The sequence below is a fragment of the Myxococcales bacterium genome (genome assembly GCA_016717005.1).
In the GTDB taxonomy this organism is placed as follows: Bacteria; Myxococcota_A; Polyangia; order Haliangiales; family Haliangiaceae; genus UBA2376.
The window spans coordinates 57,672-114,190 of sequence record JADJUF010000024.1 but is presented as its reverse complement, the minus strand read 5'-3'; the positions used below and the strand labels follow the sequence as shown (position 1 = coordinate 114,190).

Annotated in this window: 54 protein-coding genes (2 of these 54 cut by a window edge); 32 read left to right on the top strand and 22 right to left on the bottom strand. The window is 74.0% G+C overall.

Annotation, left to right across the window (positions count from 1 at the left end):
- Positions 1–468, top strand: partial view of a DUF2236 domain-containing protein gene (locus tag IPL61_21355; GenBank protein MBK9033780.1) — the end only. 765 nt of this gene lie to the left of the window's left edge; only the last 468 of its 1,233 coding nucleotides appear in the window; the start codon falls outside the window, past its left edge; the stop codon is at positions 466–468.
- Between the two features lie 119 nt (positions 469–587).
- On the opposite strand, the gene IPL61_21350 is transcribed toward IPL61_21355, so the two are convergent.
- The 6 genes from IPL61_21350 to IPL61_21325 all read right to left on the bottom strand — a co-directional run bounded on the left by IPL61_21350 (position 588) and on the right by IPL61_21325 (position 7,958).
- Complete coding sequence (locus IPL61_21350; protein MBK9033779.1) at positions 588–1,304, bottom strand: hypothetical protein; 717 nt, start codon at positions 1,302–1,304, stop codon at positions 588–590.
- A gap of 162 nt (positions 1,305–1,466) precedes the next feature.
- Complete coding sequence (locus IPL61_21345) at positions 1,467–2,765, bottom strand: radical SAM protein (protein ID MBK9033778.1); 1,299 nt, start codon at positions 2,763–2,765, stop codon at positions 1,467–1,469.
- 9 nt (positions 2,766–2,774) lie between these two features.
- A complete protein-coding gene (locus IPL61_21340) occupies positions 2,775–3,440 on the bottom strand; it encodes a TetR/AcrR family transcriptional regulator (GenBank protein ID MBK9033777.1) in 666 nt (221 codons plus the stop codon).
- A gap of 289 nt (positions 3,441–3,729) precedes the next feature.
- Positions 3,730–4,902: a hypothetical protein gene (locus tag IPL61_21335; GenBank protein MBK9033776.1), complete on the bottom strand. Its 1,173-nt coding sequence runs from the start codon at positions 4,900–4,902 to the stop codon at positions 3,730–3,732.
- A 210-nt stretch (positions 4,903–5,112) separates the two neighbouring features.
- A complete protein-coding gene (gene gor, locus IPL61_21330; protein ID MBK9033775.1) occupies positions 5,113–6,453 on the bottom strand; it encodes a glutathione-disulfide reductase in 1,341 nt (446 codons plus the stop codon).
- Positions 6,450–7,958, bottom strand: coding sequence for a thioredoxin domain-containing protein (locus IPL61_21325; protein ID MBK9033774.1), 1,509 nt, complete (start codon positions 7,956–7,958; stop codon positions 6,450–6,452). Before IPL61_21325 ends, gor begins: the two co-directional genes overlap by 4 nt.
- Positions 7,959–8,053: 95 nt before the next feature.
- Between IPL61_21325 and IPL61_21320 the strand changes: the two genes are divergently transcribed.
- The 4 genes from IPL61_21320 (at position 8,054) to IPL61_21305 (ending at position 11,613) form a co-directional block, all read left to right on the top strand.
- Positions 8,054–8,698, top strand: coding sequence for a TetR/AcrR family transcriptional regulator (locus IPL61_21320; protein ID MBK9033773.1), 645 nt, complete (start codon positions 8,054–8,056; stop codon positions 8,696–8,698).
- Positions 8,699–8,700: 2 nt separating this feature from the next.
- Positions 8,701–9,603, top strand: a complete 903-nt coding sequence (locus IPL61_21315) for a sterol desaturase family protein (protein ID MBK9033772.1) — start codon at positions 8,701–8,703, stop codon at positions 9,601–9,603.
- Between the two features lie 266 nt (positions 9,604–9,869).
- Positions 9,870–11,000, top strand: coding sequence for a c-type cytochrome (locus tag IPL61_21310; GenBank protein MBK9033771.1), 1,131 nt, complete (start codon positions 9,870–9,872; stop codon positions 10,998–11,000).
- Positions 11,001–11,358: 358 nt separating this feature from the next.
- Positions 11,359–11,613, top strand: coding sequence for a hypothetical protein (locus IPL61_21305; GenBank protein ID MBK9033770.1), 255 nt, complete (start codon positions 11,359–11,361; stop codon positions 11,611–11,613).
- A 140-nt stretch (positions 11,614–11,753) separates the two neighbouring features.
- On the opposite strand, the gene IPL61_21300 is transcribed toward IPL61_21305, so the two are convergent.
- The gene (locus IPL61_21300; GenBank protein ID MBK9033769.1) at positions 11,754–13,280 is read right to left on the bottom strand and encodes a hypothetical protein; all 1,527 of its coding nucleotides are present in this window, start codon (positions 13,278–13,280) and stop codon (positions 11,754–11,756) included.
- 1,038 nt (positions 13,281–14,318) lie between these two features.
- Between IPL61_21300 and IPL61_21295 the strand changes: the two genes are divergently transcribed.
- The 8 genes from IPL61_21295 to IPL61_21260 are packed head-to-tail and all read left to right on the top strand — an operon-like array spanning position 14,319 to position 20,221.
- Positions 14,319–15,506 (top strand): hypothetical protein, encoded by a 1,188-nt coding sequence (locus tag IPL61_21295; protein ID MBK9033768.1) that lies wholly within the window; start codon positions 14,319–14,321, stop codon positions 15,504–15,506.
- A 23-nt stretch (positions 15,507–15,529) separates the two neighbouring features.
- Positions 15,530–16,669, top strand: coding sequence for a DUF1588 domain-containing protein (locus tag IPL61_21290; GenBank protein MBK9033767.1), 1,140 nt, complete (start codon positions 15,530–15,532; stop codon positions 16,667–16,669).
- Entirely contained in the window at positions 16,669–17,346 is a 678-nt protein-coding gene (locus IPL61_21285; protein ID MBK9033766.1) for a hypothetical protein, read from the top strand. Before IPL61_21290 ends, IPL61_21285 begins: the two co-directional genes overlap by 1 nt.
- 7 nt (positions 17,347–17,353) lie before the next feature.
- Entirely contained in the window at positions 17,354–18,757 is a 1,404-nt protein-coding gene (locus IPL61_21280; protein MBK9033765.1) for a hypothetical protein, read from the top strand.
- A gap of 47 nt (positions 18,758–18,804) precedes the next feature.
- On the top strand, positions 18,805–19,482 hold the full coding sequence (locus IPL61_21275; protein MBK9033764.1) for a class I SAM-dependent methyltransferase: 678 nt from the start codon (positions 18,805–18,807) through the stop codon (positions 19,480–19,482).
- The gene (locus IPL61_21270) at positions 19,479–19,634 is read left to right on the top strand and encodes a hypothetical protein (GenBank protein MBK9033763.1); all 156 of its coding nucleotides are present in this window, start codon (positions 19,479–19,481) and stop codon (positions 19,632–19,634) included. Before IPL61_21275 ends, IPL61_21270 begins: the two co-directional genes overlap by 4 nt.
- 9 nt (positions 19,635–19,643) lie before the next feature.
- A complete protein-coding gene (locus IPL61_21265) occupies positions 19,644–20,015 on the top strand; it encodes a hypothetical protein (protein MBK9033762.1) in 372 nt (123 codons plus the stop codon).
- 44 nt (positions 20,016–20,059) lie between these two features.
- Positions 20,060–20,221, top strand: a complete 162-nt coding sequence (locus IPL61_21260) for a hypothetical protein (GenBank protein ID MBK9033761.1) — start codon at positions 20,060–20,062, stop codon at positions 20,219–20,221.
- A 122-nt stretch (positions 20,222–20,343) separates the two neighbouring features.
- Here the strand turns inward: IPL61_21260 and IPL61_21255 are convergent, their stop codons facing one another.
- The 6 genes from IPL61_21255 to IPL61_21230 form a co-directional block, all read right to left on the bottom strand.
- Complete coding sequence (locus tag IPL61_21255; protein MBK9033760.1) at positions 20,344–21,225, bottom strand: hypothetical protein; 882 nt, start codon at positions 21,223–21,225, stop codon at positions 20,344–20,346.
- Positions 21,226–21,609: 384 nt separating this feature from the next.
- Positions 21,610–22,278, bottom strand: a complete 669-nt coding sequence (locus IPL61_21250) for a glutathione S-transferase (protein ID MBK9033759.1) — start codon at positions 22,276–22,278, stop codon at positions 21,610–21,612.
- Between the two features lie 58 nt (positions 22,279–22,336).
- A complete protein-coding gene (locus IPL61_21245; GenBank protein ID MBK9033758.1) occupies positions 22,337–22,741 on the bottom strand; it encodes a cupin domain-containing protein in 405 nt (134 codons plus the stop codon).
- Between the two features lie 427 nt (positions 22,742–23,168).
- Positions 23,169–24,392: a VWA domain-containing protein gene (locus IPL61_21240; GenBank protein MBK9033757.1), complete on the bottom strand. Its 1,224-nt coding sequence runs from the start codon at positions 24,390–24,392 to the stop codon at positions 23,169–23,171.
- A gap of 5 nt (positions 24,393–24,397) precedes the next feature.
- Positions 24,398–25,246 carry a MoxR family ATPase gene (locus tag IPL61_21235; protein MBK9033756.1) on the bottom strand — a complete coding sequence of 283 codons (849 nt, stop codon included), beginning with the start codon at positions 25,244–25,246 and terminating at the stop codon, positions 24,398–24,400.
- 76 nt (positions 25,247–25,322) lie between these two features.
- Positions 25,323–26,603: a serine/threonine protein kinase gene (locus IPL61_21230; protein ID MBK9033755.1), complete on the bottom strand. Its 1,281-nt coding sequence runs from the start codon at positions 26,601–26,603 to the stop codon at positions 25,323–25,325.
- Positions 26,604–26,750: 147 nt separating this feature from the next.
- Between IPL61_21230 and IPL61_21225 the strand changes: the two genes are divergently transcribed.
- Entirely contained in the window at positions 26,751–28,490 is a 1,740-nt protein-coding gene (locus IPL61_21225; GenBank protein MBK9033754.1) for a PD40 domain-containing protein, read from the top strand.
- A gap of 183 nt (positions 28,491–28,673) precedes the next feature.
- On the opposite strand, the gene IPL61_21220 is transcribed toward IPL61_21225, so the two are convergent.
- Complete coding sequence (locus IPL61_21220) at positions 28,674–28,931, bottom strand: hypothetical protein (protein ID MBK9033753.1); 258 nt, start codon at positions 28,929–28,931, stop codon at positions 28,674–28,676.
- Between the two features lie 96 nt (positions 28,932–29,027).
- On the opposite strand from IPL61_21220, the gene IPL61_21215 reads away from it, so the two are divergent.
- Positions 29,028–29,870, top strand: coding sequence for a S1 RNA-binding domain-containing protein (locus IPL61_21215; GenBank protein MBK9033752.1), 843 nt, complete (start codon positions 29,028–29,030; stop codon positions 29,868–29,870).
- A gap of 295 nt (positions 29,871–30,165) precedes the next feature.
- Here IPL61_21215 and IPL61_21210 read toward each other — a convergent pair whose 3' ends face one another.
- The 5 genes from IPL61_21210 to IPL61_21190 all read right to left on the bottom strand — a co-directional run bounded on the left by IPL61_21210 (position 30,166) and on the right by IPL61_21190 (position 36,002).
- A complete protein-coding gene (locus IPL61_21210; protein ID MBK9033751.1) occupies positions 30,166–30,744 on the bottom strand; it encodes a hypothetical protein in 579 nt (192 codons plus the stop codon).
- A 365-nt stretch (positions 30,745–31,109) separates the two neighbouring features.
- Complete coding sequence (arr, locus tag IPL61_21205) at positions 31,110–31,556, bottom strand: NAD(+)--rifampin ADP-ribosyltransferase (protein MBK9033750.1); 447 nt, start codon at positions 31,554–31,556, stop codon at positions 31,110–31,112.
- 198 nt (positions 31,557–31,754) lie between these two features.
- Entirely contained in the window at positions 31,755–33,353 is a 1,599-nt protein-coding gene (locus IPL61_21200; protein MBK9033749.1) for an outer membrane protein transport protein, read from the bottom strand.
- Positions 33,350–35,296: a tRNA uridine-5-carboxymethylaminomethyl(34) synthesis enzyme MnmG gene (gene mnmG / locus IPL61_21195; protein ID MBK9033748.1), complete on the bottom strand. Its 1,947-nt coding sequence runs from the start codon at positions 35,294–35,296 to the stop codon at positions 33,350–33,352. Before mnmG ends, IPL61_21200 begins: the two co-directional genes overlap by 4 nt.
- Positions 35,297–35,315: 19 nt before the next feature.
- Positions 35,316–36,002 carry a hypothetical protein gene (locus tag IPL61_21190; GenBank protein MBK9033747.1) on the bottom strand — a complete coding sequence of 229 codons (687 nt, stop codon included), beginning with the start codon at positions 36,000–36,002 and terminating at the stop codon, positions 35,316–35,318.
- A 142-nt stretch (positions 36,003–36,144) separates the two neighbouring features.
- Here IPL61_21190 and bamD point away from each other — a divergent pair, with 142 nt between their 5' ends.
- The 3 genes from bamD to IPL61_21175 all read left to right on the top strand — a co-directional run bounded on the left by bamD (position 36,145) and on the right by IPL61_21175 (position 38,967).
- A complete protein-coding gene (gene bamD / locus IPL61_21185) occupies positions 36,145–36,969 on the top strand; it encodes an outer membrane protein assembly factor BamD (protein ID MBK9033746.1) in 825 nt (274 codons plus the stop codon).
- Positions 36,970–37,011: 42 nt separating this feature from the next.
- The gene (locus IPL61_21180) at positions 37,012–37,710 is read left to right on the top strand and encodes a tetratricopeptide repeat protein (GenBank protein ID MBK9033745.1); all 699 of its coding nucleotides are present in this window, start codon (positions 37,012–37,014) and stop codon (positions 37,708–37,710) included.
- A 573-nt stretch (positions 37,711–38,283) separates the two neighbouring features.
- The gene (locus IPL61_21175) at positions 38,284–38,967 is read left to right on the top strand and encodes a hypothetical protein (GenBank protein ID MBK9033744.1); all 684 of its coding nucleotides are present in this window, start codon (positions 38,284–38,286) and stop codon (positions 38,965–38,967) included.
- Here IPL61_21175 and IPL61_21170 read toward each other — a convergent pair whose 3' ends face one another.
- On the bottom strand, positions 38,968–39,825 hold the full coding sequence (locus IPL61_21170; protein ID MBK9033743.1) for a ChaN family lipoprotein: 858 nt from the start codon (positions 39,823–39,825) through the stop codon (positions 38,968–38,970).
- A 12-nt stretch (positions 39,826–39,837) separates the two neighbouring features.
- On the opposite strand from IPL61_21170, the gene IPL61_21165 reads away from it, so the two are divergent.
- From IPL61_21165 to IPL61_21150, 4 genes are read left to right on the top strand one after another with little or no spacing between them, the layout of a single operon-like run.
- Positions 39,838–41,127 (top strand): tRNA pseudouridine(13) synthase TruD, encoded by a 1,290-nt coding sequence (locus tag IPL61_21165; protein ID MBK9033742.1) that lies wholly within the window; start codon positions 39,838–39,840, stop codon positions 41,125–41,127.
- Between the two features lie 7 nt (positions 41,128–41,134).
- Positions 41,135–41,770, top strand: a complete 636-nt coding sequence (locus tag IPL61_21160) for a MotA/TolQ/ExbB proton channel family protein (protein MBK9033741.1) — start codon at positions 41,135–41,137, stop codon at positions 41,768–41,770.
- Positions 41,770–42,231 (top strand): biopolymer transporter ExbD, encoded by a 462-nt coding sequence (locus tag IPL61_21155; protein ID MBK9033740.1) that lies wholly within the window; start codon positions 41,770–41,772, stop codon positions 42,229–42,231. The genes IPL61_21160 and IPL61_21155 overlap by 1 nt, the downstream gene beginning before the upstream one ends.
- A 3-nt stretch (positions 42,232–42,234) precedes the next feature.
- Positions 42,235–43,044: a TonB family protein gene (locus IPL61_21150; GenBank protein ID MBK9033739.1), complete on the top strand. Its 810-nt coding sequence runs from the start codon at positions 42,235–42,237 to the stop codon at positions 43,042–43,044.
- 161 nt (positions 43,045–43,205) lie between these two features.
- Here the strand turns inward: IPL61_21150 and oah are convergent, their stop codons facing one another.
- A complete protein-coding gene (oah, locus tag IPL61_21145) occupies positions 43,206–44,291 on the bottom strand; it encodes a 6-oxocyclohex-1-ene-1-carbonyl-CoA hydratase (GenBank protein ID MBK9033738.1) in 1,086 nt (361 codons plus the stop codon).
- A gap of 153 nt (positions 44,292–44,444) precedes the next feature.
- On the opposite strand from oah, the gene had reads away from it, so the two are divergent.
- The 7 genes from had to IPL61_21110 all read left to right on the top strand — a co-directional run bounded on the left by had (position 44,445) and on the right by IPL61_21110 (position 52,175).
- Positions 44,445–45,464: a 6-hydroxycyclohex-1-ene-1-carbonyl-CoA dehydrogenase gene (gene had / locus IPL61_21140; GenBank protein MBK9033737.1), complete on the top strand. Its 1,020-nt coding sequence runs from the start codon at positions 44,445–44,447 to the stop codon at positions 45,462–45,464.
- On the top strand, positions 45,461–46,231 hold the full coding sequence (locus IPL61_21135; protein ID MBK9033736.1) for an enoyl-CoA hydratase/isomerase family protein: 771 nt from the start codon (positions 45,461–45,463) through the stop codon (positions 46,229–46,231). Before had ends, IPL61_21135 begins: the two co-directional genes overlap by 4 nt.
- 177 nt (positions 46,232–46,408) lie before the next feature.
- Complete coding sequence (locus tag IPL61_21130; protein ID MBK9033735.1) at positions 46,409–47,416, top strand: 2-hydroxyacyl-CoA dehydratase; 1,008 nt, start codon at positions 46,409–46,411, stop codon at positions 47,414–47,416.
- A complete protein-coding gene (gene bcrB / locus IPL61_21125) occupies positions 47,413–48,726 on the top strand; it encodes a benzoyl-CoA reductase subunit B (GenBank protein ID MBK9033734.1) in 1,314 nt (437 codons plus the stop codon). The genes IPL61_21130 and bcrB overlap by 4 nt, the downstream gene beginning before the upstream one ends.
- Positions 48,723–50,030: a benzoyl-CoA reductase subunit A gene (locus IPL61_21120; GenBank protein MBK9033733.1), complete on the top strand. Its 1,308-nt coding sequence runs from the start codon at positions 48,723–48,725 to the stop codon at positions 50,028–50,030. Before bcrB ends, IPL61_21120 begins: the two co-directional genes overlap by 4 nt.
- A complete protein-coding gene (locus IPL61_21115) occupies positions 50,018–50,899 on the top strand; it encodes a benzoyl-CoA reductase subunit D (protein ID MBK9033732.1) in 882 nt (293 codons plus the stop codon). The genes IPL61_21120 and IPL61_21115 overlap by 13 nt, the downstream gene beginning before the upstream one ends.
- A 19-nt stretch (positions 50,900–50,918) precedes the next feature.
- On the top strand, positions 50,919–52,175 hold the full coding sequence (locus IPL61_21110; protein ID MBK9033731.1) for a 2-isopropylmalate synthase: 1,257 nt from the start codon (positions 50,919–50,921) through the stop codon (positions 52,173–52,175).
- A 242-nt stretch (positions 52,176–52,417) separates the two neighbouring features.
- Here IPL61_21110 and IPL61_21105 read toward each other — a convergent pair whose 3' ends face one another.
- The gene (locus IPL61_21105) at positions 52,418–53,065 is read right to left on the bottom strand and encodes a Crp/Fnr family transcriptional regulator (protein MBK9033730.1); all 648 of its coding nucleotides are present in this window, start codon (positions 53,063–53,065) and stop codon (positions 52,418–52,420) included.
- 270 nt (positions 53,066–53,335) lie between these two features.
- Here IPL61_21105 and IPL61_21100 point away from each other — a divergent pair, with 270 nt between their 5' ends.
- The 3 genes in view from IPL61_21100 to IPL61_21090 are tightly spaced (each overlapping or abutting the next) and all read left to right on the top strand, a layout consistent with a single transcriptional unit that may run on beyond the window.
- Positions 53,336–53,827, top strand: coding sequence for a (2Fe-2S)-binding protein (locus IPL61_21100; protein ID MBK9033729.1), 492 nt, complete (start codon positions 53,336–53,338; stop codon positions 53,825–53,827).
- Positions 53,820–56,204 carry a molybdopterin-dependent oxidoreductase gene (locus IPL61_21095; protein ID MBK9033728.1) on the top strand — a complete coding sequence of 795 codons (2,385 nt, stop codon included), beginning with the start codon at positions 53,820–53,822 and terminating at the stop codon, positions 56,202–56,204. The genes IPL61_21100 and IPL61_21095 overlap by 8 nt, the downstream gene beginning before the upstream one ends.
- Positions 56,204–56,519 carry the 5' portion of an FAD binding domain-containing protein gene (locus IPL61_21090; GenBank protein MBK9033727.1) on the top strand. It continues 677 nt past the right edge of the window, so 316 of the gene's 993 nt are visible here — the first part of the coding sequence; the start codon lies at positions 56,204–56,206; its stop codon lies beyond the right edge, outside the window. Before IPL61_21095 ends, IPL61_21090 begins: the two co-directional genes overlap by 1 nt.

Below are 56,519 nucleotides of genomic sequence, written 5' to 3'. Positions count from 1 at the left end.
CGCTACGTCGGCCACCTGATGGGCGTGCGCCCGCGCTGGTTCCCGACGACCGTGCGCGCCTGCTGGCAGCTCGCGTTCGTCACGATGGTCAAGGGCGCGCGCGCCGCCGGGGCCGACGGTCGCCAGCTGTGCCAGTCGTACGTCGAGGCGTTCACGCCTCCCGAGGCTGGCCCGTGGCGCGCGCGCGCCGCCGCGTGGTGGAGCCACGGGCTGCACCGCGGCTTCACCCGGGTGTTCCTGCCACCGCCGGCCTACGCCGCGAACCAGCTGCCGCCGGCCGGGCTGTGGCCGCTGGCGGTGCTGGCGCCGGCGCCGCTGACGTTCGCGGCCGAGACCCTGCGGCGGGCGCTGCCGCCGCTCGACGACGTCGCCGATCGGATCGCGCGTCGACGCCGGGCCCGCTGGTTCGCGCGGCACATGGGCGATCGCGCGGCCGAGTACCGCCCGGTCGAGACCTTCACGCGCTGATCGATCGCGGGTTCCGCGCGAGCGCGCCGACCGGGTGCCAACCCCGAGTCCCAGACCGACCCGGTCTGGACCTGGCTCGCGCGCAACCGCGCCAAGCTCGCGCGGGTCGAGGCCATCGGCTACCGCGCCATCAGCCTCGACGGTTGACCGGCCTGCGCCCCGGCCGCGCGGCCCGCGCCGGGCGCGGCCGACCGCAACCGCGTCTGGAGCCGGCGCGACAGGTCGTCCCAGACCAGCGCGGCGAGGCCCCACCACAGCGCGATCCAGACCGGCACGCCGCCCAGCCAGCCGAGGTGGTAGGCGTGCAGGTGCCCGAGCTGGATGTACAGCACCTCGACCAGCGGCCCGACGACCACGAACCCCGCCAGCACGAGCAAGCGCGCGCGCCCGGGCCGCAGCGCGATCACCGCGACCGCGATCGCCAGCGCGAACGGCAGCCACGACCACACCGGATCGGCGAAGGTCCGGTAGACCGCCTGGCGGGTGATCACGACCAAGGCCAGGAGCACCGCGATCCGCGCGCCCGGGTGCGCGGCTGCGGGCGGTGGCAGCGCGAGGCGGCGCCACCGGAACAAGGTCGCGAGGAACCGCAGGACCAGCCCCCAGTAGAGCAACATCCACAGCGGGATCGTGCTGACGCTCGGGAGGTCGACCGGCACGCGGTAGTCGTAGACGCGGTGGCGGGTGACGCTGTTCCAGTCGTTGACCGCGCCGACCACGGTGCACAGCGCGAAGAAGACGGCCTCGGCCGGGAGCCCGAGCGCGCGCCGCCCCCGCGGCACCGCGGCCAGCAGCGCGAACCGCGCGGCGATCACCGCCGGGACCAGCGCGGTCATCAGCGCGAGCTGGTCGGACGCGACGCAGATCGCGACGCTGACGACGACGATCGCCCCGGCGTCGATCGCGAACGCGCGATCGCCGACCTGGAGACGCGCGCCGGGGGCGGCGTCACCAACCGGATCGCCCAGGCGTCCATGCCGGTCGGGCCTGGCGCGCGGTCATCGGCGCACGAACGCCCGGAGCTCGCCGAGCAGGTGCAGCGGGTGGGCCAGGCCGTGGGCGTACTCGTCGGTGGTGTAGTTCTGGGCCCAGTTGCAGTCGCCGCCGCACTGGCCCGGGCCGGGCCCGTGGAAGCCGGTCGGATCGATCTGCGCGGTCGCGGCGGCGTAGAGGTCGTCGACGTGCTCGAACGCGAGCACGTCGAGCGCCACCGGCGCGGTCGCGATCGTCGCCTTGCACGGCCACGCCAGCCGGCCGTCGTGATCGACGTGGGGCTTGAGCGTGGTCCGGCAGTCGAGCGGCGCCGCCCGCAGCAGGCGCGCGAGCATCCGCGGCGAGCCGGCGATCCGGGCGCCGGCGCGCTTGCGCGCGATCAGCTCGTCGACGAACGGCGCGTAGGCCGGATCGGCCAGCACCGCCGGATCGATCCGCGGGCCGACGTTGCGCGGCACCGGACAGAACCAGACGCCGAGATCGTCGGCGAGGTCGGCGACCGCGCGGGCCTCGTCGATCAGGCCGGCCTGGATCACGCAGTTGACCATCAGCTTGACCCGCTGCTCGGCGGCCAGCGCGCGCAGCGCCAGCAGGTTGCGCAGGACGTCCTCGGGGTGGCGGGTCCGCCACATCGGCGCCAGCGTCGCCAGGTCGAGCGCGTCGACGCTGACCACGAGGATGTCGACGTCGGCCAGGAACGTCGACCACGCCAGCTGCGGCAAGAGCTGGTGCAGCAGGCTGCCGTTGGTGTTGACGACGATCGGGTAGTACGCGAGGTCGCGCGCCGCGCGCGCGAGCGCCGGCAGATCCTTGCGCAGGGTCGGCTCGCCGCCGGCGAAGTACACGCTCGGCGTGCGGGTCCGCATCACCTCGAGCAGCCGGCGGCCGCCGGCGGTGTCGAGCTTGCCGTGGCCGTCGAGCTCGGGGTAGCGCGCCCCCTGGTGGTCGTCGCAGTAGGTGCAGCGGAAGTTGCACGGCCGGAGCGTGGTCCAGATGAAGTACAGCGGCCGCAGGTCCTCGCGGCCGGCCCGCGCCCGGCGACGGTTGACGAGGTAGTTGCTCGCGGCGGTGCGCCAGCTCCGGGCCCGCCGACGGACCTCGGCCCGGCCGCGCCGCGGCGGCGCCAGCCCCGGCCGGAGCGCGTCGACCAGGGCCCGGGCCTCGGCGTCGAGCCGGACCCAGTCGGGGTGGCCGGGCCGCGGGACGTAGCGGCGGAACGCCGGCAGCGACGACGGGGTCGCGAAGGCGCGCCAGGGCGCGTCGCCGGCGAGCGGGAGCGAGGTGCGGAGCGCGGGCGCGGTCATGAGATCCTCTCAGCGTTGGGCGGGCGTCCGCGCGAGGGCGCGGCCGAGCTCGGGGATGGCGGCGCCGAGCGCGCCGATCGACAAGGTGGCGAGCAACTCGGCGGCCTGCTTGCGCGAGACGCCGGCGCCGAACAGGTACTGGAGGCCGACCCGGGTCCACATGCCGAGCAGCGCGTGGGCCAGGAGCTCGGGCTGCCGGACCTTGGCGCCGACCGCGGCGGCCAGGGTCGCGATCCGCGCGCCCAGGAAGCGGGCCACCGGCGGGTTGATGCCGTCGCGCAGCTGATCGAGGCGACCGTCGAGGCCGGCGCGCTCGGCGAACGCGGCGACCAGGTCGCGATCGGCGCGCCAGCGATCCAGGCAGATCTCGGCGAGCCGGCGCGCGGTCCGGGTCGGATCGGCCAGCGCGCCCGGGCCCCACGCCGCCTCGAGCTCGCCGACCAGCGCCTGGTTGAGCTCGTCGAGCAGCTCGTCGCAGACCTGCTCCTTGGACGCGAAGTGGACGTAGAACGTGCCGTGCGCGACGCCGGCGGCCTTGGCGATGTCGCCGATCTGCGTCGCGGCGAAGCCGTGCTCGGCGAAGCAGCGCCGGGCCGCGGCCGCGAGCGTCGCCCGGGTGGCGGCCTTCTGGGTCTGGCGGGTGCGCGGCGCGGGCGGCTGCTTCTTCGATGACACAAGGTCACTGATACTGAGTCATCGAACGATCCACAACGCGGCAGATCGCCGCACGCGCGGCGTGACCTGCCCGACGCGGTCCGCGCCGCCCTGCCCGAGCGGGCCGCGATCAGGCTCGGCCGACGGCGGCCCTGACCCAGGGCTCACCTGGGTTGCGCTCGATCCGGACAGCATCTTGCTCGAGGTCGAGGCGCGGCGGCGACCGGTACCGGGTGTACCCGGCGAGTACGCAACGACGAGATCGCGCAGGAGGCGCAGCGCAGCGGGCCAACACAGGTGAGCCCTGGGGTTAGAGCCCGGCGAACCAGTCCAGGCACTGCTCGCCGAGGTGGGTGTTGTAGTAGCTGCAGTGGGGCGCGTCGGGGACGTGCACGATCGTGCAGTCGTGGTCGGGATCGGCGTCGAGCAGCGCGCACAGCCCGGTCAGCGGCGCGGCCGGCACGACGTCGCGCTCGCACCGGCTGGCGAGGTCGCCGGCCCAGGCGTCGCCCTCGGTGAACAGCTTCCAGTGGGGCACCGCGAACGCCGCGGCGTCGACGCCGGGCGCGAACTCGACGCCGGCGGCGCTCGCGCGGACGATCGAGTCGAAGCCGACGCAGTCGCCGTCGGCGCAGTCGCCCGGGTAGGCGAGCGCCGCGTGGGCGGGGTCGCACGCGCACTGGCCGCCGGCGCTGGCGCTGCACGCGTGGCCCGGCGTCGGCGTCGCGACGGTGTACCCGTGGGCGACGCGGTCGTGGCGCGCGGCGCACGACGGGCCGGTGCCGGCGCCGACGAACCGATCCTGCGCGGCGACGTCGACGACGCCGTCGCTCATGCACACGCCGGTCTTGGCGCTGCCGAGCCAGCGCGCGTCGTCGGGGTAGCGCGCGGCCACGACCGGATAGCGGGTCGCGCCCATGCTGCAGCCGCCCATCAGCAGGTTGGCGCCGGTCCACACCGCCAGGTCGCCGCCCGGGCGCAGGCGCGCCAGCGCCGCGGTCACCGCCCGGTCGTCGCGCTCGGGCGCGCCCAGCGACGCCGGCAGGACCTCGCCCGGGTAGATCGGCTGCACGCACAGCATCACGAACCCTGGATGCGAGGTCAGCAGCGCCGCGGTCGCGTCGGCGAGGCCCGGGTGGTCGCACGTGAACGCCGGCCAGTACAGGAACAGGTCGTCGCACGGCCGTGTCGGCGTGCACACATCGGCGCGGTAGCGGACCCGGTACTGGCACGCGCCGCACGCCGGATCCTGCGCGTCGGCGCCCTCGCACCGACGGTTGAAGGCCCGGCAGTCGGGCAAGAAGACCGAGCCGGTGTCGACGACCACCGGGGCGGCGTCGGGCGCCGCGTCGACCGTCGCGTCGGCCGCGTCGACCGCCGCGTCGATCGCGCCCGCCCCGCCGCCGCTGCACGCCAGCGTCACCACGCCCGCCAGCGCCACCGCGACCACCACGCGACCTCGGCCTGAGCTCGATCTCCGCATGCGACCATGACCCCGCGCGCCCCCGAAGGTTAGGGCCCGCGCGTGAACAACTCGGTCGGTCTCGCGGCCGATCCATCCCGGCTGGCTGCGTTGCCGGCTCCGGTCCTCGGGTCACGTCCAACGAGGACGCTCCCCTCCGGTCCTCGCCGTCGCCTTGCCATCCGGGCGCCTCGTCCGCGATCCTCGATCGACTTGTTCACGCGCGGGCCCTTAGCGCAGGAGCACCAGCTCCTCGGCCGCGGTCGGGTGGACCGCGAAGGTCCGATCGAAGTCGTCCTTGGTCGCGCCCATCGTCACGGCGATCGCGACCGCCTGGATGATCTCCGGCGCCTCGGCCGCGACCATGTGTACGCCCAGCACCACGCCGGTGACCCGATCGACCACCAGCTTCAGGAACACCTGATCGCCCCGGCCGGTCATCGTGTGCTTCATCGGCCGGAACTTGGTGGCGTAGATCTGGACGTCGTGGCCGCGCGCGATCGCGGCGGCCTCGGACAGCCCGACCGCCGCCGCCGCCGGCTGCGCGAACACCGCGGTCGCGATCAGCTCGTGGTCGATCTTGATCGCCTTGCCGCCGAAGACCGTGTCGGCGAACGCGTGGCCCTCGCGGATCGCGACCGGCGTCAGCGCGACCCGGCCGGTGACGTCGCCGACCGCGTAGACGCTCGGCGCCGAGGTCTGGCTCCAGGCGTCGACCGCGATCGCGCCGCGCGCGTCGACCGCGACCCCGGCCGCCTCGAGCCCGAGCCCGGCGGTGTGGGGCGCGCGCCCGGTCGCGGCCATCGCCACGTCGGCGACGACCTCGGCGCCGTCGAGCTCGAGCACGATCGCGCCGTCGGCCGCGCGCCGGACCGCGCGCGGCTCACCGCCCGCCCGCACGACCACGCCGGCCCGAGCCAGGCCGGCCTCGACCGCGTCGCGGAGATCGTCGTCGAACCCGGCCAGCACCCGATCGCGCCGGTGGATCAGCGTCACCTCGGCGCCGAGGCCGCGGAAGATGTGCGCGAACTCGACGCCGATGTAGCCGCCGCCGACGATCGCGATCCGCGCCGGCAAGGTCGGCAGGTGGAACGCCTCGTCCGAGGTGATGAACAGCTCGGCCCCGGGGATGCGGGGCCGCACCGGCCGGCCGCCGGTGGCGATCAAGATGTGCCCGGCCCGCACGCGCGCGCCGCCGATCGCGACCGTGTGCGCGTCGACCAGCGTGGCGCGGCCGTCGTGGCGCACGACGCCGTGGCGCTCGAGGTTGCCCTGGTACAGGCCCGACAGCCGGGCGATCTCGCGGTCCTTGGCGGCGATCAGCGCCGCCCAGTCGTGGCGGACCGGGCCGACCTCCCAGCCGAACCCGCGCGCGTCGTCGAACGCGTGCGCGAACTCGCTGGCGTAGACCAGGAGCTTCTTGGGCACGCAGCCGCGGATCACGCAGGTGCCGCCCCAGCGGTGCTCCTCGGCGATCGCCACCCGCGCGCCGTGGGTCGCGGCGATGCGCGCGGCCCGGACGCCGCCGGAGCCGCCGCCGATCACGAACAGGTCGACGTCGACGTCGGTCATGGCAGATCGATCCCGCGATCGGCGCACACGCCCTGGGCCAGCGCGGCCTCGGGGCCCCGCAGCCGCGCCGCCAGCGCCCGGGCGTCGTCGCGATCGCGGGCGCGGCAGGCCGCGATCACCATGCGCGCCCGCTCGACGGTCCCTGGCTCGATCCGCAGGCCGGTGCGCGCGAGCTGGCGCGGATCGCCGTGCTCGACGTGGTCGGCGCCCAGGCCGATCACCCCGTAGACGTCGCCGGCCGCGACCCCGCGCGCGACGAGCGACCGCGCGCGCTCGAGCTCGACCGCGATCACCGACTCGAGCTCGTCGCGATCGACCATGCCCGGCAGCGCCCGGCCGTTGACGAACAAGGTCGGCGTCCCGTTGGCGCCGAGCGACAGCGCCGCGGCCGCGTCGGCGGCGACCACGTCGCGGTGGCGGTGATCGGCCAGCGCCGCGGCCAGCGCCGCGACGTCGAGCCCGGCCAGCTTGCCGCGCTCGAGCAGGACGTCGCGCGGCAGGCCGCCCTTGCTGGCCGCGAACAGCTGATCGTGGAACGCCCAGAACTTGCCCTGGCGCCCGGCCTCGACCGCGGCCTCGGCCGCGAGCTCGGCGCCGACGTGCATGATCAGCGGCAGGTGCCGGTAGACCAGCCGCACGTCGCGCGGGTGCGCGGCCACGAGCCCGTCGAGGATCGGGGCCTGGTTGGCGCAGTACGGACACAGGAAGTCGCTCCAGACCACGATCGTCACCGCCGCATCGTCGGGTCCGCGCCGGTGGCCGGGCAGCCCGAGCCCGATGCGGTAGCTGTCCTGCTCCGACAGCACGGCGGCCTGCGGCGGCGGCGCGCCGCTGTCGGCCACGGTCCGCCCGCCAGCGGTGAGCTGGGCGTAGCGATCACCGGCGCCGCCGAGGTCGCGGCTGCGGACCAGCTCCTCGCCGACCACGCGCAGGAACGTCGACAGCGGCGCGGCGCCGGCGATGGCGCGGCCGTTGATGAAGAACGCCGGCGTGCCGGTGATGCCGAGCCCGCGCCCGACCGCCAGGTCGGCCAGCACCGCCGCGCGCGCCCGCCCGCTGTCGAGCTCGTCGCGGAACCGCGCCAGGTCGAGCCCGAGGTCGACCGCGATCAGCTCGACCGCGGCCCGATCGACCCGACCGTGGACCGCGAACAGGCGATCGTGCATCGGCCAGAACCGCCCCTGGCGCGCCGCCGCCAGCGCCGCCTCCGACGCCAGCGTGCCGGTGTCCTCGTCGAGCGGCAGCGTCCGGAAGACCCAGCGGATCTGCCCGGGGTACTGACGCTCGAGGTGGCGGAGCACGCCCTGCGCGCGGTTGCAGTACCCGCACGCGAAGTCCGAGAACTCGACGATCGTCACCGGCGCGTCGGCCGGGCCGCGCCGGGGCGCGTCGTCGAGGGTCACCGCGTAGATGGCGTCGGGGTCGAACCCCGGGCCGGCGGCGGCCGGCGACGCCGCCACCACGGCCGCGAGGGCGACCAGGATCAGCGAGCAGAGGGAGCGCACCTGCGCAGGCTATCGCGCGGCCCAGGCCGGCGCACGTGGCCGGCCCTCGGTAAAAAGTGAGTGACCAGTCACTTTCTTTCTGGTACGGTCGGGTCGTGGTCGCGACCCGCACCCGCCGCACCCTGCGTCCGCTGGCGCCCGCGCGCCAGGCCCGCGCGATCCGCACGCGGGCCCAGCTCATCGCCGCCGCCCGCGCGCTCCTCGGCGAGCACGGCCTGGCCGGCGCGCCCACCGCCGCGGTCGCGACCCGCGCCCAGGTCGCCCAGGGCTCGCTGTTCCGCCACTTCCCGCACAAGACCGACCTCTTGATCGCGGTGACCGAGGCGATCCTCGCCGATCTGCGCCTGGCGTTCGCCGCCGACCTCGGGCCGGCGCGCCCCGCCGATCCGCTGGCGTCGGCGTGCGCGGCGCTGTGGCGGGTGTTCCGCCTGCCCGACATGCGGGTCGTGCTCGAGATCTACGTCGCGGCCCGGACCGAGCCCACGCTCGCGCGCGCGCTCGGGCCGGTGCTCGAGCGCCACCAGGCGCTGCTCCTGGCCGAGGCGCGGCGGCTGTTCCCGGCCGCGGCCGCGGCCAACCCCGAGTTCGACGACGCCGTGCTGGCGATCGTCTACGCCATGCAGGGCGCGGCGATCGGCCTGTTCTCGCCCGACCCCGACGCGGAGATCGTCCACCTCGCGTTCCTCGAGCGCCTGGCCCGGCGCGAGCTCGGGCGCCGCCCGACCGGAAGGAAGGCCTGAGCATGTCAGTCCTGATCTACGCCGCCATCCCGATCTTCCTCGTGACCTTGCTCATCGAGCTGGCGTGGGCGCGGCGCCGGACCGACGACGCGCGCATCGTCGGCTACGCGACCAAGGACACGCTCGCGTCGCTCGGCATGGGCGTCGGCAACGTGATCATCGCGGCGTTCACCAAGCTCGTGTCGCTGGCGCTGATGATCTGGCTCTACCAGTACCGGGTCGCGACCCTGCCCAACGTGTGGTGGACCTGGGTGCTGTTGTTCTTCGCCGAGGACCTCTGCTACTACGCGTTCCACCGCGCCAGCCACGAGATCCGGTTCCTGTGGGCGGCCCACGTCAACCACCACTCGAGCCAGCACTACAACCTGTCGACGGCGCTGCGGCAGTCGTGGACCACGCCGCTGACCGGGCCGCTGTTCTGGTTGCCGCTGCCGCTCCTGGGCTTCGCGCCGTGGATGGTGCTCGTGCAGCAGGCGATCAGCCTGCTCTACCAGTACTGGATCCACACCGAGGCCATCGCCAAGCTGCCGGCGCCGATCGAGTTCATCTTCAACACGCCCTCGCACCACCGCGTCCACCACGGCGCCAACCCCGAGTACCTCGACCGCAACCACGGCGGCATCCTGATCATCTGGGATCGCCTGTTCGGCACGTTCGAGCCCGAGCGCGCCCGCGTGGTCTACGGCCTCACCGAGAACATCAAGAGCTTCAAGCTGCACGTGATCGCGTTCCACGAGTGGATCGCGATGGCGCGGGACGCCCGGCGCGCGCCGACCCTGCGGGCCGCGCTCGGTTACCTGTTCCGCCCGCCGGGCTGGCGCCACGACGGCCGCGGCAAGACCGCCGCCGAGGTGCTCGCCGACAGCCAGGATCCCGCGACGCGCGCGCCCCTGCCGGGCGTCTGACCCGACGGCCGGCCGCGGCGAGCCCGCCGCCGAGGTGCGCGCCGACCGCCGGGATCCCGCGACGCGCGCCCCTGCCGGGCGTCTGACCCGACGGCCGCGGCGAGCCCGCCGCCGAGGTGCGCGTCGACAGCCAGGATCCCGCGACGCGCGCGCCCCTGCCGGGCGTCTGACCCGACGGCCGCGGCGAGCCCGCCGCCGAGGTGCGCGTCGACAGCCAGGATCCCGCCCCGCGAGCGCCCCTGCCGGGCCTATGACAGAATGCGCGCGTGCGCGTCGTCCTAGCCTCGCTCCTCACCCTCGTCGTCGCCTGCAGCTCGCGCTCGAGCGGCGCCCCGACCCCGCCGCCCCCGCCGGCGCGCGACGCCGGCGCGCCGACGCCGCCGATCGATCCGCGGGTCGCGCGCGGCGGCGCCGCGTTCCAGAAGTACTGCGCGCTGTGCCACGGCCCCGAGGCCAAGGGCTACGTCGCCGACCACGCCCCGTCGCTGGTGACCGACCAGTTCCTCGAGAGCGCCGACGACGCGTTCATCGCGCGCTCGATCGAGCTGGGCCGCCCCAACTCGCCGATGGCCGGCTACGGCAAGGACCTGGGCGGGCCGCTGTCCGACGGCGACATCGCCGACATGATCGCCTGGCTGCGCCACGGCCGGCCGCCGTACCGGCCGCCGCCGCCGGTCACCGGCAAGGGCGACGCGATCGCCGGCGCCGCGCTCTACACCGCGACCTGCCAGAAGTGCCACGGCGATCGGCTGGTGCGCGCCGAGGCGATCCAGCTCGGCCACCCGGTGTTCCTGGCGCTCGCGTCCGACGCGTTCATCCGCGACGCGATCGTGCGCGGCCGGCCGGGCACGCCGATGGAGTCGTTCGGCGCGCTGCTGAGCGCGCAGCAGATCGACGATCTGGTCGCGCACCTGCGCGCCTGGGCGGTGCAGCCGCCGCCGCCCCAGCCGCCGCCGCCGCCCGACCCGATCCCGTCGGGGCCGGTCGTGATCAACCCCAAGGGCAAGCACCCGACCTTCACGCTGCGCGACGACCGGTTCGTGCCCGCGGCCCAGGTCAAGGCGGCGCTGGCCGCCAAGAAGAAGATCGTGATCGTCGACGCGCGGCCGCTGTCCGACTGGCTCTCGCTCCGCATCCCCGGCGCGATCTCGGTGCCGCACTACGAGCTGGCCGGCCTGGCCGCGATCCCCAACGACGACACCTGGGTGGTCGCGTACTGCGCGTGCCCGCACCACGCGTCGGGCGAGATCGTCGACGCGCTCCGCGCCCGCGGCTACAAGCACACCGCGGTGCTCGACGAGGGCATCCTGTTCTGGCACCAGCAGGGCTACCCGGTCGAGGGCACCGCCGCCAAGCAGCCGATCGCCAAGCCGCCGTCGCCGCCGCCGCCGCGGTGAGTGGCCGCGCCGGGATCACGCAGGTCGCTCGCCTGGCCCATCCCCGACACCTCGCCCGATGACGACCCGAGGTGCGACGAGCCCGGTGATCGCGGGCGGAACGGATCGGGCGACGCCCGCCGGCCCACGGGCCGCGCCGCGCGACCGCGCGTAGCGACGGCCGTCAACGCCCCCGCCCGCGACCTCCACGTGCGAGGATCGTCGCCATGCGCCTCCTCGCCACGATGCTCTGCTCGCTGTCGCTCGCTGCCTGCGGCGGCCCGCCCGGCCGCCCGCGTCCGCCGGGACCACGACCGCCGCGCCCGCGACCGACGACGCACCGGCGGCGGCGTCCGCGGTCGAGCTGGTCTACGGCCGGATGTCCTACGTGATGGACTCGCCGCGCGGCCAGCAAGACAAGGCCGAGCAGGCGCTGCGCGGCAGCGACCTCGCGACCCAGCTCGGCGCGCTCGGCCTCGACGTGACCTACCGCTTCGACGAGGCCGCCGGCGACACCGTCACCGTCATGGCCGCCGACGGCACCGAGCTCGGCCGCGCCGAGCTCCACGACCTCGACCGCGGCCCCGCTCCCGACGACATCGTCGCCGCCGCCCGGCGCTACGCCGGCGAGTGAACCGCGCCAGCGTCGAGGACGCACGACCGCGCGCACCACGCACCACGAGCGATCCCCATGAGCGCGCGCCTCGTCGATCCCGAGCATCTCCGCGACTGACCGATCGCCCGCGACGCCGGGGAACGCTCGACGTCAGCGCGTCACGGGCGCGCGCCCTGCGCCCAGCACGCCGTGGTGCGGCGCGCCAGGGTCCTGGCGGCGCCAGGCGGGAGCCCCAGGAGCTTGGTCAGCTCGTCGTCGCTGAACTTCAGGACGTCCTGGTTCGAGCTCGGGTTGAGCGCCATCCAGGTGGCGATCAGCTCGGCGCGCTCGGCGCCGGTCGCGGCCTGGACCCGCTCGCCCAGCGCCTGGTTCCGCGCCTCGAGGTTGTTGTGGACGACGTACGGCGAGTCCTGGACGATCTGGGCGTGCAGCGCGCCGCGCATCGCGTCGACGTCGGGGCGGGTCGGGCGCGCCGCGGCGATCCCGAGCTGCGCCACCGCGTCGTGCTCCTCGCTGGTCGAGACGCGCGTCATGTCCGGGCGTGACGAGGTGGCCTTGCCGCGCTTGGGCTTCGCGTCGATGAGCACGACCTGGTGCAGCGTCGAGGTGTGGACGCGGACCGGGTAGCTCAGCTCGGCCTCGACCGGGGCGTTCACCTGCGCGGGCTGGCGCGCCAGGTCCTGCTGCTTGCCGCGCAGGCGCTCGCGGATCCGCGCGAGCTGATCCTGCTCGGCGACGCGCGACCGGCACTCGCCGCTGCAGCGGATCCGCGCGATCGAGCGCTCCTTGCTCGCGACGTCGCCGGTGAGCTGCTCGATGTCCTTCTGCAGCGACTTGATCTTGGGGTTGGCTTGCAGCCTCGAGCCCGAGACGTAGCGGCCGGTGCGGGTCGTGGCCGCCGTCGACTGCTCGAGCCGCTCGGCGGCCAGGCCGACCGTGATCACGACGTCGGCCGCGTCCGCGCGATCGACGAGCTCGACCGCGGCGCCGTAGCGACCCGCGCGAACGCTCGCCATCATCTTGGCGAGCAGCGCCCGATCCCCGTCCCCGGTGGTCACGAAGATGCGGCGCAGGTAGGTCGCCGCCACGCGATCGACGAGCGCACACAGCTGGGCCTCGGCCTCGGCGGTCTGCGCCGGATCCCCCCCGCTGGGCATCAAGGCGAGCCGCGCCGCCGCCGTCGCGAACCGCCCGGCGGCCACGTCGGCGTCCACCTTGGCGCGGAGGCCGCGCCACGCGGCGGTGACCTCGCCGGCGCGCTCGCGGATGGTGCTCGCCGACCACTCGATCCTGCGCTCGTCGTCGGCGTCGGCTGCCAGCGGCGGCGCGAGCTCGACCACCGCCAGCGCCTCGACGAAGCGATGAGCGCCGGAGAGGCCGTCGGCCACTTCGAGGATGCGGTACAAGAGCTTCCTCCGGTCGCGCCGATAGACGCCGGCGTCACCGAGGACCGCGGCGCGGGCCGGCGTGAACGTGGCCGCGGCCGCGGCGTAGTCCTCGGCCGCGAACGCCGGGTCGAACGCCGCTTCGAACTCGGCTTCGGCCTCGGCGTGCGCCTTCTTCTGCTTCGCCTCCTTCGCGTCGGACGCCCTGCGAGCGCGGGCCTGGAGGTACTGCTGGCACCCCGGCTGGGTCGCGAGGATCGAGACCGTGAGGACGAGGATCGTTCGCGCGCGATTGCTCATGCGGCCAACGGTACCGACCACCCCGCCCGATCCAGTCTCAGCGCGATCTCAGCTCCCGGACGCCGGCCCAGCCCGCGGCCCGCTCCCGATCGGCTGACACCCGGGCGCCCGGCCCGAGCTCCCGATCGGCTGACACCCGGGCGCCCGGCCCGAGCTCCCGATCGGCTGACACCCGGGCGCACGGCCAGCTCCCGATCGGCTGACACCCGGCACGCGCGGGCCAGCCCGATCCCAGCTCCCGATCGGCTGACACCCGGCACGCGCGGCCAGCTCCCGATCGGCTGACACCCGGCACGCGCGGGCCAGCTCCCGATCCCAGCTCCCGATCGGCTGACACCCGAGCGCTCGGCCCGCGCCCGATCGGCTGACACCCGGGCGCTCGGCCCGCGCCCGATCGGCTGACACCCGGGCGCTCGGCCCGCTCCCGATCGGCTGACACCCGAGCGCTCGGCCCGCGCCCGATCGGCTGACACCCGGGCGCTCGGCCCGCTCCCGATCGGCTGACACCCGGGCGCTCGGCCCGCGCCCGATCGGCTGACACCCGAGCGCTCGGCCCGCGCCCGATCGGCTGACACCCGGGCGCTCGGCCCGCTCCCGATCGGCTGACACCCGGGCGCTCGGCCCGCGCCCGATCGGCTGCCCCTCCGCCTCCCGCCGGGCTCCGGACCTCACCCGATGGTCGGCTCCGGCTCCGGCGTCCCGCTCCGGCCTCCAACCCGCCGCGCCCTCCGGGCCTCACCCGATCGTCGGCTCCGTCCGCCTCTCGCCGGGCTGTCGGGCCTCACCCGATCGTCAGCTCCCTCGGGCCGTCAGTTCCGGATGCCCAGTTCCGACGCCGGCTCCTAGTTGTCACGGCGAGTTAGCCCCACGCCACGGTGGAGTCACATGACCCCGCGTGGGGGTCGCCCCCCCGGCTACCCCGGTCCCCGGCGCCCCGTCACCCGCGAGAACCTCAGTTCTCGCAGAGATTTGCGGGGTCGCGCGGGACGATCGCCCCCTCCGCAGGTCGGCACGCCGGTTGCTGTAACCTTCCGGACCATGCTGGCCTCCTCACGCTTCCGAGCACTTCCGGTGACCCGCCGGGCCGCGCTCGAGGTCTTGCTCCGCCGCTTGCCGATGGTGCGGCTGCACGCGCTCGCGGTCGCCCTGGCGCTGCTCGCGGCAGGGTGCACCGGCGAGATCATCGACCCCTCCGGCGACGCCACCAAGAACGCCACCGCCGCGTTCGCCCGCGACGTCGAGCCGACGCTCGCCGCCAAGTGCGCGAGCTGCCACACCGGCACCGTCAACCCGCAGTTCATGAAGCCCGATCCGACCCTGCGCGAGGGCGTCCTCGCGTTCGACGGCGGCAAGCTGGTCGACCTCGACGACCCTCAGGCCAGCCGGCTCGCGGTCTACGCGTCGAGCCAGGCCCACGCGATGGTCGGCACCAACTACCTGCCGGTCGAGGCCGCCAAGGTCACGGCCTGGGTCGAGCTCGAGGCGCTGGCCGCGGGCAAGATGCCAGCGCCGACGATCGAGACGCCGGTCATCACGCCGGTGCTCGGCGCCAACACGATCGACCTCGGCCCGCTGGGCCTGGCCGGCACGACGTTCTCGTTCGACTTCCAGCCGCTCGGCACCGGCATGTACCTGTCGCGGATCTCGGTCACCGCCGGCACCGGCGGCGTGCGCCTGACCCACCCGCTGTTCGTGGTCTGGGACGGCCAGCAGCCGGTGCCCGATCCGATCGATCGGTTCAGCGACATCGATCTCACGGTCGCCGAGATGACCTCGAGCTCGGTCGGCGGCGGCACCGCGGTGTTCGTCGACGTGCCGCCGACCGCGCCGCTGTCGCTCTACTTCAAGGCCGCGACCTTCGCCAACGGCATGCCGCCCTCGACCGACGGCGGCACCACCGGCGGCGGCTGCAAGGCGGTCGCGCAGTTCACCGCGATCGTCCGCGGCCCGCTCACGGCCAGCTGCACCAGCTGCCACGCCGGCGGCAACGGCGGCGCCACCGCCGCCACCGACATGACCAAGCTCGCCGACGACCTCCAGCAGCCGGCCGCGTGCGCGCAGATCCTGTCGCGCATCTCGAAGCTCAACCCCGACCAGAGCGCGATCTTCGTGGCCGCGCAGCCCAACTCGGGGCTCAACCACCCGTTCAAGTTCGGCACCGACCCCGAGTTCCAGGCCTTCAAGACGGCGATCCTCCCGTGGATCACCGCCGAGGCCGCCCCGTGATCGCGAAAGGTCAGGAGCGTTCCATGCGCAGTGCTCGTCTCGTTCTCGCGCTCGGCCTGGCCGGCGCCGCCGCCTGCGGCGACTCGTCGGCCCCCGACGACACCGGCGACGACGTCCCCGCCGACTACTGGGACCAGCGGCTGGCCGAGCGGACGCTCGACTACAACGCCGCGCTGCGGACCGCGGCGCTGCGCCTGACCGGCGGGCTGCCGAGCCTGGCCGAGATCAAGGCCGTGGCCGACGCCGGCGACCCCGCCGCGCAGAAGGTCGTCTACGAGTCGCTCCTGCGCAACTACCTCGAGGGCCCGCGGTTCGCGAACCAGATGCTCGGCTTCTGGCGCGACTCGATGAAGATCGGCGGCAGCGCCCGCCTCGACACCGCGCCGGCGTTCGCCGCCCAGGTCGCGGTCGAGAACCGCGCGTACACCGAGCTCTTGACCGCGGCGACGGGCACCTGCCCCACCTTCGACGCGACCGCCGGCACGTTCACCCCGGCCGACTGCGGCAACGGCGTGACGCCCGCGGCCGGCGTGCTGGCGGACCCCGGCGCGATGGCGCAGTTCCAGTCGAACCTGGCGTTCCGGCGCGTGCGCTGGGTCCAGGAGCTGTTCGCGTGCACCGCGTTCCCGGTCGAGCTGACCGGCGAGCCGCCCGAGGGCGCGCCCACGTTCCTGTCGGCGTGGCCGATGGAGTCGATCGCCGGCACCTCGAACGGCGGCACGATCGACTTCCACGATCAGAGCGCGGTCATCTGCGCCAACTGCCACACGACGATGAACCACGTCGCGCCGCTGTTCGGGAACTTCGACGACGACGGCCAGCAGCAGGCGACGATCCAGGTCAAGACCCCGCAGCTCGGCACGCCGCTGGCGCTGCGCTCCGACTGGCTGCCCGGCGCCGAGCCGACCGCGTGGCGGTTCGGCGCGCCGGCCGCGGATCTCCCCGCGCTCGGCGCGGCCATGGCCGCCGACCCGGCCATCGCCGAGTGCGCGGTCGCGCGGCTCTGGGGCTGGGCCCTGGGCAAGGGCGACATCGTCGACACGCTGACCGTGATCCCGCGCGAGGTCATCGACGCCCAGGTGCTGGCGTTCCAGGCCAACGGCATGAAGGTGAAGGACGCCATCTTCGCCGTCTACTCCTCCGACGACTTCGTGAGGTTCTGATGCGCTGCCTATCTCTGCCCACCACCGTCGTCGTCGCCGCGCTCGCCAGCGCCACGCTCGCGTGCACCGGCGAGCTCGCCACCGACGGCCCGCCCCTGCCGAGCGGCAACGCGTCGGGCGGCACCGAGAACACCTTCGATCACCCCGGCACCAACGTCGACGTCTGGGATCTGGTCGACCGCGCCAAGGTCGAGGGGCCGCCCCGCTTCGCCGCCCGGGTCCACAGCTGCGCCAAGATGAAGTACGCCACGCTCGGCGCGCTCCTGGCGTCGCGCGGCGTCGACCTCGGCAACACCGCGGCGCTGTCGGCCGGCCGGCTCTACCGCGACGGCGACCAGGCGCTCGGCGTCGCCAACTTCGGGGCGCGCCAGCGCGAGGGTCGCGAGCTCTCGACCGCGACCGCGTCGAAGATGTTCGACATCTTCGTCCAGGCCGCGCCCGAGATCATCGCCAACCTCGGCGACCGCCCCGAGTGCCAGATCGCCGGCCAGGGCGCGCCGCTGTTCAACGTCGACGACCAGTGCAACCCCGACGGCATCACCTGCCTGATCGGCGTGCCGGCCACGGCCAGCCACGTCGAGCTGTGCAACCTGGCGGTGACCCGCGCCAGCGACGTCGACAAGGGCAAGCGCATCGCGGTCGCGACGCTCTTGGCCGCTGCCAACACGTGCGAGTGAGGACCCGATGAAGAAGCGCGGCACCCCCGAAGCCAACGCCCGGAGCCAGCACCGCGAGCTCGGCCGGCGCGAGCTCATCAAGTGGAGCCTGTTCACCGGCGCGGCCCTCGGCCTGTCCCGGTGGAAGGTGTTCGAGGTCCTCGAGGACTCGATCGACTCGGCGCTGGCGGCCGACGCCTGCGCCCTGCCGACCAACCGCTCGGTCCACCTCGTCGCCGGCAACGGCGGCTTCGCGTGGTTCCAGCTCCTGTGGCCGCACAACGCGGTCGCGGCGGCCGGCAGCGACACGTTCGCGTTCCACGCCCCCGGCCAGCAGCTCATCGCCGCCGGCACCGATCGGCCGCTGACGCTCGGGCCGGAGGCGCCGTTCCGCACCGCCACCGGCGGCAAGCAGATGACCGCGTTCATGGCCGGCTCGAACGAGACCCACACCCGGACCCCATCGACGGCGACCAGCGTCGGCGGCAACTCGGTGTTCGCGATCGCCGCGGCGCTGCAGTCGACCAACCCCAGCGTGATCCCGGTAGTCACGATCGGCGGCGCGCCGTTCGGCAACGCGCCCGGCGCCCCGCGCCCGTCGGCGGTCGGCTCGGCCGAGCAGTTCGTCGGGCTGTTCAACAGCGCGGCCTCGCGCGCCGGCGGCCTGCTCGAGAACACCGGCGACGCCGGGCTGTACGAGGCCGGCTTCGCCGCCGCCGCGTCGCTCAACCGCGCCGCCGGCCGCCCGACCCAGACCCGGGCCTACGGCACCGCCAAGACCGCGGCGCGGCTCCTGGGCACCAACCTCGCCGATCGCCTCGCGATCACCGACGCCGATCGCGCCCGCTACGGCGTCGACCTCGGCACCCGCGCCAACGTGCTGGCGCTCGCCGAGAACCTGATCGTCACCGCCAAGGCGTTCGCGCTGGGCCTGACCTCGAGCGTGGTCTTGCCGGCGATGGAGGACGACCCCCACGGCGCGTTCAACGACATGGGCGCCCTGCGCGGGGTCACGACCGCGCTCGGCAAGATCCTCGACGGTTTCATGGGCGACCTCGGGGCGGTGGCCGACGCCAGCTGCGGCGGCACGACCCTGGCCGACAACGTCGTCCTGACGATCCACGGCGACACGCCCAAGAACCCGCGCGCCCGCGCGGGCTGGCCCGACGGCACGCCCGACAACTCCAACTGGATGTACGTCTACGGCAACGGCCTGCTCAAGACCGGCTGGCACGGCGGGGTCGGCGCCGACGGCACGGTCAAGGGCTTCGACCCGCGCACCGGCGAGGACAACGACGCGCCCACGCGCGACCTGGCGGCGCCGGCCTCGGCCGCGGTCGCCTACGCCATCGCCCGCGGCGACATGCGCCGCGCCGCGGACTTCGCGCGCGGCGTCGACATCGGCGGCGTCGTGAAGACGCTCACGATGTGATGGCGCCCGAGGTCGACAGCCCCGGCCCGCGAGGGTAGCTTCCGCGCGTGCGCTGGTTCGTCATCCTCGTCGTCTGCGCCGCCGCGTGCAGCAGCGGCTCGTCGTCGTCGCCCGCCGCTGGCGGCGGCACCGGCGGCAGCGCCGCCCCGCGCGCCAGCGACGCGCCCGAGGTCCCGATCGACGATCAGTCGCGCTTCGACCAGGAGCGCCAGCCCGAGCGCCTGATCGGCCTGCTCGGCATCAAGGCCGGCATGACCGTCGCCGACGTCGGCGCCGGCACCGGCCTGCTGACGGTCCACGTCGCGCGCGCGGTGTTCCCGGGCGGCCACGTGGTCGCCACCGACATCGACGCCGCGGTGCTGTCGTACCTGGGCGCGCGCATGGAGGCGGCCGGGTTCGACACCGTCGTCGAGCCGCGCCAGGTCGCGGCCACCGAGCCCGGGCTCGAGCCGGGGCGCTTCGACCTGATCCTCCTCGCGCAGGTCGACCACTACTTCGACGACCGCGTGGCGTGGCTGACCAAGGCGGTGCCGGCGCTCAAGCCCGACGGGCGCCTGGCGATCACCAACCGCATGCAGCACCGGGCCGCGGTCATGGCGGCGGCGGCCTCGGTCGGGCTCGAGCTCGTGACGGAAGTCAACGACCTGCCGGGACAGTTCGTGGCACTGTTCGCACGTGGCCCGGCCTCGGGCGCACGCCCCACGCCCACCAAGGGAGCCCCATGACCCGCCTCGCCGCTCCGCTCGCCCTCGCCCTGCTCGCCGGCGCCTGCTCGGACGACGCGCCCGCGCCCCGCAACCCCGACAAGCTCTGGCTCGCGCTCGACGGCTCGGAGATCCAGGTCCAGCTGGTCGGCTCCGAACCGCCGCCCTTTTGAGCGCCAGGAGTGGGGACCGGGAGTCCTCAAGAGGCCGAGTTCACGCTGGTCGCCGACGTCCCCGCCGGTGACTGGCGGTTCGTGGGTGATGGCATCATCACGCGTCCGGTCGACGTCACGTTCGAGCTGATCTGGCGCAAGGCCAGCGGCGGCGACGTGGCGATCGCGACGTTCATGCAGCACTTCGAGCCGCTCGCGGCCGGCTTCACGGCGCAGCCCTTCGAGGCGACGATGCCGGGCGCCGCGCTGACCGACGCCGCCGGCGATCAGCTCATCCTGCGCTACAGCGGCGCCAACACCGACACGCCGATGGCCTACATCCCCAACGGCGACGGCTTCCGCGCCAACGGCCGCATCCCGTACGTCGACCTGCCGGAGTAGCGCCGGGCCGCTCGCCGGCGGCGGCGCCCGCGCTACAGTCGGCCATGATCGGCATCATCGGCATGGGCGTGCTCAAGGCGCTCCAGGTCACGTGCCCGCACTGCCGGGCGCGCCAGACCCGGGTGGCGAAGGCCACCGGCCCGACGCTCACGTGCAAGTACTGCCACAAGCCGTTCCCGTGCCCGGCGCGGCTGCGGAAGAAGTAGCGGCCCCGAGCCGATCGCGCGCGCGGACGTGACGGGCGGCGTGGCGCATGGACCAGGCCGAGGCGCGCCGGTCGCCTGCGCCCCGCGATCGCCGACGCCTGGCTCCACGAGGGGGCTCGACGCTAGCGCGCCACCGCCCACAGATCCGACTCGAACGCGAACCCGACCAGCAGGTACGGGAACGCCCGGCTGACGTAGTCGTCGGCGGTCTGGCCGGTCGGGATCGCGTCGGGCTCGCCGAGCCGGTAGCGGTGCGCCAGGTACCACGACGCGATCACGACCACCGTCGGCTTGTTGAAGCGTGACGGGCCGTCGTCGCGGAAGGTGTAGGCCGCGAACAGCCCGAGCCGATGGTGCGCGTTGGCGCCGTCGTAGGCGTCGTGCGCGGCCGCGTCGGTGAAGTGCCGCGCCTGGTACAGCGGCGTGACCGAGCTGTGGCGCAGCCCGATCGCGAGCCGCGGCCGACCGGTGTAGAGCACGTCGGTGTCGGTCGAGACGGTCCAGCCGCGATCGGGCAGGAGCGTGTCGGACGTGCCCTCGTACGCGACGGTGTCGCCGGCGCGGCCGTCGAAGTCCCAGTAGTCGAGCTGCACGAGCGCCCGCACCGCGACCGGGCCGACCTTGGCCTGGAGCAGCGGCTGGATCGACGCGTGGAACACCGCCGCGGCCTGGGGCGGGCGCGCCGGGTCGTCGCGCAGCGCCTTCTGCGCGTGGTCCGAGTAGTTGGCGTCGGCGCTCGGGAACGACTGCAGGTACCCGAACGTGCCGAAGTACTGCTGGACCTCGGCCAGCGCCCGGAGGTTGAACATCGACAGCGGCTGCAGCTCGCCGCCGACGCCCAGCTGCGCGCTGGCCGGGTTGAGCTTCGGGTACAGGCCGACGAACCCGAAGTTGGTCTTGCTGATCGCCTTCTCGGACCGGTAGAGGCGCCGCTGCAGCCCCGCGCGCGCGCGCGACTCGAGCCCCAGCGGGTTGAGCCGGACGATCGTCAGGTCCGAGACCATCAAGCGCCAGCCCGGCGGCGGCGGCGCGTCGGGATCGAACGTCGACGGCGCCGCGGGCGGCGGCGCAGGCGGCTCCGACGCGGGCGCGGGCGACGCGGGCGCGGGAGGCGCGGGCGCCGGTTGCGCGGGCGGGGGCGCTGGCGCTGGTCGCGCCGGCGGCGCTGGTCGCGCCGGCGGCGCTGGTTGCGCGGCCGCGGGTTGTGCGGCCGCGGGTTGCGGGCTCGCGGGTTGCGCGGGCGCCGATGGCGCGGGCGCCGATGGCGCCGGTTGCGCTGGTTGCGCGATCGCCGTGAGGGGAGCGAGCGCGAGGACGAGCGGCAGGACGCGGCGCATCCGGTCATCGTACCGCGGGAACCCCCGGGCTCGCCCGGAGGCGGCGCGCGCTCAGTCGAGCATGATCGGACCGCCGCGCTCGATCGCGCGGGCGTAGGCCGGCCGGGCGCGCATCGCCGCCAGCACCCGGGTGAGGTTGGCGGTGCGCGCGGCCTCGCCGCCGCGGGCCAGCGCGGCCTCGAGCGGGTAGCTCATCTGGACGTCGGCGGCGGTCAGCTCGTCGCCGCAGAACCAGGCGCGCCCGGTCAGCTCGGCCTCGAGGAACGCCAGGTGGCGGGTCAGGTTGGGCCCGACGAACGAGGCCTCGAGCGAGCCGGCGATCTTCTTCGCGATCGGCCGCGCGAAGAACGGCATCTTCGCGCTCGCGATCTTCGACGCGATCAGCTTCACCAGCAGCGGCGGCATCAGCGAGCCCTCGGCGTAGTGCAGAAAGTAGCGGTAGCGCAGGTGCTCGGGCGTCCCGACCGCCGGCGCCAGCCGGCCGCCGCCGTGTCGCTCGACCAGGTACTCGAGGATCGCGCCCGACTCGGCGACCGTGACCCCGTCGTCGGTGATCACCGGCGACTTCCCGAGCGGGTGGATCGCGCGCAGCTCCGGCGGCGCCAGGATCGTCTTGGGATCGCGCTGGTAGGTGACCAGCTCGTACGGCAGGCCCAGCTCCTCGAGCAGCCACAGCACGCGGTGCGAGCGCGAGCGCTCGAGATGGTGGACGATGATCATGGCGCACTGTAGCCGAGGCCCGCGGCGCGCCCAGCCCGCGCCGCCGTCCGACCTGGCGTCACCGCGGCCGGTGCGCGGTGCCCAGGCCGGCGGTGATGAACAGCGCGGTGGCGGCGCCGGCGACGTCGGCGGTGTGCCAGACCCCGCGCGGGTTGATCGCGGCCTCCCCGGCGGTGAGGACGACGGTCTGGACCGCGCCGTCGACCTCCTGGTGCAGCGTCAACTCGCCCGCGGTGCACACGACCAGCTCCTCGCCGTGGGGATGGACCTCCCACACCGCCCAGGGCTCGCTGAAGGTGTGCATCGTCACCAGGCGCCCCTCGGCGCCGTCGGCGACGCAGCCGGCGCCGTAGCGCTCGTACCAGTCGGCGGTGCCGGTGAAGCGTGCCAGCGGCACGACGGTGGCGCCGAGGCCGAGGTGGACCGGGAACTCGTCGAGGCGGCGGCGCGGATCGGTGCTCATGCACGTCAGCGTCGCACGCACGCCATTGGCGCGTCACCCGCCCGCGCGGCAGCCGCCCGCGCCTTCGACGACCTGCCCGCGCGGCAGCCGCCGCCGGCCTTGGACCACAGCCGCCCGCGGCCCTGGACCACCCGTCGGCGCGTCAGCCGCCGGCGGCCTTGGACCACCCGTCGGCGCGTCAGCCGCCGCCGGCCTTGGACCACCCGGCGCGCTAGCCGCCGGCGGCCTTGGACCACCCGGCGGCGCGTCAGCCGCCGGCGGCCTTGGACCACCCGTCGGCGCGTCAGCCGCCGGCGGCCTTGGACCACCCGTCGGCGCGTCAGCCGCCGGCGGCCTTGGACCACCCGTCGGCGCGTCAGCCGCCGGCGGCCTTGGACCACCCGTCGGCGCGTCAGCCGCCGGCGGCCTTGGACCACCCGTCGGCGCGTCAGCCGCCGGCGGCCTTGGACCACTGCGTCGGGTTGGGCACGCTCGGGCGCTGGCCGCCGCGCACGAGGTAGCGGACCGCGCCGGCGAGGCCGTCGAGCGTCAGCTGCCACATCGGGAACAGCGCGGCGATCACCTCGATCGTGCTGCCGCTCCAGTAGCGATCGGGCTCGGGGTTGAGCCAGGCGGTCCGGCGGAAGTGGTTGCTCAGGCGCCGCAGCCACTCGACGCCGGGGCTGCGCGAGCCGGCGACGTAGCTGTACGAGCCGCCGGGATCGAGCAGCTCGGCCGGGTGCATCAGCGCGTCGCCCAGCATGACCAGCTTCTCGTCCTTGTCGCTGTGGCTGATCAGGTCGGCCACGGCCACGCGCTTGGTGAAGTGCGCGTCCTCGTAGACGTGCTCGTAGACGCAGTTGTGGAAGTAGTAGCTCCGGAACTTGGCGAACCGGCCCGCGCGCGAGGCCGCGGTGAACAGCCGCGACGCCAGCTCGGCGTGCGGATCCATCGAGCCGCCGACGTCCATCATCAGCATGACCTTGACCCGGTTGCGCCGCGGCGGCCGGAACACCAGCTCGAGATCGCCGGCGTTCTTGCAGGTCTCGTCGACGGTCTCGTCGAGGTCGAGCTCCTCGTCGGCGCCGTCCCGGCCGAGCTTGCGCAGGCCGCGCAGCGCCACGTCGATCTGGCGCACGTCGAGGACGATGTCGCGCCGGTACTCCTGGAACCGGCGCTCGCCGGCCACCGCCATCGCCGAGCGCGCGCCGCCGCTGCCGACCCGCATGCCGGCCGGGTTGCGCCCGTTGTTGCCGAACGGCGAGGTGCCGCCGGTGCCGATCCAGCGGTTGCCGCCGTCGTGGCGCTCCTTTTGCTCCTTGAGGCGCTGCTCGTACAGCGCGCGCAGCTCGTCGAGGCCCAGCCGCTTGAGCTGCGCGATCTGCGCGTCGGTGAGCTGCGCCAGCTGCTGCGGATCGGCCAGCCACGCCTCGAGGTCCTTGGTCAGCGCCAGCGCCGCCTCGGTCACGCCCTGGAAGTAGCGCGCGAACGCGCGATCGAACGCGTCGTAGTCGGCGACGTCCTTGACGCACACCGTCCGCGCCAGCCGGTAGAACCCGTCGAGCGAGCTGTCGTGCAGCCCGAGGTCCATCGCCTCCATCAGCGCGAGCCACTCGTGGCTCGACACCTTGAGGCCGTCCTTGCGCAGCTCGAACAGGAAGTCGACGAGCATGGCGGCTAGGCCCGGGCGCGCTTGCCCATGAGCTCGACGTCCTGCTCGGTCTTGAGCAGCGTGCCGAGGAACGGGATGCCGCCGCCGATCTTGCTCAGGTCGACGCCGGCCTTCTGCAGCGCGCAGATCCAGTCGATCAGCTCGCTGGTCGTGGGCCGCTTGCGCAGCTTGGGCGTCGCGCGCAGGCCGTAGAACACCTCGAGGCACTGGTCGAGGACCTTGTCGACGAGGTCGGGGTGGTGGACCCGCACGATCTTGGCCATCAGCTCGCGGTTCGGGAACTCGATGTAGTGGAACACGCACCGGCGCAGGAACGCGTCGGGCAGCTCCTTCTCGTTGTTCGACGTGATGATCACGACCGGCCGCTCCTGCGCGACCACCTCGGCGCCGGTCTCGTCGACCCGGAACCGCATCGCGTCGAGCTCGAGCAGCAGATCGTTGGGGAACTCCAGGTCGGCCTTGTCGATCTCGTCGATCAGCAGCACGACCCGGCTCGGCGCCGACAGCGCCTGGCCCAGCGGCCCGAGCTTGATGTAGTGGGCCACGTCCTTGACGTCGCCGTCACCGAAGCGGCTGTCGTGCAGGCGCGCGACGGTGTCGTAGACGTAGAGGCCGTCCTTGGCCTTGGTCGTCGACTTGACGTGCCAGCGCAGGAGCGGCAGCCCCAGCGCCTGGGCCACGTTCTCGGCCAGCAGCGTCTTGCCGGTGCCGGGCTCGCCGCGCACCAAGAGCGGCCGCGCCAGCGCCACCGCGACGTTGACCGAGTGGCGCAGCTCGTCCGACGCGATGTACGTGTCGGTGCCCGTGAACTGCGAGAACTGCGCGGGCCCCGCGCCGAACTGATCGAAGGACATCGTCGGCAAGCCTAGCGCATTTGCGCGGCCCGCCACCTTACCGACCTTACCGACCTTACCGCGATCGCGAGGGCGCTCACGCCGTCAGCGCGGCCCGGAACTCCGTCGCCGAGCGCGGCCGATCCATCGGGCTCTTCGCCAGGGCCCGGGCGATGACCGCGTCGAGCGCGGCCGGCGCGTCGGGCCGCAGGCTGCGCACCGCCGGCGCCGGCTCCGTGCAGTGCGCGAACCCGACCGCGATGGCGTTGTCGCCGGCGAACGGCGGCCGCCCGCACACCAGGTGAAACGCCAGCGCCCCCAGCGAGTACACATCGCTGGCGGCGTCCACGGTCTTGCCGCGGACCTGCTCGGGCGACATGTAGTTGGGCGTCCCCAGCAGCACGCCGGTCGCGGTCAGGCCAGCGCCGGCGGTGGCCTTGGCCAGGCCGAAGTCGATCAGCTTCACCGAGTTGCGCTCGCCGACCAGCACGTTGTGCGGCTTGAGATCGCGGTGGATCACCCCGACGTCGTGGGCCGCGGCCAGGCCGGTGCAGATCTGCTCCAGGTAGTCGACGCAGTCGGGGATCGGCACCAGCCCGCGGGCGGTGATCACCTCGGCCAGGGTCCGCCCCGGGAAGTACTCCATCGACAGGTACAGGAGGCCCGGCCGGGCCTCGCCCAGGTCGTGGATGCGGATCACGTTGGGCGAGCTGACCTTGCGCGCGGCCGCGGCCTCGCGCCGGAAGCGCTCGACCATCGCCGCCTCGTCGGACGCGAACGCCGAGGCGATCACCTTGACCGCGACCGTGTCGTCGAGGACCTCGTCGTGGGCCAGGTAGACCGCGCCCATGCCGCCGCGCCCGAGCAGCCGCTCGATCCGGTAGCGGTTCGCCAGGACCGAGCCGACCGTCAAGCCGCCCGCCGACGACGTCCCCGGCACCAGGGCGTGGGCGGTGGCGGTGCGCTCGAGCGCTGGCGGAGGCGACGGCGACGGCGACGGCGACGGCGACGGCGACGGCGATGGCGATGGCGATGGGGCCGCTGCCGCGCCGGCCGCTGGCGCTGGCAACGCGGGGGCGCCGACCTGCGAGGCCGCCAGCATCCGCTGCTCCTCGATCAGCCGCCCGACCTTCTGGTTCAGCTCGTAGTCGACGCTGCACACGATCGACTCGAGGTTCTCGACCCGCTCGCGCAGCTTGGCCCGCTCGGCCGTGAGCGCGGCGACCTCGTCGGCGGCCCCGGCCGGCAGCGCCTTCTGCTGCGCGGCCTCCAGCTCCATCCGCGACTTGCGCTCGCGGTGCCGCAGCACCTCGCGCACGATCAGCACCGGCGAGCCGAACGTGGCGATGATCGCCAGCATCCCCGTGAAGTCAGCCACGCGCCTTCTATAGCGCACTCGCGTCGGTCACGGCGCGCGCGGGGCTCGCGACGGGTCCGGCCGATCGCGCGGCTCGGCCGTGACGCAGGTTCCGCCCGAGCCACTCGGCCCTCGACGAGATGGCCCCGACTGCGCGACACTCCCGGCATGCTGCTCCGTCACTTCGCGGCGCGCGCCGCCGTCCTCGTGGCCCTGGTCGGGTGCGGATCGACCAGCGGCGACGACACGATCGAGCCCGGCTCGACCCTGGTCGTGACCCCGGCCGAGGCCCAGCTCGAGGTCTTGAATGGGACGCCCGTCAGCCAGCCGTTCACGGTCATGCTGGTCGAGCCCGGCGGCCCCGGCCGCGACGTGACCGCCGAGGTCGCGTGGTCGCTGTCGGACCCGGCCTTCGGCGACTTCGCCGGCGCCACCTTCACCGCCCGCGGCGGCCGCGCCGGCAAGGGCATGGTCCACGCCACGCTCGACACGCTGGTCGGCGACGCCCAGATCGAGATCACCCTGCGCGGCGTCCGGGTCGCCGCCGACGTCCCGCCCGGCGCGCCCGGCCTGTTCGCCGGCGCCACCGACGATCCCGCCCAGGCGCCCGACCTGGTCTACCCGGCTGATCAGGTGATCGTGCCCGCCAACCTCGGCGACTTCGAGGCCCACTGGACCGACGGCCACGGCCACGATCTGTTCGAGGTCAGCCTCGTCGGCGATCACGTCGACCAGCGCGTCTACGTGCGCGCCGGCGCCACCGGCTGGACGGCCTTCACGCCGACCGAGTGGGAGACCGCGGCGCGCTCGGCCGAGCAGCTCACGCTCGGCGTGCGCGGCCTGACCGAGGCCAGCCCGGCGGTCGCCGGCACCGCCGCCAGCCACCGCGTGTTCCACGGCCGCGAGGATCTCCAGGGCGGCCTGTACTACTGGGCCGCCACCGCCGCCGCCGGTCAGCCCTACGGCATCTTCCGCTACGACTTCGGCGCGGTCGGCCAGCCGGCCGAGGAGTTCTACACCAACACCCAGGCCGGGCGCTGCGTCGCCTGCCACGCGCTGTCGCGCGACGGCACCCGCATGGCCATCACCTACGACGGCGGCGACGGCGCCGCGTCGGTGGTCGACGTCGCGACCCGCACCGCGATCCCGAGCCCGGCCGCCTGGAACTTCGCCACCTACTCGCCCGACGGCAGCCGCCTGATCACCAGCTCGCGCGGCGTCCTGACCGTGCGCGACGGCACCACCGCCGCGCCGATCTCGACGGTGCCGATCACCGGCTGGGGCACGCACCCCGACTTCGCGCCCGGCGGCGACGCGCTCGCGTACGTCCAGGCGACCTCGCCCGGCGCCGACTGGCACTTCGGCGGCGGCATCATCACGACGATCCCGTACGACGCCGGCGCCGGCACGTTCGGCGCGCCGCGGCCGCTGGTCACCGACGGCGGCAACAACTACTACCCGTCGTACTCGCCCGACGGCCAGTGGCTCTTGTTCAACCGCTCGACCGAGGACGCCTACGACGACGCCTCGGCCGAGCTGTGGGTGGTCAAGGCCGACGGCTCGGCGCCGCCGCGCAAGCTCGACCTCGCCAACGTCGCCGGCGGCCTCACCAACTCGTGGGCGCGCTGGGCGCCGTTCCGCCAGACCTTCGCCGGTGGCGCCGTGGTCGAGGACATGTACTGGATCACCTTCTCGAGCAAGCGCGCGTTCGGCGTGCGCCAGCCCGCGGGCAAGCCGCAGATCTGGATGGCCGCGTTCTTTCCCGGCCGCATCGCGATGGGCGGCGATCCCACCGGCCCGGCCTTCCGCCTGCCGTTCCAGGATCTCGGCTCGAACAACCACATCGCGCAGTGGACCGAGACCGTCGTGCCGATCGGCCGCATGGTCCCGACCGGCGCCGCGCGCTGAGCGCCGGCGCAGCGATCGACACCGCGCGGCGGTCGCGCGAACCGCGTCGCGGACCGCGCCGCAGGCGCGCGGGATGAGCCGCGGGCCGTCGTAGGTCAGGGCGACCAGCGTGGCGCAACCGAGCGCCCGCGCGAGGCCGAACGGGGATTCGTGCGCAGGCTGTGCGTCGACCGCCGCGCGCGCTCAGCCCTTGCGGCGGCCCTGCACGTAGGCGTCGCCGACCGCGTAGATGTGGGTCGCGACGCCGACCAGCGCCGCGACGCCGCCGATCAGCGGGATGGCGCCGATCAGCCCGAGGCCGGCGATGCCCCAGACGGCGAACACCCCGATGGCCTTGTCGGTCTCGCGGTTGACCAGCTGACCGACGCCGGGGACGAAGAGGCTGCAGACGGCGGGGACGATCCCGCTGCCGCCACCGCGACGAACCAACGCCTTGCTCATGCCCCAAGCATGACAGACGTCGGGCCCCCGCGCACCTGCGCGCCGGCCGGGCCCCGCCCGCGTTGATCCGCGACGGCTTCGGGGGTACATCGACGCATGACTCCGGAAGGCCTGCTGGGCCGGCGCGTGACCCTGACGATCCACTCGGTCGACGCCGCGGGCGCGTGGCTCGCGATCGCCGACGCGCCCGACGCCGCGACCGTGTTCCTGCCGGCGCGCGAGCTGCCCGAGGGCGCCGCGGTCGGCGCCGCCCTGCCGGTGTTCGTCTACCGCGACTCCGACGAGCGCGTGGTCGCGACCACCGCCACGCCGGCGCTGGTGCTGGGCGAGGTCGCGTTCCTCGAGGTCACGTCGTGCACCGACCACGGCGCGTTCGTCGACTGGGGCCTGGGCAAGGAGCTGTTCGTGCCGTTCGCCGAGCAGACCCGCGAGCTCGTCGTCGGCGCCCGCCACCCGTTCGGCCTGTACCTCGACAAGAGCGCGCGCCTGGCCGCGACCATGCGGGTCGCGCCGATGCTGACCGAGGGCGGCGGCTTCGAGCTCGACGAGTGGGTCGACGGCGTGGCCTGGCGCGAGGACCCGGCGATCGGCCTGTTCGTGATCATCGACCGCGCCTACGTCGGCCTGGTGCCGGCCACCGAGCCCCACCGCCTGGGCCGGGGCGAGGCCGCGCAGTTCCGCGTCGCCGCGATCCTGCCCGACGGCAAGCTCGTGCTGTCCCTGCGCGGCCACGCCCACCACGAGCTCGACAACGACGCCGCCGCCATCCTCGCCATCATGTCCCGCCCCGACGCGCCGCGGGTCGGCGACAAGTCCAGCCCCGACCAGATCCGCGCCATCTTCGGCCTCTCGAAGAAGGCCTTCAAGCGCGCCGTCGGCCGCCTCCTCAAGGACGGCGCCGTCGCCTTCGACGACCGCGGCCTGCTGGTCCGGACCTGACCGGGGACGGTGTCGACGTTGACAGCGCGTCTGGATCCTCCACATGACGGCGCGTGGATCTCATCGCGGCTGACTGGCAGCTCCAACCGCGAGCGAGCCCGCGAGCCAAGGTCGTCAACGTTGCCCCCGTCCCCCGCCCCAGCTCGACGGTGACACCGTTCCCCGCCTCAGCTCAACGCTGACGCCGTCCCCCGCCCTCCCCTGCCTGGCTCGATCACCTCACGCCGGGACGGGGTTCACCGTCCCCGCCCCAGCTCAACGTTGACACCGTCCCCGCCCTCCCCTGCTGGCTCGATCACCTCACGCCGGGACGGGGTTCATGCAGCGTGTACGTCTTGACGTCGATATCCGGGCGCAGCGCGCGGATCACCGCAGCCACTTCTTCCTCGCACGCGTCGCACTTCAAGTAACTGAGGACGACGGTCCGCAGGGCCGGCTGGCGCGCGATCGCCTCGCCGCTGGGCGGCGCGGTCCGAGCGACGACGAGGCGAGTGAGCCGGCGCATCGGGGGCAGCGTGGAGACATCGAACCCGCTCCCACTGACGGTGAGCGAACCGAGATTCGGAAACGCGACCGCGACCGCATCCGGCGGCACCTTGGCGTCCAAGACGGCAAGGCTCGTGACTGAGGGCAGCGGCACCGCGCCGCGGCCACCGATCGTGGTACGATCTAGATTCACGGAGCGCAGACGACTGAATGGCGCCAGCTCACGAAGCGTCATCCACGCATCGCTGCAGACAAATCCCATATGGTCGTACGACCAGCGCTGTCCGCAGACGACCCCGGACGGATCGCCGTGAAACTCTCGAAGATCAGCCGGCTGATCGCCATCGCAATCGCCACATGCACCGAGCGCGACCGCGAGCAGCGCCACGCCCACGGCCCACCTCGCGCGCGACCGTGTCCCGCTCCGCGTCATCACGCGTCAACGCGCAGGCCGCCTTCGCTGTTCCCGCTGCCCAGCCGACTGGAGGGGGACGGTGTCAGCTTTGACAACCTTTCGGCCGTCCCGCTCGCGGCGCGCTCCGGCTCGCGGCCGATCGGGACCCGGGCGAGTCGCGGACGCAGGCGCCCCGCGCTGTTCCCGCCGGCCGCGCCAGAACAGCCGGGCCGAAAGGGGGACGGGGTCCTCTGGAATCGTCGGGGGCGATCCAGAAGATGTCACCGCGGTGAATGGCACGGGCGCTCATGAGTGTGCGGCGAGTTGCGCGAGGTGCAGTGCGCGTGCTGGGGCGACGGCTACTCGTTGATGGCCTCGACGCCCCTCGCGGCGAGGCGCGCGAGGCCATCCTTCATCGCCTGGAGTTGCTCGGGCGCGTGGCCCTTCCAGTCGGTGATCTCGCCGATGACCCGGAGCGGAGGCCGCGTGCGGTACGACCGCGTCGGGTTGCCGGGGAACTTCTTATCGGTGAGGTTCGGGTCGTCCTCGAACGGGCCGGTCGGCTCGACGATGTAGATGCGGCCCGGCCCGTCACCGATCGCCAGCTCGGCGCCCCACGTGGCGGCATCCAATGTCGAGGTGAAGTAGACGAAGGCAGCGTTGTCCCTGTTGCCGTAGTTCGAGCTGCGCCCGGGCTCGATGAGGTCTCCGGTCTTCAAGTCAGCCTTCGTCCCGTGGAGGAAGCCTTCCTCGCCACGGTCGTTGGTCCACACCTTGAACGGCTCTGGGGTCGTGTGCGTCGCCATCGGCGAGCGATCATAGCTCGCAGCCGCGACGTCACCGACGTCGGCGCATCCGACCTGTCCCCGCTGCCCGCGCCGGGAGGCCTTGCCCTTCCCGGAAGGTGAGAGGAGAGGGGGGCGCCGATCGCGGCCGGCTGAAGATCCCACCGTTATCGATGCTCCGAGCCAAACGTTGTCAAAGTTGACACCGTCCCCTCTGCGTCAGACCCAGGTCGTGACGCCGATCATCAGCAGCTTGTAGCCCGAGCTGATCGCGCCCTGGTTGATGGGGCTGATCTGCTGGCTGCCGGGCGCGGCGACCGGCTGGATGGGATCGGGGCCGGTGCGCTTGTCGGGCGGCACGAGGCCGGGGCCGGTGCAGTTGGCGCCCTGGGTGTTGTTGTTGCAGCCGGCGTCCTGGGTGCGCGTGCCCTCGTAGACCATGCCGCCGCCGATGTCGATGCGGACCTTGTCGAGGGTCATCGACCCGCCCAGGGCCATGGTCGTGCGGGCGGCGCCGTCGAGGTCGGCGCGCTCCCAGCCGGTCTTGGCGGCGGTGGTGTCGTAGGCGACGCCGCCGCGCACGGTCACCCGGCCCGGGCCCATGTCGCGCTCGTACGAGCCGCCGAGGCGGAAGGAGTAGGTGTCCTTGAAGCCGTGGCGGATGATGGTCTTGTTGAGCGGCACGCCGGCGTTGGTGGTGCCGTCGAGCGACGCGAAGCCGTCGACGATGACCTCCTGGTCGGTCGCGCTGCTCCACTGCTCCCAGGCGACGTTGGCCTCGACGTCGGCCATCTGCTTGCCGGCGGCGTCGCGCACGATGTACCGGCCGCCGACGGTGACCGTCGCCGCCAGGTTCAGGTTCACGCACGCCTTGAGCTCGGCGGCGGTGCCGCCCTTGTTGCACTGCGCCGCGCTGTCCTCGATCGGGATGATCGTCGGCCGCTGCCCCGGCCCGAGCTCGACGCCCGAACCCTGGACCGCGTCACCGATGCCGTCGGCCCGGACCTCGATCGCGCTCGACCACGCGGCGCCGACCTCTATGGCCGGCGTCACCCGGTAGCGCGCGCCCAGACCGAACGCTGGCACGAACAGGTCCTTGACCTTGACGTGAAACTTCGCGTCCTTGCCGGCCCACTCCTCGAAGTTCGACAGCCCCCAGACGTAGGTCGTGGCGTCGATGTCAGCGAAGCCCGACGAGAACCGGGCGCCGATGTCGAGCTTCGGGATCGGGCGGTAGGCCAGGGCGATCGACGGCAGCACCACCGCGGCGGTCTGCTCGATCACGTCGTAGCGGGTCGGCGGCGGCGGGCGGGTCGGATCTTCGAGGGTGTAGTCGGCGCCCATGCGCCGCGCCGGGTACGCGGTCGGCGCGTAGATGCCGACGCCCAGGGCCAGGCCCTTGACCAGGCTCGACAGGTCGGTGGCGATCGCGATGGTCGGCACCGCCTGGAACTGACCGATGCCGATCGCCGGCTTGGAGTCGTCGGACACCGCGGCGTAGGGCTGGCCCTCCCACGGGTCGGTGCGGCCCGGCACGTCCTCATGCACGCCGTAGCGCTGGAAGGTCATGTTGAAGCTGACCAGCGAGCTGCCGACGTGGACGACGGTGCCCTTGGTGCCCGCCAGGCCGGCCGGGTTCACGCCGATCGCCGACGGATCCGACAGCGACGCGACCGACGCGCCGGCGCGCGCGACCGACACCGGGCCGCTGCCGGGCAGGTACAGGCCGCCGGCCTGCGCGCTCCCGGCGGCCAGGAGCGAGGCCGCCAGCGACCCCAGGGTGACACGACCGAACAACCTCGACTGACGCTTCGTCATTCCGATGAGCTTACGTCGGCCCCACGGCGTCGCGTCAAGGCGCGATGAGTCATCAAGATCGAGATCGCGGCCGGGGTGACCCCGTCGATCCGGGCCGCCTGCCCCACCGAGACCGGCCGCAGCGACGACAGCTTCTCGATCACCTCGCGCGACAGCCCCGGGATGCCGGCGTAGTCGAGGTCGAGGGCCAGCGGCACCCGGTCGGCCTCGACCAGGCGCGCGGCGTCGGCGGCCTGGCGCTTGAGGTAGCCCTCGTACTTGACCTCGGTCTCGACCTGCTCGAGCAGCGCCGGCGCGGTCGTCGCGGCCGCCACCCCGCCCGCGGCCGCGACCTCCTCGACCGCGCGCCAGTCGAGCTCGGGTCGGCGCAGGAGATCGGCCAGGGTCGCGCGGCGCCCGGCCACCGACGCCGAGCCCAGCCGCGCCAGCGCCGCCTCGACCGCGGGCGTGCCGGTGACCGACGCCCGCAGCGCGCGCTCGCGGGCCGCGGCCAGCGCCGCCTGCCGGGCCTCGAACCAGGCCCAGCGCGCGTCGTCGACCAGACCGGCCGCGCGCGCGGTCGGCAGCAGCCGGTCGGCGGTGTTGTCCTCGCGCAGGAGCAGCCGGAACTCGGCGCGCGAGGTCATCATCCGGTACGGCTCCTTGGTGCCGCGCGTGACCAGGTCGTCGACGAGGACGCCGCCGTAGGCCTGGGCCCGCGACAGGATCAGCGGGTCGCGCCCGGCCAGCGCCAGCGCGGCGTTGGCCCCGGCCAGGAGGCCCTGGATCGCGGCCTCCTCGTAGCCCGACGTGCCGTTGATCTGCCCGCCCAGGTACAGGCCCGCGACCCGCCGGGTCTCGAGCGTCGGCAGGAGCTCGCGCGGGTCGACGTAGTCGTACTCGACCGCGTAGCCGGGCCGGGTCATCTCGGCGCGCTCGAGGCCCGGGATCGTGCGCACCAGCGCCAGCTGCACGTCGTACGGCAACGACGTCGAGATGCCGTTGGGGTAGATCTCGCCGCGATCGAACCGGTCGGTGGACTCGGGCTCGAGGAAGATCTGGTGGCGGGGCTTGTCCGCGAACCGGACGACCTTGTCCTCGATGCTCGGGCAGTAGCGCGGTCCGACCCCGGCGATCGCGCCCTGGTACAGGGGCGAGCGGTGCAGGTTGGCGCGGATGAGCTCGTGGGTCGCGGCGGTCGTGGCCGTGAGCCAGCACGGCCGCTGCACCAGCGGCGGCGGCGCGGTCGACGCGTCGAGCGCGAACCGCGGCGCCGGATCGTCGCCGGCCTGGACCTCGAGCGCGGCGTAGTCGATGGTCTTGCCGTCGAGCCGACACGGCGTGCCGGTCTTGAGCCGCGCCAGCGGCAGGCCCAGCCGCGCCAGCGAGCCCGACAGCGACACCGCCGGGGCCTCGCCGGCCCGGCCGCCGGCGGCGCGGGCGTCGCCGACGAAGATCGCCCCGCGCAGGAACGTGCCGGTCGTGATCACGACCGCGCCGCCGCGGAACCGCACGCCCATCGTGGTCGTCACGCCGACCACCCGCGGCCGCCCGCCGCGCTCGTCGGTGTCGATCGACGCGACCTCGGCCTGGCGCAGCGCCAGCCCGGGCGTGTCCTCGAGCCGACCGCGCATGGCCTCGCGGTAGCGCAGCTTGTCGGCCTGGGCCCGGGTCGAGCGCACCGCCGGGCCCTTCGACGCGTTGAGCCGCCGGAACTGGATGCCGGTCGCGTCGATGACCTGGGCCATCGCGCCGCCGAGCGCGTCGATCTCCTTGACCAGGTGGCCCTTGGCGACGCCGCCGATCGCCGGGTTGCACGACATCTGCGCGACCAGCTCGAGCGAGCCGGTCAGCACCAGCGTGCGCGCGCCCAGCCGGGCCGCCGCCAGCGCCGCCTCGCACCCGGCGTGGCCGGCGCCGACGACGATCACGTCGTAGGCGTCGGGGTACGCGAACGCGGTCATCGGCCGCCCGACGCGCGCGTCACTCGAACCGGTTCGCGCACGCGGGATCGCCGTGCGGCAGCTTGGGCGCGAAGTCGTAGACGGCGAGCGTCAGCGCCACCGCCAGGTTGCCTGGGTGCGCGCGATCGGGCGCGACGTCGGTGTCCCAGGCCAGGCCCTTGACCTTCACCGACCCGCACGGGTCGTGGATGTTGCGCTTGTACTTCACGAGCGACGCCTTGTACTCGGCCAGCTCGTCGTACGAGCACACGCCGGGGGTGCCGCACTCGAACCGGAACGTGTCGTACCAGGACGAGGTCGCCGGCGCGTACTCGGCGATCGTCACCGCCGCCGACACGCCGCCGTCGTTCGAGGCTCGCAGCCCGACCTTGTGCTCGCCCGCGCCGAGGTCGAGGTAGAAGCAGTCCAGGGCCCGGGCCCGGCTCTTGTAGAGCACGTCGTCGTCGACCGTGATCCACAGCTCGTGCTCGGACGGACCGACCCGCAGCTCGAACCGCTTGACCCCGTCGTCGGGCGTGCCCGCGCCGCCATCCCCGGGCGCGTCGGCCGACCGGCAGGTGCAGGTCTGGCCGTTGCACAGCGGCCCGGCCAGGGTCCCGACGGTGGCCGGGGCCGGCGGCGGCGCCAGCAGCACCGGCGTCCGGGGCGTGCTCCCGCACGCGGCGAGGGGGACGAGCGCGACGAGCCAGTGCCGGAGGGCGACCATGGCGCCATGGAGCCACAAGCGCACGCGCCCGGCAACCACCGCGGGCGATCCGCGGTCCAACCCGACACGCGCACGTGCGCGTCTAACGTTTGACCCCGTCGGCCCCTGCGGTGTACACATGCTCAACTTCGGGACTTCCCAGATGATTTCGCGCCGCCCTGCCCTGATCCTCGCCCTCGCCCTCGCCCTCGCGGGCACGCTGGGGACCACCGCGTGCGGCGGCCGCTCGGGCCCCACCGCGGTCGACTACTCGGTTTCGGCGCAGAAGAACTACGACCGCGGCATGGCCATGCTCGAGCGCGAGGAGTGGCAGGCCGCGGCGAAGTACTTCAGCTTCATCCGCAGCCGCTTCCCGTACTCGAAGTTCGCGGTGCTCGCCGAGCTCCGCCTCGCCGACTCGCTGTTCGGCGCCGAGGAGTACCTCGACGCCGCCGAGAGCTACCGCGTCTTCGCCAAGCTGCACGTGACCCACGAGCTCGTCGCCAACGGCTACACCAGCCTCCGCGTCGCCGAGTCCTATTACAAGCAGCTCCCCGGCGACATGTGGATCGTCCCGCCCTCGTACGAGAAGGACCAGACCTCGATCGAGGAGGCGGCCGAGGAGCTCGACCGGTTCCTCGCGAAGTTCCCCGACTCGCCGTTCCGCAAGCGCGGCGTCGAGCTGCGCACCAAGGTCGCCAAGCGCCTCGCCGATCACGAGTGGTACGTCGCCACCTATTACTGGGATCGCGGCAAGCCCATGGGCACCGTGCTGCGGCTGCGCCGGCTGCTCGACCGCTACAGCGGCGTCGGCTACGACGAGCGCGCGCTGTGGCTGCTCGGCCGCGCCTACGCCAAGGTCGACATGCCCGACCGGGCGCGCGAGACCTGGGCCCAGCTCGTGAGCAAGTACCCCAAGAGCAGCCAGGCCGGGGACGCCAAGGGCGCGATCGCGCGCCTGCCGGCTGCGACCCCACCCAAGCCCTGACGGGGCCACGTCACAAGCGGGCGACCCGCCCCCGGAGCGACCATGTCGGATCGAGTCGATCAGCTCATCACAGTCGGCCGCGAGCACTACAAGGCCGGCGAGTACGACAAGGCCGAGCCGCTGCTGACCGAGGCGGTCGAGCTCGAGCCGCGCTTCGCCGACGTCTCGAACATGCTCGGGGTCATCTTCCACGCGCAGGGGCGGTTCCAGGAGGCCGAGGCCGCGTTCGAGGCGGCCCTGGCGATCAACCCCAACTACACCGAGGCCGCGCTCAACCTGTCGGTGACCTACAACGACCGCGGCAAGTACGACCTCGCGCGCGAGATCTACGCGCGGGTCGTGACCACCAGCTACAAGGCCCCGCGCGCGATCGACCCGTTCGCCCGCGGCAAGCTCGCCAACATGCACGCCGACCTCGGCTCGGGCTACGCCAGCCTGGCGATGTACGAGGAGGCGGTGCGCGAGTACGGCAACGCCCTCGCGCTGTGTCCCGAGTTCGCCGACCTGCGCGTGCGCCTCGGCGCGGTCTACCGCGACATGGGCGATCACGAGGCCGCGATCCGCGAGCTGACGATGGCGCGCGACCAGCGCCCCGCGTACATGCCGGCGCGCGTGCACCTCGGCGTCACGTACTTCTCGGCCGGCCGCAAGGAGGACGCGGTCCGCGAGTGGCGCGAGGTGCTCGTCCGCGACCCCGGCAACAAGAGCGCGATGCTCTACCTGCGCATGGTCAAGGACTGACCGCGCGCTGCGCGCGCTGGCTGCTGGCCGACGGCAGGCGCCGGGGCTGCGCACCGTCGAGTCGCTGCCGTCAGCACATCGCGCACACCTGGCTGCTGGCCGACGGCTGGCGTCGGGGCTGCGCTGGCTGCTGGCCGACGGCTGGCGCCGGGGCTGCGCACCGTCGAGTCGCTGCCGTCAGCACATCGCGCACACCTGGCTGCTGGCCGACGGCTGGCGCCGGGGCTGCGCACCGTCGAGTCGCTGCCGTCAGCACATCGCGCACACCTGGCTGCTGGCCGACGGCTGGCGCCGGGGCGCGCGCCTCCGAACCGCTGCCGGCCGCGCGTCGTCCAGACCTGGCTGTTCGCCCGAGGCTGACGTGCCGGCCGCGCGCCGTCGAGCGTGTGCCAGGTGCGCGGGTCGCGCGACGGCTGCGCAGCGCCCCGCGGCCACCCGAGCCGGGTGACTGGCGGCGCGCCTGGCCGAGCACCTACCCGAGCGGTGCCCCGCGCGGCCCCGAGCGATGTCCGCCGGCGCGGCCCTGGCGGCGGCGAGTCGTGTAGGCTGGCGCCTCACCACGAGGAGGACGAGATGACTGACGACCGCAAGCTCGAGGCAAGCCGCGACTGGACCCAGCACGGCGAGACGATCACCGGCACCGGCGCCGCGCGCGAGGTGTTCCGCGGCATCCAGGCCGACCTCAACTACTTCGCCGAGAAGGTCGGCTTCGAGACGGTCAAGGTCGACGGCGTCCTCGGCCCGCAGACGCTGGCCGCGCTCAAGGCCACGCACCTCGCGGTGGTCGCCGCCAACCCGCTCCTGGCGGCGACGCTGATCCCGCCGACCACGGTGGCCGGCACCGCCGAGAACGCGATGGCGTCGCGCACCTGGCTCGAGACCACCGCGCGCAAGGCGCTCAACCTCTCGGACCTGCGCCGCTACCACCGCGGCAGCGGCAAGGAGTGGAACACCAAGGACGCGATCGCCTACGGCGCCGGTCCGGTCCACGACGACTTCAAGGCGCTCCAGACCGATCTGAACCGCTTCGCCGAGGCGCTCGGGTACAAGGCGCTCACCGTCGACGGCTTCCTCGGCGCCAAGACCGCCGCCGCGACCAAGGCGATCTACGACGCGCTCGTGAGCAAGAACCCGATGAACGCGATGACGCTGTTCCCGGCGCCCGACACCAAGGAAGAGTGCGCCGAGTACTGCATGTTCATCCGCAGCTGGCTCGGCGCCAAGGCCGGGCAGCTGCTCGGCGAAGCCGGCGCCTGATCACGGCGCGGCGGCGGGCGTGGCGGCGGCGGGCGTGGCGGCGGCGGCGCGGGTCATGATCCACAGGTAGTCGACGCCGCCCTCGGCCAGGGCCGCGGCCACGTTGCCGTCGCCGTCGTCGATGATCGGCCGCACCGACACCGCGTCGGTGACGCCGCGCCGCCGCAGGCGACCGACGATCGCCGAGTCGTGGCAGTGGCCGTTGCCGGCGATGATCACGATCGCGTCGGCGCCGTCGAGCCAGGCCTTGGCGCCGGCCGCCATCGACTCGTCCCAGAGCACCTGGGCCGCGTACATGTTGTCGGGCGTCGGCATGTTCGCGCCGCCGTGCTCGCCCATGTCGGCCATGAGCGCGTCGAACCAGGCCCGGTGGCGGGCGTCGTCGAGGACCAGCTCGGGCAGCTGGGCCTGCTCCGCGGGCGTGAGGCCGGCCACGCCGACCTTCGACACGCGCTTGACCAGCTCGGCCGGGGCGTTGAGCGCCCGCACGCCCCAGTGGTGGCCCGTCGCCGCCGCGATGATCGGCTGGTACAGGCTCCACGGGTAGCCCCAGCGATCGCTCCAGCCCACCCGGGTCAAGAACGTCGGCTCGTCGATCACGCCGGTGGCGAAGTCGTCGACGACGCCCTGGAACGGCGTCTGGATCATCTCGAGCCCGAGCGCGCGCCGCCCGGGCGCCGCGACCAGGTGCTCGACGATCGTGAGCTGGGCCCAGTGGTGGTGCGGGTTGGGGTGCTCCTCGCCGGCGCAGACCGCGCGCGCGGCGGTCAGCGCGGCCCAGAACGCCTCGGGGGTGACCGCGCGGCCGGTGTGGCCGTCGACGATCGCGAACGGCAAGGCCGCGTCGGCCAGCGTCACGGGGGTGGTGTCATGGTGGCCGGGGGCGGCGGGGGGCGGCCGGCGCCCGCCACAGGCCCCGAGCGTCACGGCGATGGCCAGGCAGCAGAAGCGCACCGGGCGACTGTACCATCGGCGCGGCCATGCCAGAGTAAGGCGGTGACCGCGACGCCCCTGGCCGCCCTCGTGCTGCCATACCGCACCAGCGCGCTGCCCGGCATCGGCGGCCACCTCCGCGCCAGCGACGACGACTTCGCCGTCGACGAGCTGCCGGCCTACCCGCCCAGCGGTGAGGGCGACCACGTCTTCGTCCACATCGAGAAGCGCGGGCTGACCACGCCCGAGGCCGCGAACCGGCTGGCCGCCGCCGCCGGGGTGCCGGCGCGCGACGTCGGCTGGGCCGGGATGAAGGACCGGCACGCGGTCACGCGCCAGTGGCTGTCGCTGCCGCCGCCGGCGCGCCCCGAGCAGCTCGCCGACCTGGCCGAGCCCGGCTTGACGGTGCTGGCCGCGGTCCGGCACCGCCACAAGCTCCGCACCGGCCACCTGCACGGCAACCGGTTCGCGCTGGTCGTGCGCGGGCTCGACGACGCCAGCGTCGCCGCCGCGCAGGCCGAGGCGATCTTCGCGGCGCTCGCCGCCGGCGCGCCCAACTGGTACGGCGAGCAGCGGTTCGGCGCCCGCGGCGACAACCCCGCCGCCGGCCTCGCGGTGATCCGCAGCGGCGGCAAGGGCGGCGGCCCGCCCAAGCGCAAGCGCTTCCTGGTGTCGGCGCTGCAGTCGCACCTGTTCAACCAGTGGCTGTGCGAGCGCCTCGCCGACGGGCTCGACCGCACCGTGCTCGCCGGCGACGTGCTGACCAAGCCGGCCACCGGCGGCATGTTCGTGTCGAGCGAGCCCGAGATCGATCAGCCGCGGCTCGACGCCGGCGAGGTGGCGCTGACCGGACCGATGTTCGGCGCGGCGATGAGGTCGCCGCCCGACGGCTCGCCCGCGCACGTGCGCGAGGCCCGGCTGCTCGACGCGATCGGCCTGGGCCCGGCCGACTTCGCCCGCCTCGGCGGCCTCGCCAGCGGCACCCGGCGGGTCGGCTTCCTCGCGCTGGCCGGCACCGCGGTCGAGGTGGTCGCGCCCGACGCGATCCGCGTCACGTTTTCACTGCCCGCCGGCGCCTACGCCACCGCGATCCTGCGCGAGGTGCAAAAGTGCCCGGACGGGTTCGGCGCCGACGCCGCGCCCGCCGACGCCGACGCGCTCGACGACTCTCCCGCCGACCGCGGCGCCGGTGCCGCGGCCGATCCCTCCGACCAACCTCTCGAGTAGCCCGCCCATGAACCTCACGCAATCGTTCGTCGACTTCGCGCTCCTCGGTGCCGAGTGGGTGATGTGGCTCCTGATCGTCCTGTCGGTCGTGTCGATCGCGATCATGGTCGATCGCGCGCTGTGGTTCCGCCACCGCGACGGCGACACCGCGAGCGCGCGCGGCGAGCTGGCCCGCGCCACCGACGACGAGGCCCGGGCCGCGCTGGCCAAGCGCTGGCGCGCGTCGCCGGCGATCCCGCTGCAGGTCGCGGCCACCGGGCTCGAGGCCCTGGCCGGGGGCCCCGCCGCCGCCGCCGAGGCCATGCACGGCGAGCGCGCGCGCTGGCGCCGCGACGCCGACAAGAACCTGATCGTGCTCGGCACCCTCGGCAACAACGTCCCGTTCGTCGGGCTGTTCGGCACCGTGCTCGGCGTGATCAAGGCGTTCGACGATCTCAAGGCGGCCACCACCGGCAGCGAGACCGCGGTCATGGCCGGCATCGCCGAGGCCCTCACCGCCACCGCGATCGGCCTGCTGGTCGCGATCCCGGCGGTCGTCGCCTACAACTTCTTCAGCCGCCGGCTCAAGGTGGTCATGGGCGGCGCCGACGAGATGGCCCACGCGGTGCTGGCCGCCGCCCACGCCGCCGAGCGGAGCCGCTGATGGCCGGCGGCAGCCTGTACCAGGACGACGACGGCGCGGTCATCACCGACATCAACGTCACGCCGTTCGTCGACGTCGCGCTGGTGCTGCTGGTGATCTTCATGGTCACGGCGCGCCTGATCGTGCAGCGCGGCGTCGAGGTCGAGAAGCCCAAGTCGTCGGTCGGCCAGGACGTGCCCGGCACCGTGATCATCACCGTCGACAAGGGCGGCGTGGTCTACATCAAGGGCGAGGCCTACCCCGACCGCGTCAAGGCCAAGCAGACCCTGACCGACCTGGCCAAGCGCGATCCCAACGCCAAGGCCATCATCGTCGGTGACACCAGCGCCGCCTACGGCGCGATCTTCGGCGCGATCGAGCTGGCCAAGACCGCCGGTATCGAGAGCATCTCGCTCGCCAACGATCCCGCGGCCGCGCCGACGACCGTGACCACCCCGCAGCCGGCGGTCGCGCCGCAGTAGCTCATGGCGACGACGCTGCACCTCACCATCGCCGCGACCGTCGCCGTGCACCTGATCGCGGCGGTGGTCGTCGACGCCGTGGGGGTCGTCAACAAGTCCGAGCCCAAGCCGCCGCCGCCGCGGATCTCGCTGGTCGACGTCGACGTCGCGGCGCTGCGCCCACCACCACCGCCGCCGCCGCCGCCGGCCGAGCCCGAGGTGGCCACCGCCCCGCCGCCGACCGACCTGGTCGCCCCGACCCCGGTCGCGCCGCCGACCACGCGCCGGCGCGCCGCCACGACCGCGACGCCGCCGCCGTCCGAGACCGCGCCGCCCCCGTCGGACACGCCGAGCACCGGCGGCGGCGACGCGCCGATCTACCGCCTGCCCGATCTCGGCGCTGGCGGGAACGGTCCGGCGGTCGCGACCGGCCGGCCCCCGACCGGCCCCACCGGCGGCGGTGGCAGCGGCGGCGGCTCCGGCGGCGGCTCGGGCAGCGGCGTCGGGCCCGCGGTCCAGGCCCGGCCGGTGTCGGTCGCGGCCATCAAGACCCGCGCGAAGCCCAAGGGCGACTTCGACTACTTCGACGCCGGCAAGGACTACCCGGCCGAGGCCCGCGCGCTGGGCACCGAGGGCGTGATCAAGGCCAAGCTGGTGGTCGACGAGCGCGGCCAGGTCGTCAAGGCCACGCTGGTCACGCGCCTGGGCCACGGCCTCGACGAGCTGGCGCTGCGCCGCGCCCGCGCGCTCGAGTTCACGCCCGCGCTCGACGACGCCGACCGCCCGGTCTCGTCGATCGTCGTCTGGGAGTTCACGTTCTCGCTGCCGCCGTGACCGGCCGCCGCGCTCGAGTGCACGCTCGCGCTCGACGACGCCGACCGCCCGGTCTCGTCGATCGTCGTCTGGGAGTTCACGTTCTCGCTGCCGCCGCGATCCGCCGCCGCCGCCATAGATCGCCGCCCCCGCACCCCCGGTGACCGCCGCCGGCCGACGGCTCAGGCCTTCGGCGGCGGCATGATCGCGGTCTCGAGGTCGGCGCCCTCCCACGTGGCCCCGAGCGCCAGCCGCTGGCGCAGCCCGACGAAGTCGACCTCGCGGGCGCCGCCGGACTCGAAGGCGCGGAAGCCGGCCTTGGCCTCGGCCATCATGTTGAGCGCCAGCCACGCGCGGCTCTGCTCCTTGTTCTTGTCCCAGTGCTCGAGCTTCTTCTTGCGCAGGCTCTCGATCGTCTTGATCGAGCACTCGGGGAAGGTCATCAGGAGCTTCGTCGTCAGCCGATCGACCGCGCGATCGAGCTCGCTGAGGTCGACCGTGCCGCTGGCGAGCAGCGCCTTGCCGGCGGCGAGCGCGTCGCCGGTCTTGCTCTCGCCGTAGACGATCTGGCCGCGCTCGTCGAGGTAGCGCGCGGTCTCGACCAGCGGGTTGGGCACGAACGCGCCGTCGACCTTGAGCGCCGGCGCGATCTCGGTGAGCAGGCCCAGCCGCATCGCCTTGTGCGCGCTCCACAGCCCGGCCGCGGTGGTGCACGACAGCATCGCCTGCTCGATCCCGACGTAGAGGTGCAGGAAGTCGGTGGCGCCGCCGTCGGGCGCCGAGCCGTGCTTGGGGCCGACCTGGCCGAACCGCGCCAGGTCCGACGCGACCGAGAAGTCGCAGGCCATGCCGATCTCCTGACCGCCGCCGACCCGCAGGCCGTTGACGCGGCAGATCACCGGCTTGTCGCACGCCAGGATCGCCGAGACCATGTCGTTGAACAGGCGCATGTACTGGCGGTACTCGCCGGCGTGACCGGCGTAGCGGGTCGCGTACTCGCGGGTGTTGCCGCCCGAGCAGAACGCCTTGTGGCCAGCGGCGGTGAACACCGCGCACACCGCGGCGCGATCGTTGGAGGCGTGCCGGAACGCCAGGATCACCTCCTTGATCGTGTCGGTCGTGTACGAGTTGAACTGGGCTTCGTTGTCGAGGACGATCCACAGGTTGTGGAGCCCCTCGACCGCGCCGCCCTTGGCGTCGAAGACCGGGTGGCGCTCGACGCGGATGTGCTTGAACGTGTAGCCGGGCACGAGGTCGTGGTCGTACATGTCCCTCTGGTAGCGCCGGGGTCGGCCCGGCGAGTTGATCGCGATCAACTCCGCCAGCGATTCGTGCGGGGGTGCGCGCAGGGGCCCGCCGGAATCCGGCTCGCACTTGACCACCGTCAAGCCGCCGCGAGCGCGCGCTCCTAGAGTGCGCTCATGGACGACACGATCCGCAGGGGCTGGCGGATGACCGGCCCGGGCCAGCTGGCCTGGTTCGAGGAGCCGCTGCCCGAGCCGCCGCCCGGCCACGTCACGGTCGAGGTGCTCGGCTGCGGTGTGTGCCACACCGACCTCGGGTACCTCTACGACGGCGTCGCGCCCGCGCACAAAGGCCCGCTGGTGCTCGGGCACGAGATCATCGGCCGCCGCGCCGACGGCGGCCTCGTGCTGGTGCCCGCGGTGAGCCCGTGCGGCGAGTGTCCGGCGTGTCGGCGCGGCCGACCGACCGCGTGCGCCCACGGCCGCATGCCCGGCAACCACCACGACGGCGGGTTCGCGACCCACGTGCAGGTGCCGAGCCGCTACCTGTGCCCGGTGCCGGCGGTCGACGAGCCGTGGCGCCTCGCGGCGATCGCCGACGCGGTGACCACGCCGCTGCAGGCGGTCACGCGCACCGGCCTGGCGGCCGGCGACGTCGCGATCGTGGTCGGCGCCGGCGGCGTCGGCGGCTTCCTGGTCGAGATCGCGGTCGCGCTCGGCGCCACGGTCGTGGCGATCGACGTCGCGCCGGCGCGGCTCGAGCGCGCGACCGCCCACGGCGCCCGGGTGGTCGTCGACCCGCGCACCGTCGAGCCCAAGGCCGCCCGCAAGGAGCTGGCGAAGCGCCTCGGCGCGGGCGCGCCCGACGCCGGCTGGCACGTGTTCGAGTGCTCGGGCACGCCGGCCGGGCAGCAGCTCGCGTTCGCCCTGCTGACCCGCGGCGGCAAGCTCGCGATCGTCGGGTTCACGCCCGAGGTGATCCCGCTGCGGCTGTCGAACCTGATGGCGCTCGACGCCGAGGCCTACGGCAACTGGGGCGCCGATCCGGCGCTCTACGCCCCCGCGCTCGAGCTGGCGCTGACCGGCAAGATCGATCTGGCCTCGGCGGTCGGGCGCCACGCGCTCGCCGACGCCCCGGCGGTGCTGGCCGCGGTCCGCGATCACCAGGTCGACCATCGCCCGGTGCTGATCCCATGACCGACGCCCCGATCACCCTGCAGGTCCACGACGACGGCGCGTTCGTCGAGCTGCGCCTGACCCGGCCGCCGCGCAACGTCCTCGACGGCGCCGCGCTCGACGTGCTGGCCGTCCAGGCCGCCGCGATCACCAGCGCCACCCACGCCCGCGCGATCTTGCTGTCCGCCGCCGGCCCCAACTTCTCGGTCGGCGCGTCGGTGCCCGAGCACGCCCGGGCCCACGCCGCCGGCATGCTCGCCCGCTTCCACGGCGCGATCCGCGCGCTGCTCGCGTGCGACCTGCCGATCGTCGCCGCGATCCGCGGCCACTGCCTCGGCGGCGGCCTCGAGCTGGCCAGCCTGGCCGCGCGGGTGTTCGTCGCCCCCGACGCGCAGCTCGGGCAGCCCGAGATCCGCCTGGGCGCGCTGGCGCCGGTGGCGTCGGTGCTGCTGCCGCGCCGGCTCGGCCAGGCCCGGGCCGAGGACCTGCTGTGCTCGGGCAGGTCCGTCGACGCGGCCGCCGCGGTCGAGCTCGGCCTCGCCACCGCGGTCGCCGACGACCCCGAGGCCGCGGCCGCCGCGTGGATCCGCGCCAGCCTGGTGCCGCACAGCGCCAGCTCGCTGCGCCTGGCGACGCGCGCGGCCCGCGCCGGCCTGCGGCGCGACCTCGACGACCTCTTGCCCGTGCTCGAGCGGCTCTACGCCGCCGAGCTGTCGCCCACCCATGACGCCGAGGAGGGCGTGCGCGCCTTCCTCGAGAAGCGCCCGCCCCGCTGGGAGGACCGGTGACCACCACCCCGACCCCGTCCGTCGACGATCTCGTCCGCGACCTCGAGGCGCGGTTCGACGACGTCGCCCTCACCCACGTCCGCGCCTGGAAGGAGGCCGGCCCCAACCGCATCGCGATCGGGTGCATGCCGGTGTTCGCGCCGCGCGAGGTCCTGCTGGGCCGCCGGCGCGCTGCCGGTGTTCGTCCGCGGCGCCGGCGATCGGATCGAGACCATCCGCGGCGACGCCTACTACCAGTCGTACATCTGTCACCTGCCGCGCTCGACGCTGGAGCTGGGGCTGCTCGGCCACCTCGACGGCCTCGACGGCATGGTCTTCCCCAACACCTGCGACGTCATCCGCAACCTGTCGGGCATGTGGCAGACCACGTTCCCGCAGCACCTGGTGCGGTTCATCGATCCGCCCCAGACCGCCGAGCCGGCCAGCGCCGCGGCCTACCTGCACCACGAGCTGACCGCGCTGTTCCAGGAGCTGTGCGCGCGCAGCGGCCTCGCGCCCGACCCGAGCCGGCTGCACGCCGCCATCGCCGACGTCACCGCCGCCCACGCGGTCATGCGCGAGCTGGCCGCCGCGCGCATGCGCGAGCCGTGGAACCTGCCGATCGACGAGGTCTACCTGCTGCGCCGCGCCGCCGACGGCATGCCGCCCCGGGCCTGGATCGAGCTGGCCGAGGCCTACCTCGCCGCGGCCACCGCCCGCGGCCGCAAGCCCGAGGATCGGATCCGCGTGTGCCTGGTCGGCGCGTTCTGCGAGCAGCCGCCGCGCGCGCTGTTGCGCGCCGCCGAGAAGGCCGGCTGCTACATCGTCGACGACGACCTGACGCTCGGCGTCGAGCCCAACGGGCCCGATCCGGTGCTGGGGGACGACGGCGACCCGATGGCCGCGATCGTCGCGGCCTGGCTGCGCGCCACGCGCCCGTCCGCGGTGCGCTACGACGAGCACGGCCACGCCGGCCGGATCCTCGCCGACCGGGTCGCCGCGGTCGGCGCCGACGGCGTGATCTTCGCCGCGCCGTCGTTCTGCGACCCGGCGCTGCTCGATCAGCCGCGCCTGACCCGCGTGCTCGACCAGCGCAACATCCCGTACACGTCGTTCAAGTACGCCGAGAACACCGGCCAGTTCCAGGCGATCCGCGAGCAGGCCGGCACCTTCGCCGACTCCGTCAAGCTGTGGGGGACCGCATGATCAAGAAGGAAGCCTCGATGGACGCGCAGAAGGACCTGCTCGCCGGGTACTTCGCGCGGCTCAGCCGGGCCAAGGACGAGGGCCGGCCGGTGGTCTACACGTTCGTCCCCGGCAACCTGGCCGAGCTGATGGCGGCGTTCGACGTGGCCCCGGTGTACCCGGAGGTCAACGCGCTGCAGTCGGCGATGCGCCAGCGCTCGAGCGGCTTCATCCGCGAGGCCGAGCGCGGCGGCCACTCCGAGGACGTCTGCAGCTACGTCAAGTGCGACCTCGGCATGCTGGCCAAGGGCAACGTCGGGCCCACCGGTGACACCATCCCGCCGCCCGACCTGCTGCTCCTGTCGTTCACCGGCTGCTTCACGTTCATGAAGTGGTTCGAGCTGTTGCGCGAGCAGTACCAGTGCGAGGTGGCGATGCTGCACGTGCCGTACGTCGGCGACGGCGTCGTCACCCCGGCCATGCGCGCCTACGTGGTCGAGCAGCTCCAGCGCGAGGTCATCCCCAAGCTCGAGAAGGTCACCGGCAAGCGGCTCGACCTCGACAAGCTGCGCGCGCTGCTGGCCAACTCGCGCCGGGCCGAGGAGGACCTGGCCTGGGTCTTCCGCTCGGCCAAGCACCGGCCGTCGCCGATCGACGCCTACTTCGGCGGCGTCTACTACATCGGCCCGATCTTCACGTCGTTCCGCGGCAGCGAGGACGCGTGCCGGTACTACGCGATGCTGCGGGGCGAGGTCGAGGAGCGGCTGGCCGCCGGCGCCGGTCCGATCACGCCCGAGGGCACGCTCGGCGACGAGCAGTTCCGGCTCGTGGTCGAGGGGCCGCCCAACTGGACCTCGTTCCGGGACTTCTGGAAGATCTTCTACGACGAGGGCGCGGTGTGCGTGGCCTCGACCTACACCCAGGTCGGCGGCACCTACGAGCGCGGCTTCCTGCACGACCCAGCCAACCCGCTCGAGTCGCTCGCCGACTACTGCCTGTCCTGTTACACCAACCTGCCGCTGCCGCGGCGCAGCCAGATCCTGGCCGACATGGTCAAGGAGTACGAGGCCGACGGCTTCGTGATCCACTCGGTCAAGAGCTGCAACTCGTTCTCGGCCGGCCAGCTCCACATGCTGCGCGAGGTCGAGCGCCTGACCGGCGTGCCCGGCGGCTTCATCGAGTCCGACCTCGTCGACGCCCGCTACTACGGCCAGGCCAACATCAAGAACCGCATCGAGTCGTACCTGCAGATGCTCCACGCCCGCCGCACCGGCGGCTCGATCCCGACGCCGCCCGCGCCCGCGCGCGTCCACCTCGAGGTGGTGCCGTGAAGCTCTACCTCGGCGTCGATCTCGGCTCGACCACGAGCAAGGCCGTGCTGGTCGACGGCGACGAGCACGTCGTCGGCCGCGGCATCACCAACACCCGCTCCAACTACGACGTCGCGGTCGAGATCGCCCGCCGCGACGCGATGACCGACGCGCGCCTGGCCCTGGCGCTGCGCCTGCTCGGCCCCGACGGCGCCGCGATCGCCGAGGCGTTCTGGGTCAGCGCTGACCTGGCCCGGCTCGACGCCCTGCGCCAGTCGTGCCGCGCCACCGCCGCCGCGATCCCGGGCGAGGGCCCGCGCCTCGCGCCCGCGGTCGACGTGATCCTGGCGCGCATGGTCGACGAGGCCAGCCAGCTGTTCAACGCCACCGCGCGCAGCCGCGGCTCGTTCTTCCGCGACATCGTCGGCGCCCGCTTCCACGCGCTGGCCGAGGAGCAGAGCGCGCGCGCCGGCGTCGACTTCGAGCGCGTGCTCGGCGTCTACGACCGCGCGATCCTCGACGCCGAGAACCAGCTCATCGACCTGCCGTTCGACGACGTGTTCGCGGCCGCGGTCGCGCACGCGGGCCTGACCGGCGACCGGCGGGCCGCGGCGCTGGCGGCCGGGCGCGACGCCGGCGCGGCGACGTTCGACGTGGTCGGGTTCGTCGGCACCGGCTACGGCCGGGCCCGGCTGCCGTTCCCGCGCGAGTGCATCCGCTCGGAGATCCTGTGCCACGGCCTCGGCGCCCACGCGATGCTGCCCGCGACCCGGACCGTGCTCGACATCGGCGGCCAGGACACCAAGGCGATCCAGGTCGACGGGCACGGCCTGGTGACGTCCTTCCAGATGAACGATCGGTGCGCGGCCGGCTGCGGCCGCTACCTGGGCTACATCGCCGACGAGCTGCAGCTCGGCCTGCACGAGCTCGGGCCGCTGGCGCTGACCTCGAAGCGGCCGTCGCGGATCACCTCGACCTGCACCGTCTTCGCGGGCACCGAGATCCGCGACCTGCTCGCGGTCGGCGAGAAGCGCGAGGACGTGCTGAGCGGCCTGCACCGCGCGATCATCACCCGGGCGATGAGCCTCTTGGCCCGCTCGGGCGGGGTCACCGATCAGCTCACGTTCACCGGCGGGGTCGCGCGCAACCAGGCCGCGGTCAACGCGCTCGACGACATGGTCCGGACCCACTACGGCCCGCGCACGATCAACGTCCACGCCGACTCGATCTACACCGGCGCGCTCGGCGCGGCCCTGTTCGCCCGACGCGGGGTGCCGGCCGAGGACCTGCCCGACGCCAAGGAGTGTGCCGGATGCAACGCCTGACCACCTGTGGCATCGACGTCGGCTCGAGCGCGATCAAGGTCGTCATCCTCGATGACGACGCCGACCGCGGCGCCGAGCTCCGCGCCACCCACCTCGAGCGCATCCGGCGGCGCGCGCCCCAGGCGGTGCTGGCCGCGGCGCTGCGCAGCGCGCTGGCCACGGCCAAGGTCGACGAAGGCGACCTGGCCTACATCGCGTCGACCGGCGACGGCGACGTCGCCGAGGGCGTCCGCACCGGCCACTTCTACGGCATGACCTGCCACGCCCGCGGCGGCTTGTTCCTGGAGCCCCGGGCCCGCTCGGTGCTCGACGTCGGCGCGCTGTGGGCGCGGGCGATCGTGATCGATCCCCGGGCCCGGGTGCTGGCGTCGCGCATGACCTCGCAGTGCGCGGCCGGCACCGGCCAGTTCATCGAGAACATCGCGCGCTACCTCGGCGTCCGCCTCGACGAGGTCGGCGCGCTGGCGATGACGGCGGCGCGGCCCGAGCCGGTCTCGGGCATCTGCGCGGTGCTGGCCGAGACCGACGTGATCAACATGGTCTCGCGCGGCATCTCGACCGCCGAGATCCTGCGCGGCATCCACGAGTCGGTCGCGATCCGCCTGGTCAAGCTCCTGCGCGCGGCCAAGGGCGGCACGCCGGTCATGGTCACCGGCGGCCTGGCCGGCAACGCCGGCCTGATGGCGACCCTGCGCGAGCGGCTCAACGACAGCGGCGCCGAGACCGAGGTCCTGACCCACCCGCTGTCGGCCCACGCCGGCGCGATCGGCGCCGCGCTGTGGGGCGCGTTCCGTCGGCGCAAGCTGGCCGCGGGCTCCACCCTGACGCCGACTGCCCTGGGCGCGGCGCCGCTCACCGTCGGCGGCTGACCGCCGCCCGAGGTTTGCCATGCTGCAGGTCGACCGCGACGATCCGACCAGCCGCATCTACGACTGGAACGAGAAGGACCGCGCCCGGCCGGCGGTGCGCAAGCCGCCGGGGCTGCTCGACGAGACCTTCCGCGACGGCCTGCAGGCGCCGTCGGTGCGCGACCCCTCGATCGAGCAGAAGCAGGCGCTCCTGCGGCTGATGGCGCGGCTCGGGATCGACGCGGTCGACCTCGGCCTGCCCGGCGCCGGCCAGCGCGCGCGCACCGACGTGCTCGCGCTCCTGCGGACCATCGACGCCGAGCGGCTCCCGCTCACGCCCAACTGCGCCGCGCGCACGGTCCTGGCCGACATCACGCCGATCCTCGACCTGTCGCAGCAGGCCGGCATGGCCATCGAGGTGACGGTGTTCATCGGCTCGAGCCCGATCCGCAGCATCGTCGAGGGCTGGGACCTGGCCCAGCTGGTCGCGCACACCCGGACCGCGATCGGCGCGGTCGTGGCCGCCGGCCTGCCGGCGTCGTTCGTCACCGAGGACACCAGCCGCAGCCACCCGACCGCGCTCGACACGCTGTTCCGCGCGGCGATCGACGCCGGCGCCAGCCGGCTGGTGCTGTGCGACACCTGCGGCCACGCCACGCCCGAGGGCGTGCGCAGCCTGGTCAACTTCACCCGCGGCGTGCTGCGCGCGCTCGACGTCGCCGACCGGGTCGCGGTCGACTGGCACGGCCACGACGATCGCGGCCACGCGCTGGTCAACTCGCTGGCCGCGCTCGAGTGCGGCGTCGACCGGGTCCACGGCTGCGGCCTGGGCCTGGGCGAGCGCGCCGGCAACGCCCCGCTCGATCTGATCTTGCTCAACTTGCACCTGCTCGGCCTGCTCGATCCGGCCCGCCACGACGTGTCGTGCCTGGTCGACTACGTCACGCAGATCAGCGTGGCCACCGGCGTGCCGATCCCGGCGTCGTACCCGCTGGCGGGCCGCGACGTGTTCCGGACCGCGACCGGCGTCCACGCCGCGGCCGTGGCCAAGGCCGAGGCCTCGGGCGATCTCGACCTCGCCGATCGGGTGTACTCGTCGGTGCCGGCGCGCCGGTTCGGTCGGACCCAGGAGATCGCGGTCGGTCACTACAGCGGCCGCGCCAACGCCGCGTGGTGGCTGCGGCACCACGGCTACCCGGCCACCGACGAGCTGGTCGGCCGGGTGCTCGCGCACGCCAAGCGCCAGGATCGGATCCTCACCGACGACGAGCTCGAGGCCGTCGTGCGCACGCCGTGAACGACCCGCGCGCCAAGAACACCACCCGGGGCACGACCGCCGCGCGTCATGCTCGCGCCATGAACACCACGCGGGGCACGACCGCCACGCGTCATCTGCGCGCGCGCGCCACGCGCCATCTGCGCGTCATGCGTCATCCGCGCGCCAGGTGCGCCACGCGCGCCACGACCGCCGCGCGCCTTCCGCGCGACCCGCGCCTTCCGCGCGACCCGCGCCTTCCGCGCGACCCGCGCGCCACGAGCTCAGCGCGCGCGCTGCTCGAGCGCGGCGCGATCACGGACGGTGACCGCGCGCCGGGTCACGGCGATCGCGCCGTCGGCGTCGAGCTGCGCCAGGGCCCGCGACAGCGTCTCGGGCACCATCCCGAGCAGCGAGGCCATGACCGTGCGCGGCACCGGCTGCTCGTCGCCGCTGGTCAGGATCCACCGGGCGACGCGCTGGATCGACGTGCCGTCCGACGCCGCCGAGCGCACCGGCGCTGCGCACCCGGCCGCGAGCGTCAGCTCGAGCGCCATGCGCGCCGGGGTCCCGCGCGGCCCGAACCAGGCGTCGAGCCCGGTCCGGCTGATGCCGCACAGCACGGTCGGCGCGGTGGTGCGGGCGGTGTCGGCGTAGGTGCCCTGGATCAGCGCCTCCAGCCCGATGAAGGTCCCGGCCGCCCGGACGGTGTGGGCGTGATCAGCGCCGTCGCTGGTGGTCCGCGACAGGACCACCGTGCCGCGCTTGACGAACCAGACCGACGACACCGCGTCGCCCTCCAGGTAGATCATCTCGTCGGTCCGGCGCTTGCGATCCACCAGGGGACAGCGACCACCGTAGCGGACGCCGGCGGCCTGGCCGCAGGGACACGCCGAGCAGCTGCTGATCTCCCCGGGCTTGATCGGCGTCATGTGGTAGTGGCTTGCAGGCCGTGGGCCGACCGGATCGCGCGGCAACTGCGCACCGGGATAGGGGCCGCCCCGCGAATCCACGCACGCCTTGCGCGCACCGGCGCACGAGCCGCGCGAAGCTTGCGCGCGGCGTGCCGCGTCACCAGGCGCATGGGGCGCGTGGGGCGCGTCCGCACCCTCGAGTTGACGAGGGTCATCGGCAGCGCCCCGGCGCGGATCTGGCATCGCCCATGACCGCCCCGCCTGGGCTCGCCGAAGGGAGGACGTCCGATGGACGATGACACCAGCCTGGTGCGCTTCACGCTCAACGGCGAGCCGGTCACGGTCGCCACCCCCGCCCACTGGACCTTGCTCGAGGTCCTCCGCTACCGGCTCGATCTGATCGGCACCAAGCAGGGCTGCGACAAGGGCGACTGCGGCGCGTGCACGGTGCAGCTCGATGGCCGCCCCGTGCCGTCGTGCGTGGTCCTGGCCCGCCAGGTCGACGGTCGCGCGGTGACCACGGTCGAGGGCCTGCGCGGACCGACCTTGCACCCGCTGTTCGATGCGTTCGACCACGCGGTCGCGGCGCAGTGCGGGTTCTGCACCCCGGGCATCGTCATGGCCGCCGAGGCGTTCCTGCGCGCCGCCGGTCGCCCCGTCACCCGCGACGAGGCCGCCGCCGCCCTGGCCGGCAACCTGTGCCGGTGCACCGGCTACACCCGGATCCTCGACGCGGTGGTCGCCGCCAGCGCCGACCCCGGCGAGGGCGACGGTGGCTGACTTCCGCAAGGTCGGCGACGGCCGCGACGAGGCCCGCGCGGTCGCGGGCCACCAGGTCGGTCGCGCCCACCGCAAGATCGACGCGGTCGATCGCATGCGGGGCGTCGCGCGCTACACCGACGATCTCAAGCTGCCCGGCATGCTGCACGGGCGCATCAAGCGCTCGCCCCACGCCCACGCGCGCATCATCGCGATCGATCCCGCGCCGGCCCTGGCGCTGCCTGGGGTCCACGCGGTCATCACCGGCGCCGACCTGCCGACGCCGTACGGCGTCATCCCGTGGACGCCCGACGAGAACGCCCTGGCGGTGACCAAGGTCTGCCACGTCGGCGACGGCGTGGCCGCGGTCGCGGCGGTCGACGAGGACACCGCGATCGCCGCCGTCGACGCGATCGTCGTCAGCTACCAGCCGCTGCCGGCGATCTTCGATCCGGTCGCCGCGCTGGCGTCGACCGACGAGCCGATCAACCCGTACGCCAAGCACGGCAACCTGTCCAAGCACGTCGACCTCGCGTTCGGCGACGTCGACGGCGCGCTGGCCGGCAGCGCGCTGGTGCTCGACACCGAGTTTCACTTCGAGGGCTCGACCCACGCCGCGCTCGAGCCCCACTGCGCGCTGGCGACCGTCGACGGCCACGGCGTCCTGACGGTGTGGTCGGCGACCCAGGTCTCGCACTACCTGCACCGCGAGCTGGCCAAGGTGCTGGGCTGGCCGGCGCACCGCCTCCGGGTGATCCAGCCGCCGGTGGGCGGCGCGTTCGGCGGCAAGAGCGAGCCGTTCGACCTGGAGTTCTGCGCCGCGCTGCTCGCGGTCCGGACCGGTCGGCCGGTGAAGTTCCTGTACACCCGCGAGGAGGTGTTCCTCGCGCACCGCGGGCGCCACCCGATGGCGATGCACTACAAGACCGGGTTCGACCGCGACGGCCGCATCACCGCGGTCGACGCCCGGACGGTGATCGACGGCGGCGCCTACTCGAGCTTCGGCCTGGTCACGACCTACTACTCGGGCCAGCTCCTCGGCGCGCCGTACCTGCTGCCGGCGTTCCGCTTCGACTCGACCCGGGCGTACACCAACAAGCCCGCGTGCGGCCCCAAGCGCGGCCACGGCAGCGTCCAGCCGCGGTTCGCGCTCGAGAGCCAGCTCGACATGGCCGCGGTCGAGCTCGGCGTCGATCCGATCGAGCTGCGCCGCCGCAACTTCCTCGGCGCCGACGCGCGCACGATCAACCAGTTCGCGGTCGGCTCGTGCGGGTTCCTCGAGTGCCTCGATCGGGTCGAGGCCGGCTCGGGCTGGCGCGCGCGGCGCGCAAGGCTGCCCTACGGGCGCGGCCTCGGCGTGGCCGGCTCGACCTACATCAGCGGCACCAACTACTGCATCTACCCGACCGAGCTGCCCCAGGCCGCCGTCCAGATCACGCTCGATCGCTCGGGCCGGGCCCGGATCTTCACCGGCGCCAACGACATCGGCCAGGGCTCGTCGACGATGGTCGCGGTGATCGCCGCCGAGGAGCTCGGCCTCGATCTCGCCGACATCCGCGTGGTCGCCGCCGACAGCGATCTGTGCCCGGTCGATCTCGGCGCCTACAGCTCGCGGGTGACGCTGATGGTCGGCAACGCCTGCCTCGCGGCCGCACGCGCGCTGCGCGGCCAGGTCGCCGGCGCGGTGGCCCGCCGCTGGCAGCTCGCGCCCGGGCAGGTCGGGCTGGTCGCGCGCGCGGCGATCGATCTGACCGATCCCGCGCGCCGGTGCTCGCTGACCGAGGCGTTCCAGTGGGCCGAGGCCGACCACGGGCTCCTGACCGCGGCCGGCAGCTACGACACGCCCCGCGATCGCCACGGCGACTACCGCGGCGGCACGATCGGCGCGTCGCCGGCGTACTCGTTCACCGCCCACGTCGCCGAGGTCGAGGTCGACGTCGCCACCGGCGAGGTCCGCGTCGTCGAGGTCTGGGCCGCCCACGACTGCGGCAAGGCGCTGTCGCCGAGCATCGTCGCCGGCCAGATCGAGGGCTCGGTCTACATGGGCCTGGCCGAGGCGCTGATGGAGGCCCACACCGTCGACGGCGCCCACGGCGGCGTGGTCGCCGCGCCGAGCCTGCTCGACTACCGCATGCCGACCGCGCTCGACACCCCGGCGATCCACGCGCTGATCGTCGAGCACCCCGACGCCCAGGGGCCGTACGGCGCCAAGGAGGCCGGCGAGGGCCCGCTGCACCCGATCATCCCGGCGATCGCCAGCGCGATCTACGACGCGATCGGGGTCCGCCTGACCCGCACGCCGTTCGCGCCGCCGCAGGTGCTGGCGGCGCTGACCGACCGGGCCGCGCGCGAGGCCGCCGGCGCGCTGGCGCCGCACAAGCGCCGCGAGGTCGGCTGATGCTGCGCCTGCCCCGGCTCCGCGTGGTCAGCCCGACGCGGATCGACGACGCGCTCGCCGCGCTGGCCGAGCCGGGCGCGCGCGCGCTCGCGGGCGGCACCGATCTGCTGCCCAACCTCAAGCACCGCCTGGCCGCGCCGACGGTGCTGGTCGATCTCGGTCGGCTGCCGCTGCGCCACGTCGCCGAGGTCGACGGCGAGCTGCGCGTCGGCGCCGGCGTGATCCTGGCCGACCTGGCCGCGCACCCGCTGGTGCGCGCGCGGGCGCCGAGCCTGGCGCTGGCCGCCGGGCGCGTGGCCGGCCCGACCCTGCGCA

Bases quoted from the DNA above. Each gene is read 5' to 3' on its own strand.
- IPL61_21255 (MBK9033760.1), bottom strand. From the start codon at position 21,225: ATGGTCTCGGACCTGACGATCGTCCGGCTCAACCCGCTGGGGCTCGAG.
- gor (MBK9033775.1), bottom strand. From the start codon at position 6,453: ATGACCGACGTCGACGTCGACCTGTTCGTGATCGGCGGCGGCTCCGGC.
- IPL61_21110 (MBK9033731.1), top strand. From the start codon at position 50,919: ATGCTGCAGGTCGACCGCGACGATCCGACCAGCCGCATCTACGACTGG.
- IPL61_21175 (MBK9033744.1), top strand. From the start codon at position 38,284: ATGACTGACGACCGCAAGCTCGAGGCAAGCCGCGACTGGACCCAGCAC.
- IPL61_21200 (MBK9033749.1), bottom strand. From the start codon at position 33,353: ATGACGAAGCGTCAGTCGAGGTTGTTCGGTCGTGTCACCCTGGGGTCG.
- IPL61_21225 (MBK9033754.1), top strand. From the start codon at position 26,751: ATGCTGCTCCGTCACTTCGCGGCGCGCGCCGCCGTCCTCGTGGCCCTG.
- IPL61_21220 (MBK9033753.1), bottom strand. From the start codon at position 28,931: ATGAGCAAGGCGTTGGTTCGTCGCGGTGGCGGCAGCGGGATCGTCCCC.
- IPL61_21135 (MBK9033736.1), top strand. From the start codon at position 45,461: ATGACCGACGCCCCGATCACCCTGCAGGTCCACGACGACGGCGCGTTC.
- IPL61_21245 (MBK9033758.1), bottom strand. From the start codon at position 22,741: ATGAGCACCGATCCGCGCCGCCGCCTCGACGAGTTCCCGGTCCACCTC.
- bcrB (MBK9033734.1), top strand. From the start codon at position 47,413: ATGATCAAGAAGGAAGCCTCGATGGACGCGCAGAAGGACCTGCTCGCC.
- IPL61_21345 (MBK9033778.1), bottom strand. From the start codon at position 2,765: ATGACCGCGCCCGCGCTCCGCACCTCGCTCCCGCTCGCCGGCGACGCG.
- IPL61_21270 (MBK9033763.1), top strand. From the start codon at position 19,479: ATGACCCGCCTCGCCGCTCCGCTCGCCCTCGCCCTGCTCGCCGGCGCC.
- IPL61_21315 (MBK9033772.1), top strand. From the start codon at position 8,701: ATGTCAGTCCTGATCTACGCCGCCATCCCGATCTTCCTCGTGACCTTG.
- IPL61_21235 (MBK9033756.1), bottom strand. From the start codon at position 25,246: ATGTCCTTCGATCAGTTCGGCGCGGGGCCCGCGCAGTTCTCGCAGTTC.
- IPL61_21115 (MBK9033732.1), top strand. From the start codon at position 50,018: ATGCAACGCCTGACCACCTGTGGCATCGACGTCGGCTCGAGCGCGATC.
- IPL61_21260 (MBK9033761.1), top strand. From the start codon at position 20,060: ATGATCGGCATCATCGGCATGGGCGTGCTCAAGGCGCTCCAGGTCACG.
- IPL61_21150 (MBK9033739.1), top strand. From the start codon at position 42,235: ATGGCGACGACGCTGCACCTCACCATCGCCGCGACCGTCGCCGTGCAC.
- IPL61_21105 (MBK9033730.1), bottom strand. From the start codon at position 53,065: ATGACGCCGATCAAGCCCGGGGAGATCAGCAGCTGCTCGGCGTGTCCC.
- IPL61_21305 (MBK9033770.1), top strand. From the start codon at position 11,359: ATGTCCTACGTGATGGACTCGCCGCGCGGCCAGCAAGACAAGGCCGAG.
- bamD (MBK9033746.1), top strand. From the start codon at position 36,145: ATGATTTCGCGCCGCCCTGCCCTGATCCTCGCCCTCGCCCTCGCCCTC.
- mnmG (MBK9033748.1), bottom strand. From the start codon at position 35,296: ATGACCGCGTTCGCGTACCCCGACGCCTACGACGTGATCGTCGTCGGC.
- had (MBK9033737.1), top strand. From the start codon at position 44,445: ATGGACGACACGATCCGCAGGGGCTGGCGGATGACCGGCCCGGGCCAG.
- IPL61_21300 (MBK9033769.1), bottom strand. From the start codon at position 13,280: ATGAGCAATCGCGCGCGAACGATCCTCGTCCTCACGGTCTCGATCCTC.
- IPL61_21295 (MBK9033768.1), top strand. From the start codon at position 14,319: ATGCTGGCCTCCTCACGCTTCCGAGCACTTCCGGTGACCCGCCGGGCC.
- IPL61_21240 (MBK9033757.1), bottom strand. From the start codon at position 24,392: ATGCTCGTCGACTTCCTGTTCGAGCTGCGCAAGGACGGCCTCAAGGTG.
- IPL61_21290 (MBK9033767.1), top strand. From the start codon at position 15,530: ATGCGCAGTGCTCGTCTCGTTCTCGCGCTCGGCCTGGCCGGCGCCGCC.
- IPL61_21190 (MBK9033747.1), bottom strand. From the start codon at position 36,002: ATGGTCGCCCTCCGGCACTGGCTCGTCGCGCTCGTCCCCCTCGCCGCG.
- IPL61_21100 (MBK9033729.1), top strand. From the start codon at position 53,336: ATGGACGATGACACCAGCCTGGTGCGCTTCACGCTCAACGGCGAGCCG.
- IPL61_21350 (MBK9033779.1), bottom strand. From the start codon at position 1,304: ATGACCGCGCTGGTCCCGGCGGTGATCGCCGCGCGGTTCGCGCTGCTG.
- IPL61_21285 (MBK9033766.1), top strand. From the start codon at position 16,669: ATGCGCTGCCTATCTCTGCCCACCACCGTCGTCGTCGCCGCGCTCGCC.
- IPL61_21335 (MBK9033776.1), bottom strand. From the start codon at position 4,902: ATGCGGAGATCGAGCTCAGGCCGAGGTCGCGTGGTGGTCGCGGTGGCG.
- IPL61_21280 (MBK9033765.1), top strand. From the start codon at position 17,354: ATGAAGAAGCGCGGCACCCCCGAAGCCAACGCCCGGAGCCAGCACCGC.
- oah (MBK9033738.1), bottom strand. From the start codon at position 44,291: ATGTACGACCACGACCTCGTGCCCGGCTACACGTTCAAGCACATCCGC.
- IPL61_21215 (MBK9033752.1), top strand. From the start codon at position 29,028: ATGACTCCGGAAGGCCTGCTGGGCCGGCGCGTGACCCTGACGATCCAC.
- arr (MBK9033750.1), bottom strand. From the start codon at position 31,556: ATGGCGACGCACACGACCCCAGAGCCGTTCAAGGTGTGGACCAACGAC.
- IPL61_21165 (MBK9033742.1), top strand. From the start codon at position 39,838: ATGGTGGCCGGGGGCGGCGGGGGGCGGCCGGCGCCCGCCACAGGCCCC.
- IPL61_21250 (MBK9033759.1), bottom strand. From the start codon at position 22,278: ATGATCATCGTCCACCATCTCGAGCGCTCGCGCTCGCACCGCGTGCTG.
- IPL61_21160 (MBK9033741.1), top strand. From the start codon at position 41,135: ATGAACCTCACGCAATCGTTCGTCGACTTCGCGCTCCTCGGTGCCGAG.
- IPL61_21180 (MBK9033745.1), top strand. From the start codon at position 37,012: ATGTCGGATCGAGTCGATCAGCTCATCACAGTCGGCCGCGAGCACTAC.
- IPL61_21155 (MBK9033740.1), top strand. From the start codon at position 41,770: ATGGCCGGCGGCAGCCTGTACCAGGACGACGACGGCGCGGTCATCACC.